At 70.4% G+C, this 55,804-nt stretch carries 57 protein-coding genes and 1 pseudogene (2 of these 58 running past the window's edge); 41 read left to right on the top strand and 17 right to left on the bottom strand.

The window, feature by feature from the left end; genetic code table 11:
- The 9 genes from OHA30_RS16750 to OHA30_RS16710 form a co-directional block, all read right to left on the bottom strand.
- Positions 1–263, bottom strand: the 5' portion of a protein-coding gene (locus OHA30_RS16750) for a DUF6303 family protein (protein ID WP_328914648.1). Its footprint begins 49 nt before the window's first position; 263 of the gene's 312 nt are visible here — the first part of the coding sequence; its start codon is at positions 261–263; the stop codon falls past the left edge of the window.
- A gap of 32 nt (positions 264–295) precedes the next feature.
- The gene (locus tag OHA30_RS16745) at positions 296–910 is read right to left on the bottom strand and encodes a hypothetical protein (protein ID WP_328914647.1); all 615 of its coding nucleotides are present in this window, start codon (positions 908–910) and stop codon (positions 296–298) included.
- 105 nt (positions 911–1,015) lie between these two features.
- Positions 1,016–1,249, bottom strand: coding sequence for a hypothetical protein (locus tag OHA30_RS16740; RefSeq protein ID WP_328914646.1), 234 nt, complete (start codon positions 1,247–1,249; stop codon positions 1,016–1,018).
- A gap of 17 nt (positions 1,250–1,266) precedes the next feature.
- Complete coding sequence (locus tag OHA30_RS16735) at positions 1,267–1,461, bottom strand: hypothetical protein (RefSeq protein ID WP_328914645.1); 195 nt, start codon at positions 1,459–1,461, stop codon at positions 1,267–1,269.
- A gap of 35 nt (positions 1,462–1,496) precedes the next feature.
- Positions 1,497–1,748, bottom strand: a complete 252-nt coding sequence (locus OHA30_RS16730) for a hypothetical protein (protein ID WP_328914644.1) — start codon at positions 1,746–1,748, stop codon at positions 1,497–1,499.
- A gap of 140 nt (positions 1,749–1,888) precedes the next feature.
- Positions 1,889–3,964, bottom strand: a complete 2,076-nt coding sequence (locus OHA30_RS16725) for a cell division protein FtsK (protein ID WP_328914643.1) — start codon at positions 3,962–3,964, stop codon at positions 1,889–1,891.
- A 96-nt stretch (positions 3,965–4,060) separates the two neighbouring features.
- On the bottom strand, positions 4,061–5,158 hold the full coding sequence (locus OHA30_RS16720) for a hypothetical protein (protein ID WP_443045131.1): 1,098 nt from the start codon (positions 5,156–5,158) through the stop codon (positions 4,061–4,063).
- A gap of 35 nt (positions 5,159–5,193) precedes the next feature.
- Positions 5,194–5,340, bottom strand: coding sequence for a hypothetical protein (locus tag OHA30_RS16715; RefSeq protein ID WP_328914642.1), 147 nt, complete (start codon positions 5,338–5,340; stop codon positions 5,194–5,196).
- Positions 5,341–5,511: 171 nt separating this feature from the next.
- Positions 5,512–5,880, bottom strand: a complete 369-nt coding sequence (locus tag OHA30_RS16710) for a hypothetical protein (protein ID WP_328914641.1) — start codon at positions 5,878–5,880, stop codon at positions 5,512–5,514.
- A gap of 335 nt (positions 5,881–6,215) precedes the next feature.
- On the opposite strand from OHA30_RS16710, the gene OHA30_RS16705 reads away from it, so the two are divergent.
- Both OHA30_RS16705 and OHA30_RS16700 read left to right on the top strand, forming a co-directional pair.
- A complete protein-coding gene (locus OHA30_RS16705) occupies positions 6,216–7,004 on the top strand; it encodes a GntR family transcriptional regulator (RefSeq protein WP_328917886.1) in 789 nt (262 codons plus the stop codon).
- The gene (locus tag OHA30_RS16700) at positions 7,001–7,756 is read left to right on the top strand and encodes a glycosyltransferase family 2 protein (RefSeq protein WP_328914640.1); all 756 of its coding nucleotides are present in this window, start codon (positions 7,001–7,003) and stop codon (positions 7,754–7,756) included. Before OHA30_RS16705 ends, OHA30_RS16700 begins: the two co-directional genes overlap by 4 nt.
- A gap of 97 nt (positions 7,757–7,853) precedes the next feature.
- Here the strand turns inward: OHA30_RS16700 and OHA30_RS16695 are convergent, their stop codons facing one another.
- Positions 7,854–8,609 carry a GntR family transcriptional regulator gene (locus tag OHA30_RS16695; RefSeq protein ID WP_328914639.1) on the bottom strand — a complete coding sequence of 252 codons (756 nt, stop codon included), beginning with the start codon at positions 8,607–8,609 and terminating at the stop codon, positions 7,854–7,856.
- Positions 8,610–9,246: 637 nt separating this feature from the next.
- Here OHA30_RS16695 and OHA30_RS16690 point away from each other — a divergent pair.
- From OHA30_RS16690 to OHA30_RS16665, 6 genes are all read left to right on the top strand, one after another.
- Positions 9,247–9,972 carry a GntR family transcriptional regulator gene (locus tag OHA30_RS16690; RefSeq protein WP_328914638.1) on the top strand — a complete coding sequence of 242 codons (726 nt, stop codon included), beginning with the start codon at positions 9,247–9,249 and terminating at the stop codon, positions 9,970–9,972.
- Positions 9,969–10,337 carry a hypothetical protein gene (locus OHA30_RS16685; RefSeq protein ID WP_328914637.1) on the top strand — a complete coding sequence of 123 codons (369 nt, stop codon included), beginning with the start codon at positions 9,969–9,971 and terminating at the stop codon, positions 10,335–10,337. Before OHA30_RS16690 ends, OHA30_RS16685 begins: the two co-directional genes overlap by 4 nt.
- Before the next feature lie 72 nt (positions 10,338–10,409).
- Positions 10,410–10,943, top strand: coding sequence for a DUF6907 domain-containing protein (locus tag OHA30_RS16680; RefSeq protein ID WP_328914636.1), 534 nt, complete (start codon positions 10,410–10,412; stop codon positions 10,941–10,943).
- Positions 10,944–11,074: 131 nt separating this feature from the next.
- Positions 11,075–12,223 (top strand): ISAs1 family transposase, encoded by a 1,149-nt coding sequence (locus OHA30_RS16675; protein WP_328914635.1) that lies wholly within the window; start codon positions 11,075–11,077, stop codon positions 12,221–12,223.
- A gap of 132 nt (positions 12,224–12,355) precedes the next feature.
- Positions 12,356–12,577 carry a helix-turn-helix domain-containing protein gene (locus OHA30_RS16670; protein ID WP_328914634.1) on the top strand — a complete coding sequence of 74 codons (222 nt, stop codon included), beginning with the start codon at positions 12,356–12,358 and terminating at the stop codon, positions 12,575–12,577.
- A 95-nt stretch (positions 12,578–12,672) separates the two neighbouring features.
- Positions 12,673–13,617, top strand: a complete 945-nt coding sequence (locus OHA30_RS16665; RefSeq protein WP_328914633.1) for a helix-turn-helix domain-containing protein — start codon at positions 12,673–12,675, stop codon at positions 13,615–13,617.
- Positions 13,618–13,680: 63 nt separating this feature from the next.
- Here the strand turns inward: OHA30_RS16665 and OHA30_RS16660 are convergent, their stop codons facing one another.
- Positions 13,681–14,604, bottom strand: a complete 924-nt coding sequence (locus tag OHA30_RS16660; protein ID WP_328914632.1) for an FkbM family methyltransferase — start codon at positions 14,602–14,604, stop codon at positions 13,681–13,683.
- A 137-nt stretch (positions 14,605–14,741) separates the two neighbouring features.
- Between OHA30_RS16660 and OHA30_RS16655 the strand changes: the two genes are divergently transcribed.
- The 3 genes from OHA30_RS16655 (at position 14,742) to OHA30_RS16645 (ending at position 16,926) form a co-directional block, all read left to right on the top strand.
- Positions 14,742–15,326 (top strand): hypothetical protein, encoded by a 585-nt coding sequence (locus OHA30_RS16655; RefSeq protein ID WP_328914631.1) that lies wholly within the window; start codon positions 14,742–14,744, stop codon positions 15,324–15,326.
- 191 nt (positions 15,327–15,517) lie between these two features.
- Positions 15,518–16,036 (top strand): hypothetical protein, encoded by a 519-nt coding sequence (locus OHA30_RS16650; RefSeq protein WP_328914630.1) that lies wholly within the window; start codon positions 15,518–15,520, stop codon positions 16,034–16,036.
- Complete coding sequence (locus tag OHA30_RS16645) at positions 16,033–16,926, top strand: HAD family hydrolase (RefSeq protein WP_328914629.1); 894 nt, start codon at positions 16,033–16,035, stop codon at positions 16,924–16,926. Before OHA30_RS16650 ends, OHA30_RS16645 begins: the two co-directional genes overlap by 4 nt.
- A gap of 55 nt (positions 16,927–16,981) precedes the next feature.
- Here OHA30_RS16645 and OHA30_RS16640 read toward each other — a convergent pair whose 3' ends face one another.
- Both OHA30_RS16640 and OHA30_RS16635 read right to left on the bottom strand, forming a co-directional pair.
- Positions 16,982–18,103 (bottom strand): ImmA/IrrE family metallo-endopeptidase, encoded by a 1,122-nt coding sequence (locus tag OHA30_RS16640; protein WP_328914628.1) that lies wholly within the window; start codon positions 18,101–18,103, stop codon positions 16,982–16,984.
- A 31-nt stretch (positions 18,104–18,134) separates the two neighbouring features.
- On the bottom strand, positions 18,135–18,473 hold the full coding sequence (locus OHA30_RS16635; RefSeq protein WP_328914627.1) for a type II toxin-antitoxin system RelE/ParE family toxin: 339 nt from the start codon (positions 18,471–18,473) through the stop codon (positions 18,135–18,137).
- A gap of 722 nt (positions 18,474–19,195) precedes the next feature.
- Between OHA30_RS16635 and OHA30_RS16630 the strand changes: the two genes are divergently transcribed.
- From OHA30_RS16630 to OHA30_RS16620, 3 genes are all read left to right on the top strand, one after another.
- Positions 19,196–19,501, top strand: a complete 306-nt coding sequence (locus OHA30_RS16630; RefSeq protein WP_328914626.1) for a hypothetical protein — start codon at positions 19,196–19,198, stop codon at positions 19,499–19,501.
- The gene (locus OHA30_RS16625) at positions 19,498–19,737 is read left to right on the top strand and encodes an HAD family hydrolase (protein WP_328914625.1); all 240 of its coding nucleotides are present in this window, start codon (positions 19,498–19,500) and stop codon (positions 19,735–19,737) included. The genes OHA30_RS16630 and OHA30_RS16625 overlap by 4 nt, the downstream gene beginning before the upstream one ends.
- Positions 19,738–21,448: 1,711 nt before the next feature.
- Positions 21,449–22,120 carry a hypothetical protein gene (locus OHA30_RS16620; RefSeq protein ID WP_328914624.1) on the top strand — a complete coding sequence of 224 codons (672 nt, stop codon included), beginning with the start codon at positions 21,449–21,451 and terminating at the stop codon, positions 22,118–22,120.
- A 30-nt stretch (positions 22,121–22,150) separates the two neighbouring features.
- Here OHA30_RS16620 and OHA30_RS16615 read toward each other — a convergent pair whose 3' ends face one another.
- Positions 22,151–22,627 carry a MerR family transcriptional regulator gene (locus OHA30_RS16615; RefSeq protein ID WP_328914623.1) on the bottom strand — a complete coding sequence of 159 codons (477 nt, stop codon included), beginning with the start codon at positions 22,625–22,627 and terminating at the stop codon, positions 22,151–22,153.
- Between the two features lie 46 nt (positions 22,628–22,673).
- Between OHA30_RS16615 and OHA30_RS16610 the strand changes: the two genes are divergently transcribed.
- The 3 genes and pseudogenes from OHA30_RS16610 (at position 22,674) to OHA30_RS16600 (ending at position 25,521) form a co-directional block, all read left to right on the top strand.
- A complete protein-coding gene (locus OHA30_RS16610) occupies positions 22,674–24,098 on the top strand; it encodes an MFS transporter (protein ID WP_328914622.1) in 1,425 nt (474 codons plus the stop codon).
- A gap of 86 nt (positions 24,099–24,184) precedes the next feature.
- Positions 24,185–24,702 (top strand): annotated as a pseudogene (locus OHA30_RS16605) (NUDIX hydrolase).
- Positions 24,703–25,041: 339 nt separating this feature from the next.
- Positions 25,042–25,521: a lamin tail domain-containing protein gene (locus tag OHA30_RS16600; protein ID WP_328914621.1), complete on the top strand. Its 480-nt coding sequence runs from the start codon at positions 25,042–25,044 to the stop codon at positions 25,519–25,521.
- 115 nt (positions 25,522–25,636) lie between these two features.
- On the opposite strand, the gene OHA30_RS16595 is transcribed toward OHA30_RS16600, so the two are convergent.
- Positions 25,637–26,089, bottom strand: a complete 453-nt coding sequence (locus OHA30_RS16595; RefSeq protein WP_328914620.1) for a hypothetical protein — start codon at positions 26,087–26,089, stop codon at positions 25,637–25,639.
- A 434-nt stretch (positions 26,090–26,523) separates the two neighbouring features.
- Between OHA30_RS16595 and OHA30_RS16590 the strand changes: the two genes are divergently transcribed.
- The 3 genes from OHA30_RS16590 to OHA30_RS16580 all read left to right on the top strand — a co-directional run bounded on the left by OHA30_RS16590 (position 26,524) and on the right by OHA30_RS16580 (position 31,774).
- A complete protein-coding gene (locus OHA30_RS16590; protein ID WP_328914619.1) occupies positions 26,524–26,679 on the top strand; it encodes a hypothetical protein in 156 nt (51 codons plus the stop codon).
- Positions 26,680–26,966: 287 nt separating this feature from the next.
- Complete coding sequence (locus OHA30_RS16585; protein ID WP_328914618.1) at positions 26,967–27,950, top strand: LuxR C-terminal-related transcriptional regulator; 984 nt, start codon at positions 26,967–26,969, stop codon at positions 27,948–27,950.
- A 500-nt stretch (positions 27,951–28,450) separates the two neighbouring features.
- Entirely contained in the window at positions 28,451–31,774 is a 3,324-nt protein-coding gene (locus OHA30_RS16580) for an AfsR/SARP family transcriptional regulator (protein ID WP_328914617.1), read from the top strand.
- A 76-nt stretch (positions 31,775–31,850) separates the two neighbouring features.
- Here the strand turns inward: OHA30_RS16580 and OHA30_RS16575 are convergent, their stop codons facing one another.
- A complete protein-coding gene (locus OHA30_RS16575) occupies positions 31,851–32,849 on the bottom strand; it encodes a beta-ketoacyl-ACP synthase 3 (RefSeq protein WP_328914616.1) in 999 nt (332 codons plus the stop codon).
- Positions 32,850–33,038: 189 nt separating this feature from the next.
- On the opposite strand from OHA30_RS16575, the gene OHA30_RS16570 reads away from it, so the two are divergent.
- The 15 genes from OHA30_RS16570 to OHA30_RS16500 all read left to right on the top strand — a co-directional run bounded on the left by OHA30_RS16570 (position 33,039) and on the right by OHA30_RS16500 (position 48,235).
- Positions 33,039–34,511, top strand: a complete 1,473-nt coding sequence (locus OHA30_RS16570; protein ID WP_328914615.1) for a DHA2 family efflux MFS transporter permease subunit — start codon at positions 33,039–33,041, stop codon at positions 34,509–34,511.
- Between the two features lie 316 nt (positions 34,512–34,827).
- Positions 34,828–36,024, top strand: a complete 1,197-nt coding sequence (locus tag OHA30_RS16565; RefSeq protein ID WP_328914614.1) for a cytochrome P450 — start codon at positions 34,828–34,830, stop codon at positions 36,022–36,024.
- Positions 36,025–36,129: 105 nt separating this feature from the next.
- Positions 36,130–37,905, top strand: coding sequence for an AMP-binding protein (locus OHA30_RS16560; protein ID WP_328914613.1), 1,776 nt, complete (start codon positions 36,130–36,132; stop codon positions 37,903–37,905).
- The gene (locus tag OHA30_RS16555) at positions 37,902–38,903 is read left to right on the top strand and encodes a ribonucleotide-diphosphate reductase subunit beta (protein ID WP_328914612.1); all 1,002 of its coding nucleotides are present in this window, start codon (positions 37,902–37,904) and stop codon (positions 38,901–38,903) included. The genes OHA30_RS16560 and OHA30_RS16555 overlap by 4 nt, the downstream gene beginning before the upstream one ends.
- A gap of 117 nt (positions 38,904–39,020) precedes the next feature.
- The gene (locus tag OHA30_RS16550) at positions 39,021–39,284 is read left to right on the top strand and encodes an acyl carrier protein (RefSeq protein ID WP_328914611.1); all 264 of its coding nucleotides are present in this window, start codon (positions 39,021–39,023) and stop codon (positions 39,282–39,284) included.
- Positions 39,285–39,336: 52 nt separating this feature from the next.
- Positions 39,337–40,026: an SGNH/GDSL hydrolase family protein gene (locus tag OHA30_RS16545; RefSeq protein ID WP_328914610.1), complete on the top strand. Its 690-nt coding sequence runs from the start codon at positions 39,337–39,339 to the stop codon at positions 40,024–40,026.
- Positions 40,026–41,726 (top strand): GMC family oxidoreductase, encoded by a 1,701-nt coding sequence (locus OHA30_RS16540; RefSeq protein WP_328914609.1) that lies wholly within the window; start codon positions 40,026–40,028, stop codon positions 41,724–41,726. The genes OHA30_RS16545 and OHA30_RS16540 overlap by 1 nt, the downstream gene beginning before the upstream one ends.
- A gap of 26 nt (positions 41,727–41,752) precedes the next feature.
- A complete protein-coding gene (locus OHA30_RS16535) occupies positions 41,753–42,139 on the top strand; it encodes an SCP2 sterol-binding domain-containing protein (RefSeq protein WP_328914608.1) in 387 nt (128 codons plus the stop codon).
- Between the two features lie 93 nt (positions 42,140–42,232).
- Positions 42,233–43,492 carry an acyl-CoA dehydrogenase family protein gene (locus OHA30_RS16530; protein ID WP_328914607.1) on the top strand — a complete coding sequence of 420 codons (1,260 nt, stop codon included), beginning with the start codon at positions 42,233–42,235 and terminating at the stop codon, positions 43,490–43,492.
- Positions 43,489–44,472 (top strand): hypothetical protein, encoded by a 984-nt coding sequence (locus OHA30_RS16525; RefSeq protein WP_328914606.1) that lies wholly within the window; start codon positions 43,489–43,491, stop codon positions 44,470–44,472. The genes OHA30_RS16530 and OHA30_RS16525 overlap by 4 nt, the downstream gene beginning before the upstream one ends.
- Complete coding sequence (locus OHA30_RS16520) at positions 44,469–45,281, top strand: ThiF family adenylyltransferase (RefSeq protein WP_328914605.1); 813 nt, start codon at positions 44,469–44,471, stop codon at positions 45,279–45,281. Before OHA30_RS16525 ends, OHA30_RS16520 begins: the two co-directional genes overlap by 4 nt.
- 8 nt (positions 45,282–45,289) lie before the next feature.
- The gene (locus OHA30_RS16515) at positions 45,290–46,219 is read left to right on the top strand and encodes an AurF N-oxygenase family protein (protein WP_328914604.1); all 930 of its coding nucleotides are present in this window, start codon (positions 45,290–45,292) and stop codon (positions 46,217–46,219) included.
- 10 nt (positions 46,220–46,229) lie between these two features.
- Positions 46,230–46,541, top strand: coding sequence for a DUF4873 domain-containing protein (locus OHA30_RS16510; RefSeq protein WP_328914603.1), 312 nt, complete (start codon positions 46,230–46,232; stop codon positions 46,539–46,541).
- A gap of 195 nt (positions 46,542–46,736) precedes the next feature.
- The gene (locus OHA30_RS16505; protein WP_328914602.1) at positions 46,737–47,513 is read left to right on the top strand and encodes a dienelactone hydrolase family protein; all 777 of its coding nucleotides are present in this window, start codon (positions 46,737–46,739) and stop codon (positions 47,511–47,513) included.
- Positions 47,514–47,590: 77 nt separating this feature from the next.
- Complete coding sequence (locus tag OHA30_RS16500; protein WP_328914601.1) at positions 47,591–48,235, top strand: helix-turn-helix domain-containing protein; 645 nt, start codon at positions 47,591–47,593, stop codon at positions 48,233–48,235.
- Between the two features lie 103 nt (positions 48,236–48,338).
- On the opposite strand, the gene OHA30_RS16495 is transcribed toward OHA30_RS16500, so the two are convergent.
- A complete protein-coding gene (locus OHA30_RS16495; RefSeq protein WP_328914600.1) occupies positions 48,339–49,853 on the bottom strand; it encodes an AfsR/SARP family transcriptional regulator in 1,515 nt (504 codons plus the stop codon).
- Positions 49,854–50,133: 280 nt separating this feature from the next.
- On the opposite strand from OHA30_RS16495, the gene OHA30_RS16490 reads away from it, so the two are divergent.
- From OHA30_RS16490 to OHA30_RS16465, 6 genes are all read left to right on the top strand, one after another.
- Complete coding sequence (locus OHA30_RS16490; RefSeq protein WP_328914599.1) at positions 50,134–50,688, top strand: RNA polymerase sigma factor; 555 nt, start codon at positions 50,134–50,136, stop codon at positions 50,686–50,688.
- 179 nt (positions 50,689–50,867) lie between these two features.
- Positions 50,868–51,170 (top strand): hypothetical protein, encoded by a 303-nt coding sequence (locus tag OHA30_RS16485; RefSeq protein WP_328914598.1) that lies wholly within the window; start codon positions 50,868–50,870, stop codon positions 51,168–51,170.
- A 228-nt stretch (positions 51,171–51,398) separates the two neighbouring features.
- Positions 51,399–52,364 carry a ribokinase gene (locus OHA30_RS16480; protein ID WP_405785569.1) on the top strand — a complete coding sequence of 322 codons (966 nt, stop codon included), beginning with the start codon at positions 51,399–51,401 and terminating at the stop codon, positions 52,362–52,364.
- 81 nt (positions 52,365–52,445) lie between these two features.
- Positions 52,446–53,597, top strand: a complete 1,152-nt coding sequence (locus OHA30_RS16475) for a DUF1906 domain-containing protein (protein ID WP_328914596.1) — start codon at positions 52,446–52,448, stop codon at positions 53,595–53,597.
- A gap of 348 nt (positions 53,598–53,945) precedes the next feature.
- A complete protein-coding gene (locus tag OHA30_RS16470) occupies positions 53,946–54,467 on the top strand; it encodes a SigE family RNA polymerase sigma factor (RefSeq protein ID WP_328914595.1) in 522 nt (173 codons plus the stop codon).
- Positions 54,468–54,594: 127 nt separating this feature from the next.
- A protein-coding gene (locus OHA30_RS16465) for a long-chain fatty acid--CoA ligase (RefSeq protein WP_328914594.1) crosses the window boundary here: on the top strand, positions 54,595–55,804 show its 5' portion. 440 nt of this gene lie beyond the right edge of the window; only the first 1,210 of its 1,650 coding nucleotides appear in the window; it begins with the start codon at positions 54,595–54,597; its stop codon lies off the right edge, out of view.

Below are 55,804 nucleotides of genomic sequence, written 5' to 3'. Positions count from 1 at the left end.
ACGAGAAAGACGGCTCCGTCGGGGTCGCCCTCGAAGACGGTTTCCATCCACTCCCAGGTGTGTTCGCCGTCAAGGACGGTGTAACCGAGGGCGACAAGGGCGTTGGTGCGGGCGTGCAGGGTGGGAATGCCGTCGGCGAGGGGGAAGGGAACGGTGGGCCAACGGGATTCGTCCGGCAGCGCCACGAATACCTGCCATTCGGTGCCGTCGTAGGACTGGATCATGTGGGCGCGGATCGCGCGGGCGTGGGGCATGCGCTCCATTCGTCGGGGTGTGCGGGTACGTGGGGCGGCTGTCAGCTCGCGCGCAGGAAGCCGTGGGTGTCGGCGTAGCGGATGAGGTGACGGAGGACGCGTTCGGCGCACTCGCCGTAGGCGTACGCGGTGGCGGCGAGGTCCGTGGGGAAGTCCTCGACGGCGGTCTCGTCCGCGTCGCCGGCCTGCGCGTAGGCGGCCAACTGGTCGTGGAGCCGGGCGAGTTCGCGGGCGCCGGCCGCGGCGCTGAGGGACTGGCCGAGGTCGGGGAGGTCCTGGGCGGCGAGGGGGTAGGTGCCGTTGCGGTCGCGGGTGAGTTCGGCGCGGTGGGGGTGCTCGCTGCGCAGGACGGCGGTGATGGCGGTGGCGGTGCCGTGGGCGTAGCCGAGGGCGGCGTTCTCGTAGAGGTCGCGGGTGTGATGTTCGAGGACCATGTAGAGGTCGCTGAGCTGCCACAGGGCCTCGTCGTGGGGGCGCACGGGCTCGGAGCCGGGGACGGTGAGCAGGCCGGGGACGGGGATGATGCGGGCCGGGTCGGCGGCGCGGGCGGTGTGGCGGGCGTGCTGGTGGGCGGCGCGCAGTTCCTCGGCGGCGGCGCCGAGCGCGCGCACGCTGTCGAGGAGCGTGACGTGCCAGTGCTGGGCGATGTCGGGCATGGGTTCCTCCGTTGCGCGGATCGTTGGGCGGGCCGGGCTGTCCGGTCCTCGGCGCGGCTCCAACGCCCTTCATCTGGGCAGGGGTTGGAGTCGCACCGATAACCGTCAGGCCAGCGGGCCGGTCGGGGCGTCGGCGAGCCCGGCCCGTTCGAGGAGCTGGCGGAGGTCGCCGCCGACGACGGCGAGGCGGTGTTCGACCACCCGCCACGACTCGGCGTCGATGGACATGAGCGCGGCAATAGCTGTCGGGCCCTCGCCGCGTTCGAGGGCGGTGAGGGCGTCGCGGAGGTCACCGACGGCCATGAACGAGAGCCGGGGTGCGGAGGTCTGGACGCACATGGCGAACTCCCTTGTGGTCAGCTGCGGTTGCCGGGGATGGCGTCACGGAGGGCGGACATGATCTGGTCGACGGACGAAGCGGCGCCGCTGCGTGCGAGGTAGAAGCCGAAGAGCAGGGCGACGATCGCGGCGCCGGCGCCGAGGGCGCGGTAGCGGATGAGCAGGGCGACGAGGGCGCCGAAGAGGACGAGCGCGGAGATGCTGAAAGCCATCTGGGTGCCTTTCTCGGGAGCGGCCGGCTTCGCGGTCAGCGGGTGCCTTCGCGGTGGAGCCGCGTGGCGACGTTGTAGAGGTGGCGGCCGACGCGGACGCGCTGTCCGTAACCGCGGCAGCGCCGGCACTCCCGGCCGCGGACGATCCGGCCGCGCCGGTTCTGCCGGACCTTGAAGCCGAACCCGCCGCACCTGCGGCAGACGCCGAGCGGACTGGCCGCGCACAGCGCCGAGTAGCAGACAGCGGCGAGAACGATGAGGGCTATAGCGGCGGCGAGCGGAGGCATGGGAACCCCTTCCAGGGCGGAATCAGGGTGTGCGGAAGTGGGGTCGCTAGGGGCTAGCGACCAGGTCAGAGGTGGAATGGGGTGCTAGCAGAGGTGCTAGACCTAGCGGGGTGCGGCGCTAGGCCGAGTCCTCTGAGCGGCTACGCGGCGGCGCTTCCGCCGTCGCGTACGGCGAGGGCCTTGAGCACGTCATCCCGGCGCAGGCCGCGGCGGTTGGCGCCCTTGCCGTCGGTGGTGCCCCACACCTGTACGGTGCGGAGGCCGTACGGCTTGACTGCGGCGGCCAGTTGCTCCGGCGTCCACTGGCCGTAGACCTCGGGGCGGAGTTCGGCGAGCCAGGCGACGATGTCCTCGCTCCACGCCTTCGCCTTGCCGGGCGGGAGGGCCGCGACGAGGTCGGTCAGCAGGTCGTACGAGGCCGCGCCGGTCAGGATCTCCTCGCCGAGGGCGTGCCCGGACAGCATCCCGGCTCGTTTCCGCAGCTCGTGGATGCGCAGGGCCAGTGCGTCGGAGGTGGGTGCGTTCAACTCGACGCAGCGCACGATGCGGGCGTCGGCTCCCTCACCGACGAACCAGGCGATGCCCTTGTCGGCCCAGGTGAGGGTGTTGGCGCGGATGCCGCGCTTGTACGAGCCGGTGCCGAGCACCATGTCGTTCTCGATCTGGCCCATGACCTTGAGACACCAACGCACCGTGGCGTTCGCGGAGATGCCGGTGGGCAGCGACTTGGAGTCCGGGCGCTGGGTCGCGAGCAGAAGCGTGATACCGAGCGCCGGGCCGCGCTTGACGAGGTCGGTGCAGTGTTCCTCGAACTCGGCTCCGTGCTGAGGGTGTTCGAACCACTTCTGGCATTCGTCCACGCCGATCACGATCGGATGCAGGCCGAGTGACTTCCGGTCGGCGAGGGCCGAGGTGACCTTCGACTCCGGGCAGAGGTCTTTCGGCAGTTCGCGGATGACCTTCGCGCGGCGTCTCAACTCGGCGCGCAGACCGCGTAGATCGGTGAGGGCGTACGCGATGTCGTCCTCTTCCTCACCCGCCCGGTAGCGGTGTGCGACCCGGCCGAGGGCGGACAGGTCACCGGTGCCCTTGAGGTCGTACGCGTGGATCTCGGCGCGCAGATCCATGCACGCGATCAGCAGGACCAGGCGCAGGAGGAAGGTCTTCCCCATCCTCGGGACGGCGCCGACGATCCCGGAGACGTACATCAGCGTCTGGGCGACCCACCGTCCGCGCTGGTCGGTGGCGAACGGCTGCGGCTTGAACAGGTCGAGCGGTTTGGCTTCGAGAAGAGGCCACTTGGGCTGCCGGGTCCTGGACATGTCCTGGTCCCCGACCCACAGGCGCAGGCGTCCGGTGTGCTCGTCGGGTACGGCTTCGGGCCAGACACAGCCGAGCGGGCGGCGCAGTCCGGAGGCCAGCTTCTCCCGGCGGTCGAGGACATCGGCGACGGTGACGCCGTACGGGAGATCCCCCTCGGCGAGCCATCCGGGGCCGTCGCGTGTGATGGGAGCGGTGAAGGCGAAGCCCGGACTGCTCTTGGCCTGGGCCTGGTTGATCGCGGGGATGCCGAGAGCGCCGAGTGCGCGGAGGACGATGTCGCTGGTGAGCCTGGTCGCCCTGGGGATTTCCACAGCCCTGTGGATGATCGGCGCGTCCTCGGGTTGCCCGAGTCGGCCGAACGCGAGGGTGAGCGCAGTGCCACAGGCGGCGACCATCCACGCCGGCCCGAGGACGTACAGCGCGAGCACGGTCACGGCGCCGAAGATCACGGCGAGGACACCGACGACGGTACGCCACCGCACCCGGCGGTCCCGCTGCCGCGAGAGCTTCAGATACTCCTCGACGTCTTCGCGCGACGCTGCCGCTTGGCGCAGGGGCCCGCCTTCCGCGTCGGCCACCCATCGCAGCGAGCCGCCGACGAACCGCGCGGCACCGAACGGGGCTTGGAGGGCGAGACGGACGGCGTACCAAGGCGCGCGGATCGCGTGATACGCGCTGACGTGGCCGACATACCCGCCCGCCCACCGTGCCGCCCTGCGCAGTTCGCGTGGTGAGCGCGCCCACGGCGGGACGACGGGGCGGCGCCTCGCACCGCGTGTGCGGTCGGTGGGACCGCGGCCGGGCCGGTCGTCGGGCTTGTCCACCAGGGGAACGGAGCCGAGCGGTGCTAAGGACGCGTTCGCGGGGTCATTGTCGGTGCGGACATGGTTCACCGGCGGTTCCTTCCTGCGCGGAGGAACGCCGGGGCCTGGCCCTACCCGCCAAAGCAGCGGCCGGGCCCCAGCGACGGGGATATGGGTCGAGCGGCGTCAGCACCGGGCGTTCACTGGACGCGGGCCGCGTTCACGGTCGAGCCGTACGAACACGCTGTGGACGTAGCTCGGGGCGCGGGTGGCGCGGCGGGCGGTCTCGCGGACGGTGAGCCCGTCGGCCCAGCCGCGTTCGATGGCAGCCAACGCCTCGGAGGTGCCGAGCTTGGTGGGTGAACCACCAGCTGAACGGCCGTTCTCAGTGCGGGTGTTCGCCGACGGAAGTTCGGTGAACAGAGGTCGGGGGTAACGGCGGACGTTCGCCGTGGCGTTGGCCATCTGATCGCGGACCTGTCCGGCCAGCGCCGAGGCGGCGGGGTCCGGGGCCGTGTCCGCCCACGGTGAGGCGAGGGCGATCGTGGCGAGCGAGACCGCGTTGCGGCGGGCGGCGAGCTGGTCGAGCAGCTTGCGCCGCTGATCGGGATTGGTGCCGATGCTGGCACGGGCCACAGCCACGGACAACCGCCGCGCGATCCGCCGCCCGCCCGGCTTCTCCCGCCGTCTCGGACCGATCTCGGCGAGCCGGGCGGCCAGCGCCACCGCTTGTACGGTGGCCCGGTCGCGGGTGATCTGGGCGGCGTCGCGGTGCCGTTCGGCGATCCCGAGCCGGGAGAGGAGACGTTCCCGCAACTCCCGTACGAGCAATGCGCCGAAGCCGTTGGACGAGGCGTCCGGCGTGCGGTGACGCAACTCGATGCCCATGGCGAGGTGCCAGAGCATCGCCGCCATCACCGGACCGACGAAGGCGCGTACGGTGCCGCCGACCGGGCCGGACTCGGCGTACGCGGGGATGATCTGCACTCCCGTGATCACCCAGACAAGGATGCCGGGGACGCCGGGAGCCGCGTTCGGTCCGTTCAGGTTCTGCCGGGCCATCAACGCGGTCGCGAACAAGGAGAGTTCGGCCGCACCGAACATCGCGGCCCGTTCGGCCGTGCCCGCCATGTCCAGGTAGTCGGCGGCGAACCGCCATGAGGTGTCGGCGCTGTACGCCGTGCAGCCGACCGCCGCGAGGGCGGCGACCCGGACAGCTGGAGTACCGCGCCTGAGCTGTCGGACGACGACCCATCCGAGCCAGGCCACGAGAAGAGCGACGATGTACGGGGCCGCCGGGCTCCTGGCGACGACAGCGTTCACGCTGCCTCCCGGGGCGGGTGCGCGACATGGCGCAGCAGTTCGGCGCCGCCGAGACGTACGGCGTACCAGGCGTCCTGCAAGGCAAGGCCGTCGTGCTCGCCCTCGTCCAGCAACTCGGCGAGCACGTCACGGGCCACCGCCATACGGGCGGCCCGGTGCTCCGCCGGCTCGCTCGCACCGGGCGGCCCGCGAAACAAGTCCCGGAAGTGTCCCGGGAGTTCTTCTAACTCGAAGTCGCCGTCACTTTCGCAGCGACACGTGAACGTACACATGAAGGCTCCTGGTCGTGGACGGAATGGGAGCCCCGGGGCGGCTCAGACGCGGAACCGCCGGGGCGACACCAAGCGCGCCGACCAGCGGACGGCCGCAGTGGCGGCGCTGAAGCCGCCGACGCCGGCGAGAAAGGTCAACACCCAGTCGGCGCCGATTTCGCGGGCCGAGTGGCCGGCGACGAAGGCGAACAGCACGCCGATGACGTATTTGGCCGCGCGCAACGCGCTGTTGCGGTGTGTGGCGGGGACGGTGGCACGGGCGACGATGTCGAGGTCGGCGGGCTCCGCGAGGTGCAGGTCGGCCGGACCTGGAAGGCGACGAGGGCCGTCGGGGTGGCCGGCGACACCGGCCACCGTGCCGAGGGCTTGGGTGGTGCGGTCGCGGACCACGTCGCCGATTGCGAGATGCATCGGGTCCCTCCTTGGGGAGGTCATGACCGCTCATCACGGACGAGCGGTCATGACCTCCGGCGCGGCCGCCGACCGCTGAGGGCGGCGGCCGCGCCGGGATCAAAAGCACTCGTTCGTTCAGATGCGCGCTGTGGAGTTCTCAAGCGGCGGGCGCTGCCTTCGGGACTGTTCCACGGACCCTCCGGGCGCTTCCGTGCATATCAACTCATCAAGAGTTCCTGTCCTCAGGTCCTCTTTAGGAGTTCGCTCGACTGTGACACGTGACTCCTTAAGTCGTCAAGACCTCTTGAGGAGTTGTATGCTGGGGCCGCCCAATGATCAGGACGGTGAGCCGCATGGCCAAGGCGTACGAACGGATCGCCGACGATCTACGTCAGCGCATCCGCGCAGGTGAGCTGGGTCCCGGCGACCGCTTGCCCTCGGAAACCGCGCTCGTGGACGAGTACGGCAAAAGCCTGCCGACCCTCCGCCAGGCGCTCGGGCTTCTCCAAGCCGAGGGCCTGATCGAGAAGCAACACGGCCGCGGCAACTTCGTACGGCAGCCCCGTACCCCGGTGTTCCGCACGAACCTGCGACACCAGTGGGAGAAGAACCGGGCCCGCGAGCCGGAACAGCATCGGAGAAAGACCGGGGCGACCGAACACGACACCGGCCTCGACATGGGTGACCTGGTCTTCTACGCGGCGTATGAGCAGATCGAGGCAAGTCAGGAACTGGCCGAGATCTTCGATGTGCCAGCGGGTACGGCGATGGTCGAGCGGACGTACCGCACCCGGTACCGGGCCGAGAGCCACCCGTTCAGCCTCGTCCACTCCTACCTCGTACGCGACATGGTCGCCGTCAACCCTGACCTTCTCGATGCTGCCAACGAGCCGTGGCCGGGCGGCACTCAGAACCAGCTTTTCACCATTGGCATCGAACTCGCCCGGATAGAGGAACACGTTTCCGCCCGGCCGCCCACCGCCGAGGAGTCGGAAGAGCTGGGGCTGCCCCCCGGTACGGCACTCATCGTCCTCGGCAAGTCGTCGTACGACACGACCGGCCGTGTCGTCGAGCACTCCTTCGTCCGGCTGCCTGGCGACCGTACAGAAATGATCTTCACCACCGACCTGGAAAGGTGGTGACCGCCGTGGCGGACCGCCGCATCGACGTCATAACCGCCGTCCACGCTCCTGCGGCGCCCTACCTCGCCGACGCCTACAAGTCCCTGTGTGCCCAGGAGTTGCCGGACGGGTGGGAGTGGCACTGGATCATCCAGGAAGACGGCCAGGGCGACGCTGTACGCCCCCACGTTCCGGACGATCCCCGCATCACCTTCCACCAGGGCCGACCCGGCGGTCCGGGCGTCGCCCGAACGATCGCCCTCGCCTACGCCTCCGGCTCTTACGTGAAAGTCCTCGACGCCGACGACCAGTTGACCTCAGGTGCCCTCGCCCGCGACCTCGCGGTGCTGGAAGGCGACGGGGACTTCGGGTGGACCACATCCCGCGTCCTGGACCTTCTGCCTGACGGCTCCACCGCCGGCTTCGACCAGGACCCTGCGGACGGCCCCGTCGAACCCGGTGCCGTCGTTGACTACTGGAAGGCCAACGGCTTCCGCGCCCAGGTTCACCCGGCGACCCTCTTCGTCCGCCGCGACCTGCTGCTTGCGCTGGGCGGCTGGATGGCGTTGCCCGCCTCCGAGGACACGGGCTTGCTGCTTGCCCTGAACACAGTCGCGCGGGGTTACTTCACGCGGGAGTACGGCCTCCTCTACCGCAAGTGGCCCGGCCAGGCCACGGCCCAGTCGAGCCACTTGGACTCGGCGGAGCGGGATGCTCGTATGGCCGTGATCGAAGCCAGGACGACGGCGTTGAGTTCGTTTCTGCGGAAGTAGAAACCGAACGGTTCGGAAATCTGAATTTTGGCGGGGATCAGATGCGCCGAAGACACTGTTGTGTCACGCATCGAATCACCTGAGCTGATTCAAGGATCTACGAGGTCACCGGGACCTCGTAGACGATTTCGCACAGGTTCGCCGGCACCACGATGTCCGCCGTCTCGACCGGGCGGCCGTCCTCCGCGTAGTACGTGCGCTGGATGTGCGTGGCCAGGGTGCCCTTTTGGACGCCGAGGAGTGCCGCTTCCTCGGCAGTCACGAGCCGCGGTGAGGTCTGCTCCACTGCCCGGGTGACCGTGATGCCGATCTGGGCCATGCGGCGGACGACGCCGATCCCCGCGTAGGGGCCGCCCTCCGGGAGGACGATGAGGGTGCCGGACGTGAGGGCGTAGGGCTCCCAGCTCGTCGAAAGCTGGACAGGCTTGCTGTCCGCGAGGAATTCGTAGGCCGTACACACGCACAAGTCGCCCTCGGCGATGCCGAGCCGGGCCGCGATGTCGGCCGGGGCCGGAACCTTCGCTTCGGTGCGGCTTTCCCAGGTCCCGCGCTTCCCCAGGGCCGCCATGTCGGCCTGGAAGGGCGAACCGCCGATCTGCTCGCGGTAGAGGGAGCGGACGATCCGCAGACGTTCGCGCGGCGCCGCGACATACGTGCCGGAGCCGGCGCGGCCTTCGAGGGTTCCCACGGAGATCAGCAGCTCTTGGGCGCGGCGGATGACGTTGTCGCCGACGCCGTACACGGCGGCGAGGTCGGCGCGCGAGGGGAGGCGGTCGCCAGGGGTCCACTCCTGGTCGGCGATGCGCTTGCGGAGGGCGTCCGCGATCCGGAGATACGGCGGCTGATCAGGCATGTGGACAATCTAGTCCACTAGCTCTAATTTAGTGAACTAGCTTCACTGAGAGTGCCTGATTGGCAACGGAGGACCGTCTTGTGCCCCCACCCGAAGCTCGCATTGCCGACATCTGCGCGCGCCTGGCTGCCGTAGGTCTGACGCCCGAACGGACCGACCACGGTGACCGCACGCGGATCGAGGCGCGGGTCCCGTCCGACTTCCCCGCTGGGAGTTGGCCGGAGCTTCTGGCGGTCCTTGAAACGGCCGATCGGTTCGGCTTTGCCGACAGCACCTCGCGCGGCCGCCAGTTGTGGGCGGTCGTGCGGACAGACCCACCTGAGGCGAGCCACGCCTCGGGAGGACAGGACAGACCTGAACCGTAGGAGCTGGATCCGATGTTCAACCTCTTCAACCGAGTGGCCGCGTGGATCGTGCGGCAGCTTTCCCCGCCCGCCGGGCGGCACAGGGAGCGGCAACGGCCCTTGCTGCGCGACTTGCCGGCCCCGACGGCATCTCCCTCCCCTGCCGGTTTGATCCTCCGCCCGAGCAGCGCTGCTCCGCGCTGGAGCCTCATCCGAGCTGAGGAGACCGCCCTCGTCCGTCCGTACGTCCTCGCCGCTGAACGTCGACGCGGACACGGACTGGTGGTTCGGCTGTGACCGCGCGCCACCAGCTCGTGGCCGAGGATCTGCGCAGACGGATCACGACGGGTGAGTACGAGGTGGGGGAGCGGCTTCCTCCGGAAACGCGACTCGCCTCCCAGTACCACGTCAGTACGCCGACACTTCGTGACGCACTCGACCTGTTGCGGACCGAGGGCCTGGTCGCGAAATTCCAGGGTCGTGGCAACTTCGTCTGTCGGCCGACTGCGCGAATGACGTACCCCGGCGGCGACGAGACGGCTGCGCTCGACGTCGTCGTCAGCGCCACCGAGCGGACGGCCACAGGCGAACTCGCCGCGCATCTGGGCAGACTGCCGGACGATCCGATCACCGAGTACGTGTGCCTCAGCCACCGGGACGACGGGCCTCAAGTTCTCGCGCACGTCCACGTGCCGCACGCGGTCTCGGGAGGGGTGGTGCTTCCGGCCGGCTCGTCGGCATGGGGCGACGACATTCTCGACGGCCTCGCGGTCATGTTGGCGGCCGGCGGTTCGGGAGTGAGCAGCTTCGACCAGGTCACCGCCCGGTTCGCCACCGGTGCGGAAGCACAGTCGTTGCGTATCACCGCCCGCACGCCGGTGCTCGCGATCCACCGCACGGTCACGGCCGACGACGGGCGAACGATCGCCTGCGTCCACGTCGTACTTCCCGGCGACCGCGCCGAAGTCGCCTTCACCGTAAGGACGGAAAGCGCCGACGCGATGGGGGCCGCTCGATGATGCGACTTCTGCCATGGCTCGGCTTCGACGGGAAGCCGTGCTACTTGGACACGGACGCGGATGGCTCGTCGTTCCTGTCCCGGCTCGCCGACAACATGGAGGCGGTCCAACTCGGCATGGGCAGGGACCTGCTCGACAACGTGCAAAAGTGCACGGTCGAACGGATGCCGCTCGAAACGGAGTTGCGCGCGTTCGTTACCCACCTGTGCATGGCTCTCGCCGACGTGCTGCGCGTGGCGGAGAGCCGGGGGCAACGCGTTCCGGTGCCGGACGCGGACATCGACGAGAGCGACGCCGCTCGGCTGGCAGAGATGGTCCGGGCCTTCACCGACGGCCGCACGATCGCGCGGCAGAGCGCGTCCTGATCCCGCATCTGCTCCTGAGTCGCCAATTTCTCCCGCAGAGGGACACCACAACCATGAAATGGGACCTCAACGATGAGCATCATCAGCACGGCCGCTTCGTTATGTACGTCTGATCAGACACGTACGTGGAAGATCACCACGGCCAACGGCATCGCCGCGTGCGGCTACCTCCCCGACTGGGCGGAGGCCGACCCCAGCGAGAGCGGTGTCGACCCGGAGCGTCTTCACGTCACCCTTGCCGACATCGCGCACCGCATGGCCTTCCGCGGTATGACGTTGACGGTCTTCACCCGAGACGGCGGCGCCGAGCACCCCCACGAGGTGGACTTGCTCCACGGCGAGATCGAGTGCCACCCGTACTCCGACCCCGACCACCCGAACGACCCCCGCATCCCGGTCGCCAACGTCCAGATCAGCCCGGACTGTTGGATGGCCGGCCTGGAACCGGGTGCGCTTGCGGAATTGGCCGCGAAACTCCGCACCCACGCCGACTGTCTGGAGCACACGTTGCTTCCCGCCCTGGTCGCCGCGCGCGAGGACCAGGGCTTGTGCAAGTTCCCGGGATCGTCCAACCCGTCTGAGGTTGGGGCGGGTTGGGGTGGATGAGGGAGCGGACACGGGGTCCGTGATCATTCAGGTGTCGAAGCCGAGTGATCAAAGAGGTTCCCGTGTCCGCTGTCTCATCTTCCTCGATCCCTGCTGTGTTGGCCAAGTTGGGTCCTCTTGAGCCAAACGATGTGCCTGACCTGCGCGTCTGCCTGGAAGCGGTTCCTGATCCGCGTTCCCGGCGGGGCCGCTGGTACTCGCTGGCCTCGATCTTGCTGGTCTGCGCGGCAGCCGCGGTCTCCGGAGCCCGGACCATCGACGAACTCGCCGAGTGGGGCGCCCGCGCTGACGCCCGACTGCTCGCCACCCTCGGTGTCCGCCGTCACCTGCTGCGCCGGCGGCACGCGCCGTCCAGGTCGGCGATCGGGCGGCTCCTCGAACGCCTCGACGCCGACGCACTCGACGCGGCTGTGGGCGCCTGGCTGGTCCACCGCCACGCCGCTGCGACCGCAGATGCCCCGGGTGGACGGCGGGTGATCGCCGTGGACGGCAAGGCACTGCGCGGCTCCGCCCGCCTGGACCAGCCCCGCCGGCACCTGCTGTCCGCCGTCACCCACGGCCGCCCGGTCACCCTCGCCCAGGCCGAGGTCGGGTCCAAGACCAACGAGGTGCGGCACTTCCGGCCCCTGCTCGCACCGCTCGACCTGGACGGGGAGGTGGTCACCTTCGACGCACTGCACACCGTGAAGGCCAACGTCACCTGGCTGGTCGAGGTCAAGAAGGCGCACTACGTCGCGGTCGTCAAGCCCAACCAGCCCATCGTCTGGACGCAGTTGGACGGTCTGGACTGGAACGCGGTGGCGGTCCAGCACACCAACTCGAACACAGGGCACGGCCGCCGGGAGTCCCGGTCGATCAAGACCCTCGCCATCGCCGACAACCTCGGCGGCATCGCCTTCCCTTACGCGAAGCTCGCCATCCGCGTCCACCGCCGCCGCAAGGCGGCCGGCGCGAAGGAGACCCGCGAGACCGTCTATGCGGTCACCAGTCTCGACGCCCACCAGGCAAAACCGGCCGAACTCGCCTCCTACCTGCGCGGACACTGGATCGTGGAGGCTCAGCACCACATCCGCGACCGCACCTTCGCCGAGGACGCCTCCACCGTCCACGCCGGCAACGCACCCCGCACCATGGCCGCCTTCCGCAACCTCGCCATCGGAGCCCTCAAAACCCTCGGAGCGACCAACATCGCCAAGACCACCCGCGCCATCCGCGACCAACCACAACGAGCCCTCCCCATCCTGGGCATCACCCCCAAGCCCGACCTCACCGGAACTTGATCAAGCCCTGCGCGAGGACTGGGCCACTCACTGCCCCAAGGAGACGGGTCACCCCCGATGAGCCGTGCTGCCCCGGCCGTTGGGAAACGGCGCACGCGAAGGCGGCCGAGACGGCTCTGTCAGGAGCCTGAGGTGGTCACTTGGGCGCGCGAGAAGTCCGGTCTGACGAAGCGGGCGCTGGCCGAACGGGTCGGCGTTTCAGAGCAGTTGATCGGCGAGATCGAGTCGGGCTGGCGCAATGCCACCCCGGCTAACCTCGTGAAGATCGCCGAGGCGTTGAACTGCCCCGTCGTGGCGCTGGAGCGCAAACACCACAGTGCCGCGTCCGCGTCTCCGGCCGGAGCGGCCGGGTAGAGACGGGGCCGGGTGGACACGGCCGCCCGCCACCTCGTCGCGCCCGGCGGGGTGGCGGGCAGTCCCCTTGACACACACCTGTAAGGAGCTTTGCCATGGCCAATTCCGGCCGCTTCGGAGCAAAGAAGCTTGACCCCACGATGTCCGCAAGGGCGCTGTACGGTTCCGAGTTGCGGTACTACCGGGAACGGAAGGGACTGCGTCTGAGGGAATTGGCGGACAAGCTGCACATCGAGATGTCCTTCCTCACCCGGATCGAGCAGGGGGAGCGGCGGCTCAGCGGCGAGTTGGCCGGACCCGTCGACCAACTCCTTGATACCGGCGGCTTCTTCGAACGCAACCTTGAGGCCGGCAGGTCCGCCCCCAGGTCCGACCGTCGAACCCCGTTGGCCGAGTGGGAACGGCTCGCGCTGACCATCCGAGAGTGGGACGCCGCACTCATCCCCGGCCTGCTCCAGACCGACGCATACGCGAAGGCCGTCGCCGACATATACGCCCCGCTGCTCGCCGACCGCATTCAACGCCACCGTTGGGAGGCGCGGGTGTCCCGTACTCCCGTCCTCCTCGACCCGCATGGCCCCCATTACAGCGCCGTCCTCGGCGAAACCGCCCTGAACCGACCCCTCGGCGGTCCTGCGGCCATGGCGGTACAGCTGGACCACATCGCCGCACTTGTCCGCCGGCGACGCATCACCCTCAACGTCTTGCCGCTGACCGCCGCTCCGCACCCGACCGCCACGGACGGTGCCCTGCGCCTGATGACTTTCGCGGACGAAACCCCCGCCGCTCACTTCACCGCCCATCAGACAGGCACCCACCTCACGGACTCCGCCGCCACCTCGCTCGCTCACCTCACCTACGACCTGTTGCGGGCCGCGTCCCTGGCCCCGGAGGCATCCCTCAGCGTCGTTGAAAGGGCGGCCGACAGCTACCGGGCGCAGGCGACCGGACGGCGGGCAACCGCCGCTCCGGCTTCGTCCATGGGCCGTCCCGCGAAAGGTGCGGGGAAGCGCGGTGCCGCGGCGCGAACCATCCGCTGAGGGCAGCGCGGAACCGACCCGACCCGACGCGTCAGCAAAGGGTTCCGACTGTCCCTCGTCGCGTCAGGGAAGCGTCTCCGCGTCGACTCGTGAGAAGACGAGATCGCTCTCTCCTGTTACCGGCCCTCGCCACCGGACCGGCACAGCGGACGCTCCGCGCAACGCACGCGGATAGTTCGCCGCCGCGTACTCGTTGGCGAGCCGGTACACATGGAAGCCGGCCCCTCGCATGATGTCGAGCAGCTCGTCCACCGAGTCGCCGAGCTGTTCCATCCGTTCCGGAGTCACCTCGACCGTGACCTCGGCGTCCGGTCGTAGCCGTTCGAGCATGGGCGCCATGCCTCGTACGACGCTGCCCTCCGCGCCTTCCACGTCGATCTTGATCACCCTCGCCCGTGCGATCTCCTCGTCGTTCAGCACCTCGGGCAGCGGGTATGCCTCGATGTCGAACACGGCCTCTGCCGGACCGTCGTACGGCACGATGCTGTTCGCGCCCATGTTCGCGGAGCTGGCCAGTATGAAGGTCAGCGTCTGCTGCTTGTCGGAGACGGCGGTGTGCGCGGCGCGGATGTTCGTGCAGCCGTTCAGCCGTGCGTTCTGCTCCACCTGGTCAAGGAACGGCCGCGACGCCTCTACAGCGACGACGTGCCCGGTCGGGCCGACGAGTTGCGACGCCAGCACGCTGAAGTAACCGACGTTCGCACCGACGTCGATGAACGTGTCGCCGGGGCGGAGCCTTCGTTGGAGCCACTGCGTCATCCGCGGTTCCCACGTGCCGAAGAGGTACAGGTAGCGCTGGATGAGGTCTTGTGTGTCGACGGCGAAGCGTGCGCCGCTCGCGGTCTCTGTGACCCGCTTGCGTGGCTCGTCCCGCAGCTGCGGGTTGAGCCAGCGGCCGGCCAGGGGCGCCTTCCCGAACGTGCCCGGCGCGTTGCGCACGTACCAGCGGCCAAGGGTGACCAGGGCCTCCGAGGTGGGGTTGCTCATCCGTTTGCTCCTCCGCACGCTGCCAGGTCTCCCACACTACGGGCGGTCACCCTTGGCATCCCAGACACCCGTGGCCGGAACCCCGAGAACCACCCACCCCCTCTGCTCCCGGCTCCTAAAATCCTCAAGACGTCTTTATGACTCCTGAGCTGGTGGGTGGGCTGGGCTTGGACACGCACGAGCAGTTGCTGACCATCGTCGCCGTCCTCTTGGGTGCCCTCACGACGTATGCCACCAACTACTGGACCGAACGCCAGCGCATCCGCCGCGAGCTGCTGACCCGCTGGGACACCAAGAAGCTCGAATCGTACGAGAACTACATCGACCGCGTCCGCGCCGCCGTCTACCTCGCTGTCGAGCTGTACGAGCACCGCGAGGGCATCCGCCTCAGCGATGATCCCGAATCGCGCCAGCGCGCGGATCTCTCCGAGGCGACTCACCTCCGCGGTCGCGCCTTCGAACGCATCATGCTCTTGGCTGGCGACGAGGTGGTCGAGGCGGCGCACGCTCTCAACGTCACCACCCTGGAGGTCGACTGGCAAGCCACAGGGAAGACGGTCGGCACTCTGGACGACTGGCGCGCCCGCAACCGCGCGGTCTTCGCGGCGATCAACGCTTTCCACGAAACCGCCCGCGTCGACCTGGGCGTCTCGGGCTCCGTCACGGGCGAGGCCCACCCGGACCGCGACCTGCTGCTGCCACCGACTCGTGATCCGAGTTAGAGCATCGTCCTCTTGAAACCGGCGTGGCAGTGATGTCACCGTGGGTTCAAATCCCACAGCTCTCCGCGCATGTCAGCGAAGTAGCTGGTCAGAACGGGTGCCCCGGAGCCCGGGGCACCCGTCCCGCGTTCCGGCTGCCTCACGCTCAGCCGCAGGTCACCATCGACTTCGCGGGCTTCTCAAGTGAGACGTTGAACGGCGCTCTCCAGGAGCCGCTGGACAAGATCCGGTCCGGCCGACTGGCGCCCGAGTCGATCGCCGTACGGCTGTTGCTCCCGGACACTTCCGCGCCCATGACGGTGCCGGTGCTCGTTGACGGCCTGCGGGACGACGAAACGCTGCGGGAGCGGGCCCGGGACATCGGGGTGACCAACGCGGCCGGCATCAAGCACTCCGTGGAAGTCCTCGCCGAGTACGGGCTCGTGCAGTCCGCGAGCGTGCAGGTACGCGTCTACCAGGCATCGAGCATGTTCAAGCTCTACGTCATCAACCGCGCGGAGGCGTTCTTCGGGTTCTACCCGCTGCGGCAACGGACGCTGACGGTCAAGGGCGAGCCGTACACGTTCTACGACGTGACGGGGAAGGACACGACCCTCTTCCACCACACGGCGGGCCCGGACGATGCCTCGCTCGGTTCTCAGTACGTGCAGCAGGCACAGATGTGGTTCGACAGCGTGTGGTCCACCGTGGCGAAGGAGCGTGAGGCATGAGCGCCGCCGGGAAGCAGCTCGCCGACGTACTGCGGCCGGTCAAGCACGTCCTGCTCGACTTCGACGGGCCGGTGTGCTCCGTCTTCGCCAGCTTCCCCGCCCGGGAAGTCGCCCGCGGCTTGGCCCGCGCGGTGGCGGAAGCCGATGGGGACGTGCCGGCCGACTGGGCCGCCGAGACCGACCCACTCGCCCTCCTGCGACACATCGCCGACGTGCGCCCGGACCTCACCGCGGCGGCCGACCAAGCGCTGAGCGCGCTGGAAGAAAAGGCCGTCGCCGGCGCACGACCGACCACGGGCGCGGAAGCACTCCTTCGCGCGTGCGTCGACTCGGGCCGCTCGGTGTGGATGGTCAGCAACAACTCCGGCGCCGCCATCACCGCCTACCTCACCGCGCACGACCTCACCGGCCTGGTCGCCGGAGTCTTCGGCCGCCGCGAAGGCGACCCCACGTCCATGAAGCCGAACCCGCGCCTACTCCTGGACGCGATGACCGCGGCCGGGGCCACCCCGGCGGAATGCCTCTTCATCGGCGACGCCGCACGCGACGTAGAAGCAGGCCACGCCGCCAGCGTCCCCACCATCGGCTACGCCAACAAACCCGGCAAAGCCGAACGCCTGGCGGCGGCGGGCGCCGTTACGGTGGTCGACGTGCTGAGCTCAATCGCGACCGCTCTTCGGGGTGACAACGAGCGGTCTCTAACCATAATTGACGGAAATCTCGTAAACCATTTTACGTCCAATGTGTGGCAGGGTGCCGGCAATTCGCTGGAAGGTGTGGACAGCCTCTCCCGAGCTTGGGCTTCAGAGCGTTTCGACGCAACCGATAGAACCCCGCTACGACACAGGAAGTGGAAAGAATTTCCGGGTCTTGCATCATCGGCGCGATAGCCAGTGATTTGACTCTAGTCCAAGTAGTCAAATTTAACGTGTTGTGAAAGATAAGTTATCCTTGCTCTTTGAAATCTTCCACGATTTCAAATCTCCTCTTAAGGCCGTTTCCGTTCTTATGCGGCCACTTCTTCTCGTGGTGCAGTCGGCCCACAACAATTCCTGGGGCGATACCAATTTCACGAGCGAAAGTGCGCACGCTTGGAATCGATCGCAGAGATGTCAAACGCTGTGCATATTGAGGTGGAATCAGGATATCCCGTGCGAAATCATTCGCTTCGACCTCTTGAGGCTCATCAGGGTTCGCCTCCCGCTCTGCTTCCACAAGCACGTCCTGCTTCCCGTGCAGAAGAACGTGCCCCAACTCATGGAAGAACGTGAACCAAAATTGGTCGTCACTCTTATATCTAAGACTGAGTTGTACAATGGCCTTACTGGGAGACGTCCATCGCGTTGCGCCACAAGCCCTGCTACCTGTAATTTCCTTGACGAAAACCACAGCTACACCGTGCCGGGCACAAGTTTTCACTAGTTCGGGCCCGAAATCCTCAGGAGGAAGTACGGTTAGCGACCGTAGCTTGGGAATTTCGGCATTAAGGCCGGCTCTGTTGAACGGTTCACAGGGAATGGCTTGCGCGGCAAGTTCGCCCAGTCTGAGCCAAGCTGCCACAGCTCCAACCTTGGCTTCAAATGCTTTTGTCTGCCGGAAGGCGGCTGCTGGCTTCTCGTACAAGTCAACCCACGCTTCGATGCTGGAGACACCAAAGAAAGCCAACAACTGTTCCCAGCGGGACGCCTTGTCAGATGGCTCTTCCGGAAGTTGGTCTCGCTTGAGTAGCTCTCTCAGCGGCAGAGATTTGCACCATTTGTCGTAAATGGTTGCATCGCGAGTTTTCTGCAAGCGTTGCCTGGTTGACTGGTAATCCGCTTCAAGGCGATTCCAAAAGCGGGATCGAATTCCCGTTACCTTTTCAAGCTTTTCAGCTACATCGGGCGATAGGGACACTAGCCCCTTGGTAAGCTGATTCAAATGTTTTGTGCTGATGTCAGCCCGAACAGCAAATTCGCGCTGAGTCATGCTGGAGTCTTCTAGGAACTCCAAGATGGTGGCGCCCGGCGGTACTGCGTAGTCCGGCTCGCCAGCAGCGTACAGTTCACGGACATCGCTGTTAATCATTTGCGTTACCCCCAGTCCGATGTACTGCGCGCTAGTGATAGTCCTCAATGGCTTCAATGGTCACAGATGTCACACTTGACCAATTGAGACCACCTTGCTCATCTTCCTCGTACTCCACAGGCGAAAAGATCATTCTCCAGTTGGCGTCCAGGTGTAGAGAGAAGCAGCCGTCGTAGTCGCCAGTGAGCGGGTGGCATCGTCCTAGCGCTGGCGGACGCATGTCTTCGAGCGATTCGGCCGCGCGCAGAGCCGCCAGGCGTTGGCCGATCTTGCGGGCAAGGAGAGCACCGTAGGTCCGACGCATGTCTCTGTCGGACTCGCAGATTTTGCCGAGCTTTCGATCCCCGTACCACACGTCCAGTGTACCCACCGCCCCCGGACTACATTTACCCGTTCGGTAAATGTCACCCTATCGAGACCAGTACCGGCGTACGGCCTAAGATCACAGTATCGTACTAGTCTGTAGCGGTAGGTAATGTGCATACTTGCCGGTAACATAGATGGCCACTGTCGAACCGGTCAACAGAAGTGAGAAGGCGGAGTCGGCCCAGGGGCCCACCTTCGCGCCTTGCTTACACTGGAGCTTTTTCCCACGGACCTCGAAAGCGTGGAGACCGTGGCGGAAGGGTAAGCGCGGCCAACCTCTGGCCAAGCCCCAGGCGCTTGGTCGCTCAGCAGGCGAGCTTTCGCAGGTCGGAGGCGGTTCTCCGTTGCGCAGCAGCACCCTCTTGAAAACCGTCGTGGCAGCGATGTCACCGTGGGTTCAAATCCCACAGCCTCCGCGCAGCTCAGCGTCTTGGCTGATCAGAACGGGTGCCCCCACCTCGGGGGCACCCGTTCCGCGTTCCTGTTGTCTCACCCTGGATCGCCCGTATCCCACCTCTGACCAGTGCGTACGGGCCATGCACGGGCCAGATCCGGCGACTACGCTCCGTCGTCTCCCGCGGCAGGGTGGACTGTGCACTGGAGTTGCCGAGGGCCGAAGGGCTGATCGTGACCCGGGCGGGGGTCCGGCTCCTTCGTACTGAGCCCACTGAGCGGTCGGTGGGGTTGAGGCCACATCTCGACGCCGCGTTACGACGTGACGGGGAAGTGCCGGCCGACTGGGCCGCCGAGACTGCCCCACTCGCCCTCCTGCGGCACATCGCCGACACCCGGCCGGACCTCACCAAGGTGGCGGACCAGACGCTGAGCGCGCTGGAGGAGAAGGCCGTCGCCGGCGCACGACCGACCACGGGCGCGGAAGCACTCCTTCGCGCGTGCGTCGACTCGGGCCGCTCGGTATGGGTGGTCAGCAACAACTCCGGTGCCGCCATCACGGCTTACCTCGCCGCGCACGACCTCACCGGCCTGGTCGCCGGTGTCTTCGGCCGACGCGAGGGCGACCCGCATCCATGAAGCCGAACCCGCGCCTGTTTCTGGACGCGATGACCGCCATCGGAGTCACCCCGGCGGAGTGCGTCTTCATCGGCGACGCCGTACGCGACGTAGAAGCAGGCCACGCCGCCGGCATCCCCACCATCGGCTACGCCAACAAGCCCGGAAAGGCCGAACGTCTCGCAGAGGCAGAGGCCATCACGGTGGTTGACACCATGAGCGCAATCGTGGACGCACTCCGGGGCCACGACATTTGAACGGACTCTGACTGACAAAGGCGAGACAAAACCACGACAGCCCACAGCAGCGATCAAGAAGATTCCTTCTGCGGTGGTGCTCGGGCTCCAAGACGGCCCAATCCGTCGGCGTCCGCACGTTCGTCGTGACGAAGCAGGAGGGTGGGGCCGCTGTAAAGCAACAGGTCCGAGTCGATAAGACTCGGGACCTGTGTTCGTCAGCTCAGGCAGGAAGCAGCAGCCCAGCTATAACACCCTCTGCGACCGCCCCGACCACCTTTGATGTGATGACCGTTGCCTTCCGCCTTTTACTCATTGAGTGCTCCTTCCGCCCGCGCGACTTGTTCCCACGTTCTGACTTGAAATCTTCTAGGGTCAGTTCGGTGGACCGTACTGCCAACGCGACCAGAGCGAGCTCGAGGAGGAGTACAAGGGGAATCGAACCCCAAGCCCCTGCCCTTAGTCTCAACTGACGACTCGTACAGAGTACGTGCTACCGCTGGCCGAGTAGGCGGTTTTCTCGATCCTGATCTGGGGGTCCAGGAAGCTATGCTCGGTGCACTGACTTCGGCGTCGTCTGAGCGGGAGGGACACAGCGGATGAGGTGGGCAACCGGGTGTATGTGGGCGTTAGCAGGCATCGTGTGCCTGGTGGGCTGTGGCGGCGGCTCTGCCGGCGATCGTCACAGCCGTAGCGCGTCACCAGCGTCTCATCGGATCAGTGTACTGACGAGACATCAGCTCGTCTCTGTTCTTCCGGGGCCGGGCGACCTGCCCGGGAAGTGGAAGGCTCTGGGCGCGAGGGATGATGGTGGGCAGTTCGACGGCAGCGTGGCCACTGCGGGTCGGGGGTATTCGGCACCCGACCTTGCAGGGTTTGTTGGGTTCCGCGCCGAGTCCTTCCAGAGCGTTCCCGCTGCCATCACTCGCTACGCCCACGATAAATCACAGTGGCTCGACCGGCAGGTGCGGTCAGTCTCCGTTGCGGGAGCGGATGACGCATTCCGGGGAACGCCCTGCGAAACTTGCGGGGCCACAATCACGATCCGGATCGGCACGGTCGTTGTGTGGGTGCACATCGACCCGAACGGCCACGGCATTCCGCGTCTTCCGGATATCACTGACATGCTTGCCAAGCGCATTCACCAAGTTCTTGATGGAGAACAGTCCGCTGCGCGCATTCTATAAGCAGATCCCACCCTCGCTCTCGCGTGCATTTTCCTGGTGAGCGAGTCCGAAGATGGGGCGGGCCCAGAGAGGGCATATGAGGGCGTGGCTGAGCAGGCGTAGTAGTGCACGGGCCATGTACGGGCCAGGTGGCTCCATGGAAGGCATACAAGGAGCCATCTGGCAGGTCATCGCGCCTGCCCCCGCTACTAGGTGGTCCTCTTGGGGGCCGTTGTGAGGGTGATGTCATCGGGGGTTCAAATGACACAGCCTTCGTGCGGCTCAGCGTCTTGGCTGGTTGGAATTGGTGGCCCCACCTTCGGGGCGCCCGTTTCGCGTTCCGGGTGCATCACCCTGGGCGCGCGTATCCCACCTTTGACGAGGACGCGGGTGGGCGGGGTGGATTGCTGAGCGAGTAGCCTCCGATCACGTTCGGGGGATCTTGGTGGTCGGTCGTGGTTGGTGGGGGAGGGGATGTGCGACGGTTGGTCGTCGTGGTCGGTGGGGTGTTGTGCGCGCTGCTCGTGGGTGGTTGCGGGCAGGCGGGGGGTGACGGTGATGGCAGCGTGCGGCCGACGTCGGGGGGCTACGTGCCGGGGGTGGACGGTGAAGGCGCCGCCGCGCGGAGGGTTTTCACCCCGGAGGAGTTGCTGCCCGCGCTGCTCCCGTCCAAGGCCGGTGGTCCCGGGACGATCGGGCAGCTCGGACTCGGTACGGGCCCCGGCAAGGGCGAGTTGATGGCCGACTGCCCGAGCCGTGCCAAGGACATGGTCGCCGAGCTGTACCGAATGACGGCTCCTCGCGTCACACAGCTCACCCCGGTGGAAGAGGGCGATGCGGCGCCCGGGCCGGCGGAGCAGATCGTGACGATGTCCCGTGATCTGGCGGCTCGCTTCGTCGAGCTGAAACGGGCCGTGGCGGGCGCCTGCCGGCAGACCACGGTGACCGCGGTGGGCAGCAGGTCCGTTCCCCCGCAGACCCTGCGTTTCGGCCAGCACAAGGTGCGGATGGGCGACGACGCGTTCGTCCAGGAGACGACGACGTGGGAGGGCGGCGCCGACGCGGTGTCAGCCGGGGCGAGCGCAGGCGAACGTTCCTATTCGATCGTCATCCGCATGGGCGGCGTACTCCTCATGTACGGAGACTTCCGGACCGAGGCCGCCGCCCTGGCGGCAGGGGAGAAGGCCGCGGCTCACGCCCGGCCTGTCCTGCTGCGGGCCTCCTCGACGCCCGGCTGATCGCCGGCAGGGCAGCAGGCGAAGGACACGCTAGCGGCGGCTTCGGGGCCGGACGGGCCGGTCGGGCCGGACGGACCGGCCCGGAGGGTCGTCGTGGGGGTGGTGCGCGCGGCCCGAGGGCACGGTGATCTCCGCGCGGAAGACCGTGCAGTCCGCATAGGGGTTGTCCCGCGTGCATTCGAGGACGTAGCTCAGATAGTTGCGGGCCACGAGCAACTCTTCCATGTGCGCGTCGATCGCCTCGATCCGGTCGGTGACGGTGTCGCGCCAGTCGTACGTGGCGCTGCGCCCGGCCATCACCGCGGCGATGTCCTCCAGGGTCATCCGGCCGGTGCTGCTCCAGACCTTGATGACGGCCACCCGGTACTGCTGCTCGCTGTCGAAGTACCGGACGCCGCTCCGGCGCTCCGGCGTGATGAGCCCCCGGCGCTCCCAGTAGTGGAGTGTGGAGATCGGGAGACCGAGCCGGCCGGCCAGCTCGCCAATACTCAGCGCGTCGTCGCTCATACGCCCATTTGACCTCAACCCGGGTTGAGGTCGCAACGTGTAAGGCATGCCTTACCTGGATCTCGCGGCGACCGGACGGCGCTCCGGCCTCGCCCTCGCCCTCGCGTGCGTGACCTCGTTCCTGGTCGTCCTCGATGCGATGATCGTTTCGGTCGCCCTGCCGGCCATGCGTACGGATCTCGGCCTCGCCGATGCCTCCGCGCCCTGGGTGATCAACTGCTACACGCTCACCTTCGCGGGCGTTCTCCTGCTCGGCGGTCGCTGCGTCGACATATTCGGGGCCTGGCGGCTGCTGGGCGCCGGGACCGCGCTGTTCACGGTGACGAGTCTGGCGGCCGGTCTGGCGGCCAACGCCCCCGAACTGCTGGCCTGCCGCGCCGCCCAGGGCGTCGGCGCCGCGCTGATGATGCCGGCCGCGCTCGCCGCGCTGACGGCGACGTTCACCGAACCGTCCGAGCGGACCCGGGCGCTCAGCGTCTGGAGCGCGGTCGCCGCTCTCGGCGCCGCGGCCGGCCCGATCCTCGGCGGAGTGCTGACCTCCACGCTCGGCTGGCGATGGGTGTTCTTCGTCAACGTCCCCCTGGGCGCGGTCGCCGTATTGGGCGCGGTCGCCCTGGCTCAGCCTCTCGTGCGGCCCGGGCGCCGACCGCGGTTGGACGTCGTCGGGGCCGTGCTGATCACCACCGGGCTGCTCGCGGTGGTCTACGCGGTCATGCGCTCGTCCGGGAACGGCTGGTCCGATCTCGGCGTCGTCGGGTCGGCGGGCAGCGGCGCCGTACTGCTGGCGGTCTTCCTGGTGCACCAGGCCAAGGTGGCGCCGGAGCCGCTCTTCGCCCTCGCGCTGCTGAGGCTGCGCTCGGTCGCGGGCGCGAACGCGGTGATGTTCCTGCTCGGCCTCGGCTTCGTGTCCAGCCTGCTGATCCTCTCCCTCGACATGCAGTACGCCACGCTCTATTCGCCGCTGCGGGCCGGGCTCGGGTTCCTGCCCGTCGGGGTGGGCATGATGGCCGGGGCACGTGGCGCGGGACATCTGACCGAGCGGATCGGGCCGCGTCTGACGACGGCCGTCTGCTGTACGACGGGCGCGGTCGGTCTGGCGTGGAGCGCGCTGGCCCTTGATGTCGACCGTCCCTATGTTCTGACCATCGGGCTACCGGGGGTGCTGTTCGGTCTGGGCGGCGCCGCGGCGTTCACTCCGCTGACGGTCTCGGCGACGCGTCATGTTCCGCCGTCGCACCAGGGCGCGGCGGCCGGACTGCTCAGCACCGTCCGCCAGACCAGCGGCGCTCTCGGCGTCGCCGTGCTCAGCACCGTCGCCATCTCGTGGTCGGGAGACGAGGCCGCGGGCGGTACGTCCGTCGCGGGTCGGGTGGCGCTGACGCACGGGTACGCCGTCGCCCTCGGTCTCGCCGCCGGTCTGCTGCTCGCGGCGGCGGTCGTGGCCGTGGTCGGGATGCCCAAGGACGTCTGACGGGGTACGTTGCCGGGCTCACTGGTTCGGACGCGCGCTCGACGGTTCCGGAGGAGCCGTCCCGGACCGCCTGACAAGGTGAAGGCATGGGAGAACTGGTCGAGCGGGTCGACGAGCAGGACCGGGTGCTCGCCGTGGTGGACAGAGGCGAGGCCGTACGGCGGGGGTGGCCGCATCGCGTCGCGACGACGGTGTGCCGTGACCCCGGGGGCGGATTCTGGTGCACCGGCGTCCGGATGACGTGTCCCGGTTCCCGGGCGGCTACAACTGGCTGATCGGCGGGGCGGTGGGCGTCGGCGAGGCCTACGAGGACGCCGCCGCGCGGGAGCTCGCGGAAGAACTCGGGGTCCGGGGCCGCCCGCGGTTCGTCTTCAAGTACCTCTGCTCAGGCGCGATCAGCCCCTACTGGCTCGGGCTCCACGAGGTCACCGTCGCGGAGCCGGTCGTGCCCGACACCGCGGAGATCGTCTGGCGCGACTGGCTGACCGAGGCCGAGTTGACCGAACTGGTCCGGCACCCGGCGTTCGTCCCGGACGCGCGGGATGCCTACGCACGCCACCGCGCCCTGACCGGCCCGTCGGGGCACGACGGGAAGCCGGGCTGAGGGACCGGCGGGGGAAGAGGGCTGTTACGTGGGGGCCTTGCCCGGGAGAGCGTGGGCTCGGCGTGGTGTTCGGAGGGGCGGCGGGCGGTGCTGTCGGGGGAAAGGCGCTCAACGCGGGGGTGGGCGGCGGGATCGGGGAGAAGGCGACGCGCCCGAGGGCGAAGTCCATGGCACTCGCACGCGACTGTTACGGACATGTGCGTATTTAGTGATGTACATCCGGTTCTTCCACGGGTCGGAGCGTGCGGTGGGAAGAGTGAGGGCTCTCGGCACTTCGCCGGGATTTCGCACCATTTGGCGCGACCCGCGGGCCGCGCCCCGTATGGAAAGGGGATCCCCGTGTCCCGTTTCGCCACGCGCCTCGCCGGCACTGTGCTGGCCTCCGGCGCGCTGCTGGCCGCCGCGACCCTGCCGGCGGCCGCCGTCGGTCACGGTCACCGCGACCACCGAGCCCCGCAGCGTTCGTCGGTGGTGCTCGGCGCGATCCAGTACGACAGCCCCGGCCTCGACAACCGGTCCAACCGGTCGCTGAACGCGGAGTGGGTGACCGTCACCAACACCGGGCGCAACGCGGTCGACCTCAACGGCTGGAAGCTGTCGAACGACGCCCGCCAGAGCTACCGCTTCCACCACCTGCGGCTGGAGGGCCACAAGTCGGTACGCGTCCACAGCGGCACCGGGCGTGACACCAACCGTGACGTCTACCAGGACCGTCGCAACTATGTGTGGGCCGACGTCGACACCGCCACGCTCCGCGACAGCCGCGGGCATGTCGTCGACAGCACGTCGTGGGGGCACCGCCACGGCGGTCACCGCTGATCGCGCGGGTCGTCGTCCCCGGGGTCCGGCGGCACCCGTGAGGTCGCCGTAGCCCGGTGGGGGCAGGGGTGGGGCAGGTGTTCCGGTGCCCCACCCCCGGTCGTCGGGGGCGGGGTCAGCAGGCGATGGCGTACCAGACCGGGGTCCAGTCCCTGGTCGTCGACTCGTAGGCGGTCGAGTAGAACAGATAGTTCTCATTCTTGTCGTAGAAGTACGCGGTCGTGCCCGGGCTCTGGTTGTTGATCAGGGGGCCGGTGCCGACCAGGTTGGGGAGCTCGTAGAGGGTGTTGCACTTGGTGTACGCGAAGCTGTTGCCGTTCGAGCCCTGCCCGCACACATAGAGGTATGAACAGGCGAACGCGGCCGCGCGCGGGGAGACCACCTTCGCCGGGGTGGCCACCGTTGCGTGCTGCTGGGCGCGGGCCAGGGCGTCGGCGGCCCGGGCGGCGGCTCGGGCGGCGTCAGTCGGTTGCGCGCTGGCCGAGGCGGACGTCGTGAGTCCGAGCAGTGACGTGGCGACGAGCGCGCCGCCGGCGAGCAGCGCGGCGGTCAACTTCCTTACTGCCATGAGAGGTTCTCCTTGCTTGACCGGCCTCGCGAGCCGGTGCGGTGTCGGTCGCCCTCGCGGCACCCCCTCCGGGGCCGAGCGGGAGCCGGGCTTGATCGGGGTCTACCGCCGGACCAGGCGAACTAACCCAAAGTAACGAGACAGTCACTCTAAGGTGGCATACCCTCGCCCCCGCGCCCCCCGGTCTCCACCCGCGCACTCCGGCCCCCCCGGGCGGCCGCCCGCCGACGGTTCCGCCTGGGCAGGCGCCCCTGCGGTCCCACCGGACCCACAGTCCCCACCTGTTCGACTGCCCGCCGCGATGGGGCGGCGCATGGGTACCGGCGGGGGTCGCGGCGCTTGCGGAGGAGGCCGCCGGGGGGAGGGGTGGGCGCGGGCGATCAAGACGGCCAAGGGGCACATTCGCGTCAACTTCCCACGCCCGCACGCTGGTTATGCCGCCGTTTGTTAGCTTTCCCTGTGGCAAGGACAGCAGTACGACGGAACGCCACCTGGAGGTCCTCATGACCAGCAGCACGCAGCACGACTCGCGCTCCGCCGACGCCCGTCCCCTCGGTACGCCGCAGTGGTGGTGGCCGGTCAGCAGGTGACGCGGCGGCGCTCCCGGCAGCGGCAGCCGAAGGCGCCGGTCGTACGCCCCCGTCGAGATGGCGGGGTGCGCTCGACCGGCGCCTTCGTGTGTCCGGCGGCTCCCCACCGCGGCCGCCGATCCGTCTCCGGAACACCCTCCGAACACCCTCCGACCGCCGCCCCGCCCAACCGGCCGAAACGCGACCGGAAACTCGGGAGCCGATATACGGCATCCAGGGGGTCCAGGATCCTTCTGCTCCAAGAGGGCCTTTCAAGCGAGTTCGATTCTGATCCGCACGGGGGCGGCGTGGTGTTGGAGCGACTGGGACTGGACGCGGATGCCGAGACCGTCTACCGCGCGCTGCTGCGCGAACCGCGCCGGACGGCGTCGGAACTCGCCGTGGAGACCGGGCTGTCGATGGAATCGGTGTGCCGGCGAGTGATCCGGCTGACCGAACTCCGGCTGGTGCGGCGCTCCTGGGAGGACCCGGAGCTGCTGCTGCCGATCAGCCCGGAGATCGGGCTCCAGGCGCTGGTGGCCGAGCAGGAAGGCGATGTGCTCAGCCTCCAGCAGGAGTTGGCGCGCAGCCGGGCCGCGGCGCAGCGGCTGATGGCCGAGTACAGCGCCCTGCGGACGGACAGCCGTTCCCCCGAGCTGGAACGGCTCACCGGTGCCAACGAAGTACGCAGCCGCATCGAGGAGTTGGGCGCCGCCGCGCGGGTGGAGATCGCGGCCTTCTGCACGGGCGCGCGGCGCGAGGAGGCGCCGGCCGCCTCACGGTCGGTGGACGAGGAGGCGGTTCTGCGCGGGGTGACGCTGCGCGGCATGTACCTCGACAGCGTGCGCGACCACCCGGCGACCCAGCGCTATGCCCGGTGGGCGGCGGAGTGGGGCGGCGAGATCCGTACACTGCCGGCGCTTCCGCTGCGGATGCTGATCTTCGACCGTACGTACGCGCTGCTGCCGATCGACCCGGCGGTGACCTCGGCGGGCGCGGTGGTGCTCAGCGGCAAGGGCGCGCTGACGGCGCTGACCGCGCTGTTCGAGCAGTTCTGGCTGGTCGGGCGGCCCTTCGGCGACCAGCAGGTCACGAAGGACGGAAGTCTGAGCGACTCCGAGCGCGCGCTGCTGCGGCTGCTGGGCGACGGAGTGACCGACGAGGTCGCGGCGCGCAGCTTGGGGGTGTCGCCGCGCACCGCCCGCCGCATGATGTCGGAGCTGATGACCCGCCTCGACGCGCGCAGCCGGTTCCAGGCGGGGGCACGGGCACAGGCCAGGGACTGGCTGTAGCGGAACAGCGGGAGGGCGGCCCCACGGCCCCGCGCCCCCGTACCCCGCAGCCCGGCGCCCCCCCCGCAGCCCCACGGCCCCGCGCCCCGCAGCCCGGCGCCCCCGCGCCCCGCAGCCCCGCAGCCCCGCGCCTCGCCACCCCGCGGCCCACCGACCGGACAAGGCGCGCCCGGTCCGGGGCGCGACGACGCGCCCCCGGTGCATCCCCTCTGCGGAAGCTCGGCGGATCGGGGCGCGAAGTCCTGCCGACCCGCTGACATGAACCGCGCCAGGCAGGAGCCTGCCACCCCGGCCCACCGTCCAAACCCGCCGGGGGCCCCGGTTCCGGTCCTTTTCCGGATGGTTTCGGCCCAGGTCGGAGGCGTGTTGTGAGCAAGGTGTGAGCGACGACAAACGGAACGCCATTGCCGCCGTACCGGCCAGTACATAAGAATTCAGCTGCGCAGTCTGAAACAGAAGGGTCGTTCGGCGACCGCCGTTGCTGGTGAGCGGAGTGAACTGTGATCGACTTGCGGGTGCTGGGGCCGGTACGGGCACTGGCGAACGGGCGGGATCTGGAGATCGGCCACGCGAGACAACGGGGTCTGCTGGCGATGCTGCTGGTCGACGTGAACAGTGTGGTGCCGTTCGAGCGGCTGATCGAGCTGCTGTGGGACGACCGGCCACCCCGGCTGGCACGCAATGTGATGGCCGGGTACGCGACCCGATTACGCAAGGCGCTGGCCGCCGCGCCCCGGCAGGAGGACGGCGCGCCCGAGCTGTCGACCCGGGACGGCGGCTATGTGCTGGAGGCGCCGCCGAAGACGGTGGACCTGTGCCGCTTCCGGGAGTTGGCGTCCCGAGGCACGGCGGTCGTGGGCGACGACCAGCAGCGCTCCCGGGTGCTGCGGCAGGCGCTCGATCAGTGGTCGGGGGCCGCGCTGAGCGATCTGTGGGGCACCCGGATCGAGTCGCTGCGGGCCACCCTGGAGGCCGAACGCCGTACGGCGCTGCTGGGGTTCTACGACGCCGAGCTGAGGCTCGGCCGGTCCCGGGAGATCCTGCCCGAGCTGCAACGGCTCACCGAGGAGCGGCCGTACGACGAGGACCTGGCGCTGCGGCTGATGACCGCGCACCGGGACAGCGGCAACCAGGCGGAGGCGCTGCGCCAGTACACCGCCTTCCGGCGGCGGCTGGCCCAGGAGCTGTCCGCGCGCCCGGGCTCCGAACTGCGGGACGCGGGCGAGCGGTTGCTGCATCCGCATCACGCGCGGACCCCGGTTCCGGCGCCGCCGCGCGAGCAGTTGCGGATGCCTCGGGTCGCGGAGTTCTTCGCCGGGCGGGAACAGGAGCTGCGGGAGCTGGACATGCTGGTGGAGCCGCATGCGCAGCCCGCCGCGTCGGCCGCCCCGCAGAGCCGGAACCTCTTCGTGATCAGCGGGATCGCGGGCTCGGGCAAGACCACCCTGGCCCTCCAGTGGGCGCACCGGGCCCGCGCGGCTTTCCCCGACGGCCAGTTCTTCGTCGCGATGCGCGGCCACCACCCGCATCTCGAACCGCTCTCGCCCGCCGAGACCCTGGCCCGGGTGCTGCTGGCGCTCGGCCTGCCCGCCGCCGACATCCCCTACGGGCTCGACGAACGCGCCGCCATCTACCGCACGTTGCTCGCCGGACGCCGGGTGCTGATCGTGCTGGACGACGCGGCGGGCCCGGACCAGGTACGGGATCTGCTGCCGCCGAGTCTTGACGGCAGCGCGGTGGTCGTCACCTGCCGCAATCGGATGCCCGAGCTGACCGTCCGGTACTGCGCGGGCGAGGGCGTGCTCGACGTGCTGGACGAGGAGGCGGCGCTGGCGCTGCTCACCAAGCTGGTGGGCGCCGACCGGGTGGCCCGCGAGCCGGACGCGGCGGCCGGATTCGTGCGCGTCTGCGGGCAGTTGCCGCTCACGTTGCGGCTGAGCGCCGCCTACGCCGCGGGCCGGCCCGACGAGCCGCTGGCCCGGCTGCTGTCCCATGTGTCGGGCACGGCCGGTACGCGGGCGGACGGCGTCGAGGCGCACACGGCGATGAGCCAGGCGCTGAATCTGTCCTACCGGCGGCTGAGCGCGTCGCACCGTGAGATGTTCCGCTGGACCGGCCTGGTGCCGGGCGCGGACTTCGGTACGGAGGCGGTCGCGGCGCTGGCCGACTGCTCGTTCGCGGAGGCGGAGGAGCGGATCGGCGCGCTGGTGCGGGCCAATCTGCTGACGGAGTACGCCTCGCGGCGCTACCGGCTGCACGACATGGTCAAGCAGTACGCGGCGGAGACCGCGGCCGCCGAGGACCCGTGGGAGGTGCGCGAGGCGGTGCTGCTGCGGCTGTTGGAGTGGTACCGGCAGTGTGTGGAGCGGGCCAGCCGCGCCCACCAGATCCAGATGGTCGGCAGCCACCGCGGGGTGACCGCCACGGGCATCCCGGCCGCGCCGGACCAGGACGGAGTTCAGAGCGACGGTGCCACGGCGGACCCCGACGGCGGGCCGTCCGGCGCGGACATCGCCTGGCTGGACCGGGAGAAGGCCAATATCTGCGCGGCCATCAAACTCGCCGCCGAGCTGGGTCTCGGGCCGTCGAGCTGGCGGCTGGCCGATTCGATGCTCGGCTTCATCCGGCTGCACCCGGGCGGCGACGACTGGTCGGCGGCGGTCCGCGCGGCCCTCCAGGCGGCGGCCAAGTCCGACGACCGGCGGGCCTACACGGGCATGCTGCTCAACGCCGCCGACGCGGAGTACCGCGAGGGCAGGAAGGACGGGGAGCGGGCCAGAGCGCGGGAGGCGATCCAGGTGGCCCGCGGCGCGGGCTGGCGGGCGGGCGAGGCGCTGGCGTTCACGGCGCTCGGCCGCTCGTACTGGTCGGTGGGCGAGGTCGCGCTGGCCGACCGCTATCTGCACTCGGCGCTGCGTATCCACGAGGAGCTGGGCGACTGGGCGGGCCAGGCCAACGCGCTGGGCCGGATCGCCCGGAACTCCTACGACGCCGGTGAGCTGGAGGTCGCGCTGCGCGGCTATCTGCGGGCCCTTGAGCTGGTGGACCGGGCCGGTTCGCGGTTCGGCCGCATCCGGCTGCCCGGCTATGTCGCGCTGACCCTGCGCCACCTGGGCCGGTACGCGGAGGCCGAGCGCTGGTGCGAGCTGGCGATCCGGCTCAGCCAGGAGACCGACTTCCACGAGGGCCTGGCCATCGCCCTGACCTGCCGGGCCACGATCTACAGCGATCTGGGCGCGCAGGCCAGGTCGGTGACCGCCGCCCGGGAGGCGCACGTGGCGATCCCGCATCTGTCGGACCCGCGGATAGAGACCGACTGTCTGATCCACCTCGGCGGGGTGGAGGCCGCCGCCGAGCGCCCCGACCTGGCCATGCGCAGCTTCGGCAAGGCGCTGCTGATCGCCGATCAGTTCGGCTACCGGCAGGGCTCGGGCCGCGCGCTGTCCGAGAGCGCGGCGGCGTACGTCCGGCTGGGGCTCTACGAGGAGGCGCTGGTGGCGTGCAGCCGCAGCCGTACGGCGCTGGGCGGCACCGCGCTGCGGCCGGTGGTCGCCCAGACGCTGGTGTCGGAGGCGGACAGCGCGCTGGCCTCGGGCCGCTGCGCGGAGGCGGTGGCGGGCTACCGGCGGGCGGCGGCGATCTACCGGACCGTGGGCCAGCCGCTGGGCGAGGTACGGGCGTTGCTGGCCTGGGGGCGCGCGGTGCGGGCCGTGCCGGGGCACGGCCGCCCGGACCGCCCCGCGCTGCGCGGGCTGCGGATCGCCGAGCGGCTGGGGGTGCCGGAGGCCGACACGCTGCGCGCCCTCGTCGGCGGGCAGGAGTAGTGGCCGGTGCGGCCGTCTCCCGGGGCGCACCGGGGGACGGTCACGGCACACGGACCGGTCGCGGCATACGGACCGGTCACGGCATACGGACCACCGTGGCCGCGTAGGACAGGCCGGCCCCGAAGCCGATCAGCAGGGCCAGATCGCCGCTGCCCAGGGCGCCGGAGGTACGCAACCGGTCCAGCGCGAGCGGAATGGAGGCGGCCGAGGCGTTGCCCTGGTCGACGATGTCGCGGGCCACCTCGACCTCCTCGGGGAAGCCGACCGCCTGGGCGACCGACTCGATGATCCGCAGATTGGCCTGGTGCGGCACGAACGCCTGGATGTCGCCCGGGGTCACCCCGGAGCGCTCCAGCGTGGTGCGCACGATGTCCGGCAGGTTCGTCACCGCCCAGCGGAAGACCGCGGACCCCTGCATCCGCAGATACGGCCGTCCGTCGTTCTCCGGCTCCGGCCGTACGGTGATCGTCTCGCGCAGCGACGGCTCGGTGCCCCAGACCACAGGACCGATGCCCGGCTCGGCGGCCCGGCCGACCAGGGCGGCGCCGGCGCCGTCGGAGAACAGGAACGCGGTGCCGCGGTCCGTGGGGTCGAGGATGTCCGACATCCGCTCCACGCCGACGACCAGCACATTGCGGGCCGCGCCCGAGGAGACCGCCGAGGCGGCGAGCGCCAGGCCCACGGTGAAGCCCGCGCAGGCGGCGCTGACCTGCCAGCCGGGCACCGAGACGCCCAGCCGCCGGGCGATCTCCTGGGCGAGCCGGTCGGAGGAGTCGAGGTCGGACATCGTGGCGACCAGGATCTGGTCCACGTCGGTGGGCGCGGTGCCCGCGTCGGCGAGTGCCTTGCCCGCGGCGGTGGCGCCCATCTCCACCAGGGTCTCGTCCGGTCTGGCGAAGCAGCGGGTGCTGATGCCGCTGCGGCGAAGTATCCACTCGGGGCTGGATTCCAGAGTGCGGCAGATCTCCTCGTTGGTGACGATCCGGCGGGGCCGGTAGGCCCCTATGCCGAGGAGGACCGGGTGGTGGCGGTCGGCCGCGGGCTGGAACGTGCGCTCGGTCTCGGTGCTGTGCACTGGTGGGCTCCCGTCGTCAGCGCTGCTTCCACAGGTGTTACGCACCACAGCCCGTGATCCCGCATGTTCGCTCCGCTTGACATTCGCATACTGACGGTATGTACTCACATACCCAAGGAATGTTAGTTGGAGGGACCGACAGTGACCTCAGCAATTGCCACACCACCGGCCGAAAGGTCGAGAGCCGGGATGACGCTGCTGCTGACAGCGGCGGCCACGTTCATGGCCTTCCTCGACACAACTGTCGTCAACGTGGCATTCCCCGACCTGCGTACGGACTTCCCCCATGAGTCGCTGACCAACCTGACCTGGGTGGTCACCAGTTACGGGGTGCTGTTCGCCGCTCTGCTGACCCCCGCGGGACGCTTCGCCGACGTCTTCGGCCGCAAGCAGCTCTTCCTCGGCTCGCTGGTGGTGTTCAGCGCCGCGTCCCTGGCCTGCGCCGTCGCGCCGAACGTGGACTTCCTGATCGTGGCCAGGGCCGTGCAGGGCATCGGCTCCGCGGGCATGATCCCGGCCGCGCTGGGACTCGTGCTCGCCGAGACACCCGCGGAGAAACGGGCCGAGGCCATCGGTATCTGGGGTGCGGCCGGTTCCATGGCCGCCGCCGCGGGACCTTCGCTCGGCGGTCTGCTGGTCAGCGAGTTCAACTGGCGCTCGGTCTTCATCGTCAACGTGCCGATCGGCCTCGCGGTGATCTACGCCGGCATCAAGCAGCTGCCCGCCCGCCCGGCCACCGAGCCCAAGCGGCCCGACCTGGTCGGCACCGGGGCGGTCACCCTCGGCATCGCCGGCGTCGTCATCGGCCTGACCAAGGGCGGCGACTGGGGCTGGAAGTCCGCCGAGACCTGGATCTGGATCGCCGCCGGCATCGCGCTGGTCGGCTACGCACTGCTGCGCTCCACCAAGCACGAGGCCCCGGCCATCGAGACCCAGCTGTGGAGCAGCAGGATGTTCGCGGCCGCCAACCTCACCACGTTCTTCCTGGGGGCGGGCCTGTTCGTGTGGTTCCTGTCGGGGCCGCTGTACCTCACCACGATCTGGCACTACTCGATCCTCAAGGCCGGTCTCGCGGTCACCCCGGGCGCGGTGCTCTCCGCCGTCGCCGCGATCGTCGTCGGCCGCAAGGTCAAGCCGCAGAACCAGCGGCCGGTCATCGTGGTCGGCCTGCTGATCTTCTTCGGCCTGAGCATCTGGGCCTATCTCACCCTGGGCGCCGAGCGGCAGTTCCTGGCGATCTGGCTGCCGTACGGCGCCATCGGCGGCGCGGTCATCGGCGCGGCGCTCACCAGCGTCACCACGGCCGCGGCCATCTCCGTGCACCCGCTGAAGTTCGCCTCCGGCACCGGTATGAACACCACCGCCCGGCAGTTCGGCGGCTCGCTCGGCGTGGCCGCGATGGCCGCAGTGATCGCCGCCCACAACCCGCTGGAGCCGCAGGCCTACCTGGACGCCTTCCTGCTGTCCGGCATCCTCGTACTGGTCGCGGTCTTCCCCGCCATGCTGCTCTTCGACAAGAAGTCCATGGCCACGATCGCCGAGACGCAGCGCCAGATCCAGGCGTACATGGCCGCGCAGGCAGCCGCGGCGCAGGCCGCGGCGGCGGGCGGCGGCGCGCCCGCGGCCGGTACCGAGCAGACCGCGGCGGCCGACCGGGGCTGACGCCCCGTCACCGTCTGTCACCGTCACCGTCTCCCACAGACACCGGCCGCGCGGATTCCCCCGTGCCACGTGGCCGGTCCCGGTGGGGGCGGCGGAGCCCAAGGGCCCGCCGTCCCCACCTTTCGCGTTGCCCGCGACGCGGAGCCCCGCCGACCGTCCCGCGCGCGCCCGCGCGCGTGCATCACCGCCTCGCCCGGCGGCCCGGCCTCCCAGACCGCCTCGCGGGCGCGCCCGCGCGCGTGAGGGTCACGGCCGCCACCGTACGTAAACCACGTGTGCACCCGACGTTCCGCTCCCCCGCGAAGGAGTACGGCCGATGTCGAACGATGCCCCGCGGTTCACGTACCCGCTGCCCCGGACCGACGCCACCCAGCCACCGGAGGAGTACAAGGACTTCCGCGCGAAGTGTCCGGTCCCGCACGTCAACCTGCCGACCGGCGCGCGGGCGTATCTCGCCACCCGCTACGACGACGTGAAGACCGTGCTGGCCGACCCGCGGTTCAGCCGCGCGGCCTTCCTGGAGCCCGGGGCGCCCCGGCTCCAGCCGGTCGACCCGCACCCCGACAACATCATGAGCATGGACCCGCCCCGGCTCTCCCGGGTGCGCAGACTCATCGCCAAGGAGTTCGGCCCGCGCCGGGTCGAGTCGCTGCGCCCGCACATCGAGGCGGTGACCGCCCAACTCCTCGACGAGATCGAGGCGTCGGAGCGGCCGGTGGACATGGTGAGCGCCTTCGCCACCCCGCTGCCGCTGCAGATCGTCTGCGAGCTGATCGGCGTGCCCTTCGAGGACCGCGCCAAGTTCCAGGGCTGGTCCGACCGGTTCACCGCGCTGACCAAGTACAGCGCCCAGGAGATCATGACCGCCGACCGCGAACTGCGGGAGTATCTGGCCGGGTTGATCGAGGGCAAGCGCCGAGTGCCCGGCGCCGACCTGCTCAGCGCGCTGGCCAACGAGAGCGACCCGCAGGTCCGGCTCACCCACTCCGAGATGGTGATGCTCGGCGTCTTCCTGCTGATCGCCGGCCACGACACCACCACCACGGTCATCGCCACCAGCATCGTCACCCTGCTGCGCAACCCCGAACAGCTGCGGCTGTGGCGCGAGAAGCCGCAGCTGACCGACGCCGCCGTCGACGAGCTGATCCGCTACAACACCCCCGGCGACGGCTCCTTCGCCCGGATCGCGCTGGAGGACGTGGAGCTGAGCGGGACGACCGTGCCCGCGGGCAGCGCGGTGATCGCGCCCATGAGCTCCGCCAACCGTGACCCCTCCGTCTTCGCCGACCCCGACACCTTCGACATCACCCGGGACGCCTCCGCGCACGTCGGCTTCGGCTACGGGCCGCACTTCTGCATCGGCCACGCGCTGGCCCGGCTGGAGATGAAGATCGCCCTCGACGCGCTCTTCACCCGGCTGCCGGACCTCAGGCTGGCGGTCGCGCCGGAGGAGTTGCGGTGGCGTCAGTTCGCCGCGCTCGGCGGGCTGCACGAGCTCCCGGTGACCTGGTGAACCGCTGATCCCGGGGCCGCGGCGGAAATTCCGCAAACGGCGTGAGGGGTAGCCGCGGCCCGCGGCGTAACACAAGGCGAGCGCCCATCTGTTGAGGGGAAACCGTTGAACACCGTCCTTGACTGGCTGGACGACCCCGTGCCCGAGCGCGGGATTCACTACTACCGCCCGGACGGCTGGCGGCTGCGCAGTTACCAGGAGATCGCCGGGAACGCCCGCCGTATCGCCGCGCTGCTGCGCGCCTCCGGTGTCACGCGGGGGGTCGTCTCCCTGCAGATCGAAGACCCCGAGACCTTCGTGCCCGCCTTCCTGGGAACGATGTACGCGGGGCTGACCCCGTCCCCGATCGCGTCCCCGGTGACCTTCACCAACCACGACGCCTACACCGACCACGCCGCGGCCGTCCTGGCCGCCGCCGCCCCCGCCGCGGTGCTCACCGACACCGCGATGCGGCCGCTGGCCGCGGGCGCCTGCGCCAAGGCGGGCCTGGGGGAGCCGTTGGTGCTGCCCGAGGAGCTTCCCGACGAGCAGCAGCAGGCCCGGTACGACGCCGAGCTGGCCCTGTTGCAGTTCACCTCGGGCTCCAGCGGGACCCCCAAGGGCGTACGGGTGACGGCCGGCAACCTGGCCGCCAACGTCCGGGCCATCCACGGCTGGCTGGGCGTGACCGCCGAGGACTCCTGTTCGTCGTGGCTGCCGCTCTACCACGACATGGGGCTGATCGGTACGTTCCTCGGCTCGGTCGTCGCGCAGATCGACCTGTGGCTGATGACGCCGCTGGACTTCATCCGCTCCCCCACCCGGTGGCTCGAATGCCACGGCAAGCACGCCGTGACCATCACCACCGCCCCCAACTTCGGCTACGGGTACGCCGCTTCGCGGGTCCGTGAACCGGCCCTGGAAGGCACCGACTTCTCCACCTGGCGGGTCGCGATGAGCGGCGCCGAGCGGGTCGACCCGCGGGTGGCCGCGGACTTCGCGGCGCGCCTGGACCCGTACGGCTTCCGGCCCTCGGCCTTCACACCCTGCTACGGGATGGCCGAGACGACCCTCGCGGTGACCGGCGTGGTCCCGGGCAAGGGCGCCCGGATCGTGCGGCCCGCCGGGCCGATGGCCACCGGCTCCCCGGTGACCGTCACCGGCAGCGGCACACTCGGCGTCGACCGCCCCGAGGACCCGGCCCGCTGGATCACCTCCTGCGGCGCGCCCGTGCCCGAGACCGGCCTGGAGATCGTCGGCGAGGACGGAAAGCCGCTGCCCGAGGGGTCGTTCGGCGAGATCCGGGTCACCGGCCCGTCCGTCGCCCTCGGCTACCAGTCGCCCGACCCGAACGCCTCCGCGCCCTTCACCGCGGACGGACTGCACACCGGCGACGCCGGCTTCGTCCTCGACGGGGAGCTGTACGTCATCGGGCGGATCGGCGACAGCCTCAAGGTCCGCGGCCGCAAGGTGCACGCCGAGGACCTGGAGGCCGCGCTCGCCGCGGTGCCCGGGGTGCCGGCCGGCCGCTGCGCGGTCGCGCTCGGCTCCTGGCGCGGGCAGGGCAGGGCGGTGGCCGTGGTGGAGACGCAGGACGACTCCTGGCTGCCGGCCGCGACCGCGATGCTCCGCACGGTGCTCGACGACTCGGTCGCCGTGACCGTGCTGCGCACCCGGCGCGGCGTCATCCCCCGTACCTCCAGCGGCAAGCCGCGCCGCCGGCTGATGTGGCAGCAGGCCGGCGACGGCACGCTGCCGGGCGACGTACTGCACGACACGTTCCAGGACACCGCAGGACCGGCGACCGCCGGCACCGGCACGAGCCGTACGGACACCACCCGTACGGACAGCACCTCCACGACGACCGCGACCGCACAACTGGATGGGGCAGCGACGACATGACCGCCACTCCCGCGGGGCTCGTTCTCGATGTGACCGAGACCGCTCCCGAGACCACCGCAGAACAGCGAGGCCGCCTGGCCGGATCGGCCGACCTCTACCGCCGCTGGGAACGCCAGCAGTGGGCGGTGGCCGATGTGAACCCGGCCAGGGACGCGCCGATCTGGAACGCGCTCACCCCCTTCTCCAAGGGCCAGATGCTCGGCGCGCTCGCCGAACTGGAGGTCGGCGAGGTCGCGGTGACCCACACCCTGGGCTCGCTCATCGACGCCCCGCCCACCGAGGACGACCGCATCTTCCTGTGCACGCAGCTCGCCGACGAGGCGCGGCACGTGCGCTTCTTCCAGACCTATCTGGAGGACGGCTGCGGCATCGCGCTCAAGGAGGCCGAGGGCACCGACCTGGAGGGCTCCGCGGACTACGCGGACGTCTTCGCGCCCGAACTCACCCGGGTCACCGGGGCGGTGCGCGAGAACGCCGAGGACCGCGACTCCTGGTACCGGGCGCTGGTCTACTACCACCTGATCACCGAGGGTGTGCTGGCCGCCACCGCGCTGCGCACCACCCGCTTCCTGGCCAAGCGGCTCAAGCTGCCGGCCCTGGAGGAGGGGCTGACCAACGTCACCCGGGACGAGTCCCGTCATGTCTCCTTCGGGCTGCGCGCGGCGCAGGACGGCGTGGCCAACGGCTTCGCGCAGGTCGTCGAGGACGCCCACTTCGAGTCGATCGGCGCCGCCGCCTGGGTGCTGATCGGCCCCTCCCGGCACAACCCGGTCCCGGCGATCCAGGCCGCCCTGCTCAGCCGCGCCGCCCAACTGCGCGGAGCCGTCGAGATCGCCCGCGAGCGGCTGCTCAAGCAGCTGCGGCTGGTCTCGCTCCCGCACCTCACCGAGGAGGCGGGCACCGCCTGGGACACCGCCGTCGACAAGGCCCTGGACGCGTACGAGGAGCGCTGGAGCGCCCCGCACCCGATCCGCGCGGCCGCGCTGCTCACCGGCTGAGCCTCGGCCCACATCCGGGCAGCCCCCGCTTCCGGGGCTCCCGTACCCGCGCAACCCCGTACCCGTACCCCCGGTACCGCCCCGAACCGTCACCCCGGCACCAGAAAGCGAGCACCCATGGACAGCACCGCCCTTCGCGCCAAAGTGCGGGAGATCGTCGGCGAGATGAGCCCGCTCGGCGCCCGCGAGGCCCACTCCGACGACCGCCTGATCGAGGAGCTCGGCTACGACTCGCTGGCCGTCATCGAGCTCTCGCTGCGGATCGAGCAGGACTTCGCCCTCACCACCCTGTCCACCGGCGGCACGCCCGACATCGCCACCGTCAAGGACATCGAGGACTTCGTCGAGGAACGGGCGACCGCCGCGACCGACGCGGCCTGAGCCTGACCCGCCCGAAGGCCGGCGCTCCAGCAGAGAAAGAGGACAGCACACCATGACCGAGGACCTGAGTCGCGAGGCGGCCGACCCGCTGTGTCTGCCGCACGGGGAGGCCGTACGCCTGCTGCGTCCCGCCTCCTGGCGGCGGCTCGCCGTGATGGGCGACAGCTTCGCCAGGGGCCTCGGCGGGCCCAGCCGGGGCTACGCCGACAGGCCGTGGCCCGAGCGGATCGCCGCCGCGCTGGGCGAGGGCCGGCCGGAGTTCGCCTACCTCAACACCGGAGTCGAGGGAAAGCGTACCGGCCAGGCCAGGGCCGAACAGCTGGAGCAGGTGCTGGCCTTCAAGCCCGACCTGGTCAATGTCGCCGTCGGCGGCAATGACCTCTTCGACGCGGAACCCGATCTGGACGGCGTCGAGGCCGACCTCGACGCCGTCTACTCGGCGATCCGCGCCCAGGGCGCCGACATCTTCGTCTTCACCGTCACCAATGTCTTCGACACGGTCCCCGAACTCGCCGCTTTCGGTGTCCGGGTGGCGGAGCTGAACGACCGCATCCGCGCGGTCGCCCGCCGCCACCAGGCGATCGTGGTCGAGATGTGGGACCACCCGGTACGGCTGCGCCCGGCGCTGATGAGCGCCGACGGCATCCACTTCGCGATGGAGGGCCACGCGGCGCTGGCCTCCGAGATCGTCAAGGCGCTGGCCCGCCGGGTCGCCGAGTCCGAACAGGAGGCGGGTGCCTGATGACCCCGAACCAGGTGCCCGCCACCGCGCGGTACGTCGTCGTCGGCGCGGGCTCGGCCGGCTGTGTGCTGGCCGAGCGGCTGAGCGCGGGGTGCGACGGCCAGGTGGTGCTGATCGAGGCCGGCGGCCCCGACCGCCGCCCGGAGATCGCCATCCCGGCCGCCTTCCCCACGCTGTTCGGCTCCGCGGTCGACTGGGGCTACCGCACCCAGCCGCAGCCCGGGCTCGGCGGCCGTCGGCTGAACTGGCCGCGCGGCAAGACCCTCGGCGGCTCCTCGTCGCTGAACGCCCAGATCTGGACCCGCGGCCACCGCGCCGACTACGACGGCTGGGCGGCGCGGGGCTGCGAGGGCTGGTCGGCCGACGAGGTGCTGCCGTACTTCGCGAAGGCCGAGGACCGCGCGCTGGAGGGCGCCGACGGCAGGAGCGGCGGTACGGACAGCGGTACGGACGGCGCCGCGGCGCCCGGTTACGGCACCGGCGGCCCGATCCGGATCGAGGACCTGCGCGACCCCAGCGAGGCCACCACCGAATTCCTCGCCGCCTGCGCGGAAGCCGGTCTCGGCCCGCTGGAGGGTGTCACCGCCCTGACCCCCGAGGGCGCGGGCCCGGTGCACACCACCCAGCGCGGCGGGCGGCGCTGGAGCGCGGCCGACGCGTATCTGCGCCCGGCCACCGCGCGCGACAACCTCACCGTCGTCACCGGCGCCCATGTCGAGCGGGTGCTGATCGAGAACGGCCGGGCGGTCGGCGTCGCGTACTCCACCGCCGAGGGGCCCGCGCGCATCCACGTCGACGGCGAGGTCGTGCTCGCCGCCGGGGCCATCGGCAGCCCGCATCTGCTGATGCTCTCCGGGGTGGGCGCCGCCGAGGAGCTGACCCAGCACGACATCCGGGTCCACGCCGACCTCCCCCAGGTCGGCCGCAACCTCACCGATCACCTCTACGTACCGCTGGCGTTCGCCGCCCACGGCGCGGTGTCGCCTGGCGTCGAGGACCCGGCCAGCGAGATCGCCGAGTTCCTGCGCGGCCGCCGCGGCCGGCTCACCTCGAACATCGCCGAGGCGGTCGCCTTCCTGCGCAGCGACGACGCGCTGACCGCGCCCGACCTGGAGTTCGTCTGGATGGTGCTGCCCTTCCTCGACCAGGGGGACGCGCCGCGCCGGCACGGCGTCACGCTCGGCGTGGTGCTGCTGCGGCCGCGCAGCCACGGCAGCGTCCGGCTCGACCCCGCCGACCCGGCCGGCTATCCGCTGATCGACCCGCGCTATCTGTCCGACCCTGCGGGCGACGACCTGCGGGTGCTGGCGAGCGGCGTACGGCGGGCCCAGCGGGTGCTGTCCAGGCCCGCGCTGGCCGACCGCCTCGGCGAGCCCCTGACGCCGGGCGCCTTCGACTGGTCGGACGAGAGTGTGACCGCCGTGACCCGCGGATACGCCGAGACGCTCTTCCACCCCGTGGGCACCTGCCGCATGGGGTCCGACGAGGACGCCGTGCTCGATCCGCGCCTGCGACTGCGGGGGGTTGAGGGACTGCGAGTCGTCGATGCCTCCGCGATGCCCTCGATCCCCCGCGGGCACACCCACGCCCCCACGGTCATGCTCGCCGAGCGGGCCGCCGAACTGATCCTCACCGACGCCTCCCCGGACGCGGCCGGCCACGCCGGCGCCGCCGCGCCCGGCGCCCTGGCCCACCGCTGACACCCACAACGAGAGGTTCCGTCACTGTGACTGTCCACGCCACCGCAGAGCAGGCCCGCCGAATCCTCAGGGACGCGTCCGAAGCGGCGCTGAACGACGCGGAGTTCGCCGCCGTCCTCAAGGAGCGGGAGTTCTCCCTGCAGTTCGTCCTCGTGGACCCCGAACTCGCGCTCCGCCTCGACGCCGACGGGGTCGAGGACGGCGCGCCCCGGCCCTCCGTGCTCCGGCTGGAGGGCGAGACCGACGCGCTCCACGAGATCCTGCTCGGCCGGCTGCCGGTCACCCGGGCGATCGTCGACCACCGGCTGGTCGTCAAGGGCCAGGTGGCCGCGGTACGGCAGCTGGCCGACGTGCTCCCCGTCCTGGGCCGCGAGTACTACAAGCAGATCTCCCAGGGCCCGCAGGCCGCCTGAGCCGGTCCGGCGCACCGCCCGCGCCCTCTCCGGGCTTCCCGAGCGAAACCCCGGCAGAACCCCAGCAGAACCGAGCAGAAAGAGTGCCCGACCGTGACCGTCACCGCTTCGATCACCCCCAACGCACCGACGCTTTCCGATCTGCGGGCCCTGCGCGGCGCCGCGATGCCCTCGATGTTCGACCTGCCGCCCGACGTCGAGGAACTGCGGGACGAAGTACGTGAGTTCGCCCAGACCGTGGTCAAGCCGCGGGTGCTCGCCAACGACCTCGCGCCGGCGGACGAGTTCGACTGGGAGATGGTGCGCGCGGGCCATGAGATCGGCCTGCTGCGGCTGACCGTCCCCAAGGAGCTCGGCGGCCGCGGCATGGGCGTACTCGGTGTGGCCGTCGCCGTCGAGGAGCTGGCCTCGGTCTGCCCGAGCACCGCGCTGATCTTCGGCGCCTCGCTGCTCGGCCAGTCCTCGGTGCTGTTCTCCGGCGACCAGCAGCTCCAGTCCCGCTTCCTGCCGCAGTTCCTCGGCGACGAGCCGGTGCTGGCGTGCAACGCCATCACCGAGGAGGTCTCCGGCTGCGACCTGCTCATCCCGGAGAACGCCGAACTCGCCGCCGACGTGATGACCGCGCGCCGGGACGGCGACGGATACGTGCTCAACGGCATCAAGCGCTTCATCACCAACGGCAAGGTCGCCCAGTGGGCCTCGGTCTTCGCCAACATCGAGGGCCACCCGGGCGCGACCGGCCTGACGGTCTTCATCGTGCCGCTCGACAGCGAGGGCGTCACCCGCGGCGCGGTCGCCGACAAGATGGGCTACCGGGCCTGCCTCGGCACCACGCTGACCTTCGAGGACGTCCGGGTGCCGGAGGAGAACGTCGTCTTCGGCGAGGGCGGCGGCTGGAACTACATGTCGATCCAGTCCAACCAGGCGCGGGCCATCGTCGCCGCCCTGTCGACGGGTGTCGCCCGCGGCGCCTTCGAGTACGCCAAGGAGTTCGCCGGCGAGCGCGTCCAGGCCGGAAAGCCGCTGTACGAGCACCAGTTCACCGCCCGCAAGCTCGCCGAGATGGCGGCCAAGGTCGAGGCGTCCCGGCTGCTGTACCTCCAGGGCGCCTACCAGGCCGACAACATGCTCCCGGCGCCGGTCTACGGCCCCGCCGTGGCCAAGATGTTCGCCGACCGCGCCGCCATCGAGGTCGCCGAGGAGGCCATGTCGATCCTCGGCGCCCGCGGCTACTGCCGCGAGTACGGCGTGGAGAAGCTGGTCCGCGAGTCCTTCGGCGCCCGGATCTACGAGGGCACCCCCGAGGTGCTCGCCCTGGCGATAACCGGGGCGCTGTACGGGCGGCGGCTGTGACCACGCGGACCCAAGGGCTCGCGGGCCCCGCCGCCGACGGGACCGTCGTCACGGGGGCGACGGCACCGCGGGCGGCGGAGGACCCGCGGGTGGCGGGCCGGCGCGACCGCTACATCGCGGACGTGCTGGCCCTCCACGACCGGCTCAGCCTGCGCGGCCTGGTCGCGCAGGCCGAGCCGCTCTACCTCGCCCGGCGGCCGGACGGCCTGACCGTGCTCGCCGTACGGCAGTCCCGGCTGCCCGAGCGCTACCGGCTGATGATCTACGGCTTCCGGCTGGCGCAGTATCTGCGGCTGAACTTCGCCAGCGACCGGGTCACGCACACCCGCGCCCTGTTCGCCGAGCCGGCCGGCCCGCACGGCGAGGAGATCCACGTCATCGCCCTCCAGGAGAGCACCGGGGCGATCCTGCGCTATGTGTCGTACATCGGCACCGCCGACCGCACACCGCGGCCGGTGACCGACCCGGACCGGGCGCCGTTCCCGGCCGAGGTGGCGCACGGGGTGAAGTTCTTCGACCATGTGCCGCCGGACGAGCCGGTGCTCAGCAGCGAGGTCTGGGAGATCAAGCGGCTGGTGCAGCGCGCCTCCGAGCTGGACGGGACGGTGACCCAGCGGCTGCGGATCACGCTGGAGATGATGCTCTGCTTCTACTCCACGCTCCAGCAGCTCGACCCCGCCGCCAAGTACCTGGTCGGCGACGGCGAGGAGGGCCTGGCCATTCGCAGGCTGACCCGCAGCCTCAAGGACATCACGGTCATCGAGGGCACCAGTCCCTCGCTGCCGGAGGACAACGTGCTGTTCCCCTGCTACGTGACACGACCGGTGGTGAAGCCGTTCGTGGCCCGCGCGCCGCGCGGCGACGAACTGGCCGAACTCGTCGGGTGGATGCAGTCGGCGCTGTCCGCAACGGACCCGCTGGCGGGCTTCAAACAGCTCGTCGGACGGGTCGAGGGCGAAGTGAGGAGGGTACGGGTATGAACACCCCGCAGGACGCGGACGCTTACTACCGGGATCTGACGGAGCGCAACCGGGGGCTGATCCCGGACGGGGTCCAGCAGCGGCTGCGCGCCGCCCGGGTGCTGGTGGCCGGCTGCGGCTCGACCGGCGGGGCGGCGATCGAACCGCTGGCCCGCCTCGGTGTGGGCCGCTTCACGCTGACCGAACCGGGCGAGTACGAACTGAACAACCTCAACCGGCAGAGCGCCACCCGGCACGACATCGGCCGCAACAAGGCCGAGGTCGGCGCCGAACGGGTGCTGGCCATCCATCCCTTCGCCGAGGTCTCGGTGGACACCGCCGGGATCCAGGTCGACAACGCCGCGCTGCTGCTCGACGGTGTCGACGTGGTCGTGGACGGGGTCGACGTCACCACGGTCAAGGGCTGGCAGGCCAAGTTCACCCTGCACACCGAGGCCGCCAGGCTCGGCGTGCCCGTCGTCTCCGGCTACGACATGTCCGGTACGCAGCACGTCCGTTACTACGACTACCGGGTCCCGCTCGAACCGCTGGCCGGAGAGGTCACCGAGCAGAACCTCGCCGACGAAACGCTGTGGGCGTTGCTCCTGCGGGTGATCCCGCGCGAGATCGTGCCGGCCGACCTGATCGCGGACGTCACCGCGCACCGGGACGAGCCGGAGTACAGCGTGCCCCAACTGGTGTACGCCTCCCATCTGTTCGGGGTCGTCGCCGCCCGGTACGTCGTCGAGATCCTTGCCGGTAACCCGGTCCGCGACGCAGTCACCGTCGATGTCCACAGCCTCGTCAGCCTCGTCACACCGCAGGGTTAGGAGTTCCGATGACCACCGCAACCTCCCGGCGCAGCGCCGACCCGCTGGAACGGCAGACCAAGAAGGCCTCCCAGCTGCTGATCGCCTCGGCCAAGCACTCGTACGACCCGCGCATCGACGTCAACTGGGACGAACCGCTGGAGGAGGGCAAGTGGTTCCTCCCGGAGAAGCGCATCTCGATCTTCGGCACCGATCTGTACGACTCGCTCAGCATGGAGCAGAAGCTGATCCTCAGCCGTGAGGAACTGGGGTCCTCGCTGACCGCCGGGGTGTGGACCGAGCACATCCTGATGCACCTGGTGTCGCGCTACGCCTACAAGCGCGACATCACCAGCCCCCAGGTGCAGTTCGCGCTGACCGAGGTGGCGGACGAGGTCCGGCACATGATCATGTTCGCCCGGCTGGCCGAGAAGATCGGCGTCGACTTCTACCCGGTGCAGGCCAGGACACAGCGCAACGGGCTGCTGCTCAAGACCTTCGCGCCGGTCTCCGCGCTGTGGGCGATGCTGCTGCTCACCGAGGAGTTCTTCGACCGCTTCCAGCGCGAGCAGGCCGCCGACGAGACGGTCCAGCCGGTGGTGCGGACCGTGGCCCGTATCCATGTGGTGGAGGAGGCCCGGCACATCAGCTTCGCGCGCACCGAGCTGGAGCGCTTCGTCCCCACGCTGTCCAAGCGGCGGCTGGAACTGCTCCGCAAGTTCCTGGCCAACGTGGTCAAGACGGTCCGTCACGACCGCTACAACCCGCTGATGTACGAGCGGGCCGGTCTCGACCCCAAGGCGTGCATCGAGGCGGGCCGCAACAACCCGATCGGTGTCGTCAACGGCGGTTACGGGGCCGAGCGGATCGCGCCGTACTACAAGTCGATCGGGCTGATCGGCGGCAAGACGGAGAAGATCTGGCGCGACGCGGGCTGGCTCAGGGACAACGAGGGCTGAGGGGACCGCTGTGGAGGACGACGGCTACGAAGGCCCGGCGGTCCTGGTCGTGGGGGAGGAGCGCTTCACGCTCCGGGCGCGCCTCTGCGGCCAGTTCCAGCCGCTCGACGGGCTCTACCGGTGGTACGGCCGGCTCGACCCCCACGAGGGGCTGAGCCGGCTGGTCGGCGACCGTTCCGCGGACGTCGTACTGGAGACCGAGGAGGGCGGCGCCCGGGGCCGGATCACCGAACCGGATCTGTGGAACCGCTACCGGATCGAGGGAACCAGTGTGCCCCCGTTCCGTATCGCCTTTAGCCTTGAGGACATCGGGGCGGAGTAATCGGTCCCGGATATTCGGCCGGGGATGTCCCGGGACGGTTCGGGGCGGCTCGGGAGGGTTTACCCGGGGCAATGGTGCCGCGCTAATCGGCGGCGGAAACCGGAGTACCGGAGTTGGGGATTCCGGTGCTCCGGGCGCCGGAGTCCCGCGGCACCGCGGCAGGCGAACAAAAGGAAAACGGAGGACGACCAGTCCATGTGCTTTGACGAAGACGCGGTTCCGCCGGTACCGGTGGTCGCGGATGCCGCGATCGAGTCCCGGTACCTCGAATTGACCGCCGCGGACGGCAATACGTTCGCCGCGTTCACGGCCGCCCCGGAGGGCGGCGCGGACACGGCGATCGTGATCCTGCCCGATGTGCGCGGTCTGTACGGGTTCTACACGGAGCTGGCGAAGAGATTCGCGGAGAACGGCGTCCGGGCGCTCGTCTTCGACTACTACGGCCGTACCGCCGGAGTCGGCAAGCGGGACAAGGACTTCCCGTACGCCCAGCACATGGCCGACCTGGCGCCGCGCAGCCTCTACGCCGACCTCGCGGCCTCCGTCGCCCATCTGCGCACCCCGGAGGGCGGCGCCGCCGAGGCCGTGCTCACCGTCGGCTTCTGCATCGGCGGGCGGATCGCGGTGATGGCGGCGGCCGGCGGCTTCGACCTGGCCGGGGTCATCGGCTTCTACTGCTGGCCCGCGGCCGCCCCCGACGGCTCGCCCGGTCCCACCGGCCGGGCCGCGGACCTGACGGCCCCGGTGCTCGCGCTGATGGCCGGCGACGACCCGGGCATCCCGGCGCGGCACGTCAAGGAGTTCGACGAGGCGCTGGCGGCGGCCGGGGTGGACCACGAGGTGATCACCTACCCCGGCACCCCGCACAGCTTCTTCGACGCCAAGCGGTCGGAGTACGCGGACGCGTCCGCCGACGCCTGGAGCCGGGTGCTGGCCTTCACCCGGAGGGTGGGCGCGCCCGTCGGAGGGTGAACCCATGTGTGATACGTACCATTGGAATGGAAGTGCGTGTAGCCTGGATTCCTGGCCCGACCGGGGAAGTGTTGGCGATGCAGACGACTCGAACGAGAACACGTCCGACGCAGCGTGAGCGGTCCGACGGCACCATCGAGGCTCTGTTGCAGGCGGCCCGTGACCTTTTCGCGGATCGCGGTTACCACGCGACGTCCCTGGACGCCGTGTGCGACGCCGCCCACGTGACCAAGGGCGCGCTCTACCACCACTTCAGCAGCAAGCAGCACCTCTTCCGCGCCGTGTACGAGCGGGAGCAGGCGAGGCTGTCCAGGATCGTGGCCCGTGCCTACCGTGACGCGGAGGCGGACTCCTGGGAGGCCGTCTTCGCCGGGGCGCGGGCCTTCCTCGCCGAAGTGCTCGCCTCGGACGTCCAGCGGATCAATCTGCTGGACGCCCCGGGCGCGCTGGGCATGGACACCATGCGGGAGATCAGCTCGGACTGCCTGCTGATGATGCAGGAGGGTATCCGGCGCGCCGCGGCCCGCGGCGACATCGCCCCGCACTCGGTGCCCGCGCTCAGCCACCTGCTGTACGGCGCGCTGTGCGAGGCCGCGATGGCCGCCGCGCGCGCCGAGGACCAGCAGGCGGCCCTCGACGCGAGCGTGACGGAACTGCGCGCCCTGTTCGACGCGCTGGCCGCGGCGGCGCGCCCGGTGAGCGGTGCGGCGGTACTCGGCTGACGGCCGGGCGGGTCCGCTTGAGTCCGGGTGAGTCGTACGGGGACGAGGACCAGGTCAGCCGGACCACGGCCGGTCGGGCGGTACGGGGAGGATGCCCGGGTGATCAGCCGCCCGAACCCATGGTCATGGCGAGGTCGGTGAGGGTCAGCCGGGGCCGGCCCAGCGCGTGCTCGGCGGCCGCGCTCAGCGCCCGGGGGGTGCGCCCGCACAGTTCGATGATCCGGGCGACCGCGACCGGCTCGGCCTCCACCCGGGTCTCGCCCAGAATCCCGGCCAGCATCCGCTCGGCCTGCCGGTCGCTCAGCTCCCGCAGCCGCACATAGCGGATCGGCTGCGTCGTCTCCAGCCGCGCCAGACACGACGGGTCGCGGGTGGTCGCGACCACGGTCCCGGCCGAGGCGCCCGGCAGCAGCGCGGTGATCTGCTCGTGACAGGCCAGGTCGTCCAGCACGATCAGCAACCGCCGGTCCTTGACCGCCGTGCGGTAGAGCTCGACGGTCTCGGCCGTTCCGCCCGCCGGGACCGGCACACCGAGGCTCCACAGCACGAACCGCAGCACCGTGTCCTGCGGCTGGCCGTCCTGGCAGCCCTCGCTGCCGTGCAGGTCGACGAAGATCTGGCCGTCGGGGAAGCGGTGTGCCACCCGGTGCGCCCAGTGGATCGCCAGCGCGGTCTTCCCTGTGCCGGGCGGACCCTCTATGACCCGCACCGGAGGCCCCGCGTCGGCCGCCGCGACGAAGCCGTCGAGCACCGCCAACTCCTGTTCACGGCCGATGAACCGGGTGCCGCGGGGCAGTTGCTGCGGGATGTGCGCGGTCGGCGGCAGACCGCGGGTGGTCCGCGGCGGCTGGAGGGTCAGCTCCGGGTCGGCGCGCAGGATCCGGGTGTGCAGCTCCTGGGTCTGACCCGCCGGGTCGACGCCCAGGTGGTCGACCAGCCGGCGGCGCAGATCGGCGTACGCGCCCAGGGCCTCGGCCTGCCGGCCCGAGCGGTAGAGCGCGGTCATCAGGTTCCTGATGACGATTTCGTTGTCGGGGTGCTCGTCGGCGAGGGCGTGCAGCTCGTCGAGGAGGCCGAGGTGGCCGCCGAGCCGCAGCTCGCCGTCGTGGCACTCCACGAGGACGGAGAGCCGCTCGAGTGCGAGCAGCCTGCGTATCTTCGCCGCCCACGGCCCGGTCACCCCGCCCAGCGCCCGGCCGCGCCAGATGCCCAGCGCCTCCCGGAAGAGCAGTACGGAGGCGCGGGTGTCGGCGCTGCTGGCCCGCGCGGCGGCGACGACCTGGCGAAATCGGTGCAGGTCGATCGCGTGGGGATCGATCTGCAGCACATAGCCGCCGTGGCGGCGCCGCACTCCGGCGTCCCGCTCTTCGTCCCGGCCGGTGTCCGGGCTCTCCAGCGCTCCGCGCAGCCGTGAGATGTAGGAGTGGACCATGTTGCGCGCCGATCGCGGCGGCTCGCTCCCCCAGGTCCAGTCGATCAACTCGCTGGTCATGACCACGTCGTTGGCACTCACCGCCAGCATCGCGAAGATACCGCGCTGTCTGGCCTGACCGAGTTCTACTGCTTCCCCCTCCGCGGTCCGGTATTCCAGCGACCCCAGCAGCCGAACGGATGCCACGTTCCTCTTCTCCCCTCCGTGACGACGAGAGCCGAGCCACCTCCACACAATAGATGCCAGTCTGCGCGCACGCGCCTGCCAACCCGCCGAGGTGGACGGCGTCACAGCCCTTCCGACCAGCGATATCCGGCCAAGAGGGCGGTGGAATATTTCTTGATTCCCGCTGGATTCCGGATCGACCCGGGCCCGGACGCCGAATGATCCCGTCAAGCTTTGCCTCACCGCCGCGGTCAAAGCTCTGTCCCACGAGAGGGATCGACTCGGCGGCGGGGGAGTTGTTATGGGTTTTAGGGAAATACAGCATTTCGACGGCGGTCGTGACCAGCACGACGGCAGGCGCGACCAGCACCGGTGGTCGCTGGTGATGGCGGAACGGGAGCGGCTGCTGCGGCTGGTGACCAGCAGGCTCGGCCGGTCCGCGGACGTGGAGGACTGCGTCCAGGAGGCGTTGATACGCGCGGCGACCTTCGATCCGCTCGACGAGTCGCGGGTCGGCGCGCTGCTCACCACCATCACGCTGCGGCTCTGCGTGGACCAGCAGCGCCGCACCAGCCGCGACCAGCGGCTGGCCGCCCGGGTGCGGACCGTGCACGGGACGGACACCGGGCCCGACGCGGAGAGCCGGCTGTGCGAACGGTCCGCCGGGGCCTGGCTGTTGACCCAGACGGCGGCGCTCGGGGCGCGCGAGCGGCAGGTGATGCTCGCCCGGGCCGGGGGCATGTCCACCGCCCAGGCGGCGCAGGCGCTGAACATCACCCACAAGTCCGCGGAGAGCGCCTTCACCCGGGCCCGCAGCCGACTGCGGTCGCTGTACCAGGAGGAAATGGCGCGCTGACGGGCGCTGCGGGAGGTTTATCCGCAGAACGTCACACCTGCGAGCGAAAAGGATCATGTGCGGGCATTCCCCGCGAGTGCCGTGGGCAGTTCTCTTCTCGGCGACGCCGGACAAAGCGGCAAGCGGTCGGCCAACCGCTCACCGCACACGAAGAGTTCAGTTTCCTGGGAGGGAACACCATGGCAAGCATCCGTACCGTCCGTGTCCTGGCCGCCGTCGCGGCACTGCCCGTAGCGGCGGTGCTGTTCGCCGGCACGGCGATGGCCGACGACGGCGCTTTCGCGGGCGGTGACTCGAACGCGACGGTGGTGAGCAATTCCGGGGGCAACTCACTGGGCAACACCGGCAATGTGACGACGACTCAACAGGCGGCCACCGGCACCGGGGCCTCGAACCAGGACAACACGGCGAGCGTGGCCGGTTCCGCCTTCACCGCCGTCCACCAGGACACGGTGGCCGTCAACTTCACCAGGCTGTGGTGAGCGCGCGGCGGGGGTAAAGGGGGGATCGCCGGGCCGGGGGGCCGTAGGGCCCGGGAGTTGGGGGGTGGGGGCCGGGGAGTCGGCGGGCCGTGGGGGGTCCGGCGGCTTTCCCGGACAGGCACGGAAGTGCCGGAAGCGCCGGACGTCCGGCGGCGTGCGGCGGCTTTCGGTGACGTGGACGCGCGGCGGAGTGCGAAGTGCCGCCGCGCGCCGCGGTTCCGGGGGAGGATGGCGCCCGTGGCGGGTGCGGGGAGTGGGAAGACACTGCTGGTGGTCGGTTCGGCCAACGCGGATCTGGTCGTACGGGTGGGGCGGCATCCGTCGCCCGGGGAGACCGTGCTCGGCACCTCCGGCCTGGCCGTCCACCCGGGCGGCAAGGGCGCCAACCAGGCCGTTGCCGCCGGACGGCTCGGGGCGGGGGTCGCCTTCTGCGGTCGGGTCGGCCGGGATGTCCACGGTGAGCAACTGACCGGTGCGCTGCGGGCGGCGGGGGTGGACACGGCGCCGCTCACCGCGGTGGCGGACGCGCCCACCGGGGTCGCGCTGATCACGGTCGCGGCCGACGGGGAGAACGCCATCGTCGTCGTGCCCGGCGCCAACGCGGGACTGACCGCGCGGGAGGTCGAGGCCGCCGTCACCCCGGAGGTGCGGGTGGTGTCGGTGCAGTGCGAGGTGCCGCTCGCGGCGGTGCGGGCCGCCGCCCTGGCCGCGCCCCGCCTCGTACTGAACCCGTCGCCGCCCGAGGCGCTGGTCGGTCCGCACGCCGCGGAGATCCTCGCGCGCGCCGACCCGCTGGTGGTCAATCAGCACGAGATGCGGGTGCTGCTGGCCGGAGCCACCGGGTCGCCACCGCCGGGGGCCGGACCGGGGTCGCCGGAGGACCTGCTGCGGCTGGGCGTGCGGTCGGCGGTCGTGACGCTGGGGGCCGAGGGCGCGGTCGTGGTCCGCTCCGGGGGCCGTACGGCCTGGCTCCCGGCGGTTCCGGTGGAGGTCGTCGACACCACGGGCGCGGGCGACGCGTTCACCGGCGCGCTGGCCTGGCGGCTGGCCGAGGGAGACGAGCTGGTGGCGGCCGCCCGCTGGGCGGTAGGGGCAGGGGCGGCGGCCGTACAGGAATCCGGCGCGCAACTTTCGTCCACAGCCTGTGGAAAACTTTTGGCCGCGTCGAAAGGTCTGTGCGCGGGACCGAGCTGAGCCCTCCGGCGGTCGGGTGGACGGGCGGATGACGCGGCGTGTCTGCGCGGTGGGGCGGGATGGTCATCGTTCACTCGCTCAATGAGCGAAAAAAGTACGTTTATCCGTTACGTCCTCGCCGGGGCGGTGGCGCTGGGCGGCCTGCTGCTGCCCGCCGGGACGGCGAACGCGGCCGGACCCGACGCGCCGAAACGTTCCGCTCTCGCGCCTGAGCTGAGCTTTTCCCATGGCAGTCTGCCGGTCGGCCCGGGGGCCGGGCTGCCCGGCATGCCTGCCGACCTGGGCGTCGGGCTGCCCGGTGTGCCTGGCGACTTGGGCGCCGGCCTGCCCGGTGTACCGGGCGTCACCGCTGACGGGCCCGCGGCCGTCGACGTGCCCGGGGTCCCGCCCACCGTCGCCGCCGACCCCGAGCCCGCGGACCCCGAGGCCGCCGTCGCCGCACGGCCGGCGGTCCCCGCCGCTCCTTCCGTGCCCGCCGCCCCCGTCGCTTCCGCGGACGCCCGGGCCGCCCAGCAGGTCTTCGCAGGCCAGGGCTTCGACACCTGCCAGGCCCCTGACCTTGCCACCATGCGGGCGTGGCACGACCACTCCCCCTACGGCGCCGCCGGCATCTACTTCGGCGGCCGGGCCCGCGCCTGCGCGTCCCAGACCAACCTCACCCCCGACTGGGTCCGCCGGACCACCGACGACGGCTGGAGCCTGCTGCCCATCTACGTCGGCTCCCAGAGCCCCTGCGTCTCCGGTTCCAACAAGAACCCGTATCTCATCGACACCGACGACCCGGCCGGGCAGGGCGCCGACGAGGGCAAGGACGCCGTCAAGGCCGCGAAGGCCCTCGGGCTCGCCCCGGGCAGCGCGCTCTACCTCGACATGGAGGCGTACGACCTGAACAACACGTCGTGCGCGAGCGCCACGCTGAAGTACGTCCAGGCATGGGACCGGCAGCTGCGCGCCGCCGACTACACCTCGGGCTTCTACAGCAGCGCCGACTCCGGCATCCGGCACATGGAGCTGTCCCGCGAGGCCGGCGCCCCCGATCTGCCCGACGTCATCTGGTACGCCCGCTGGGGTGTCACCCCGACCCTGACGAACGAGCCCTCGCTGAGCGCCGACGCGTGGACCCCGCACGCCCGTATCCACCAGTACCACGGCAGCGTCACCGAGACGTACGGCGGTAAGACGCTGACGATCGACCGCGATCTGCTGGACGCGCCCGTCGCCGTCGTCGGCTGAGCCGGGAGGTCCCGCCGGGTCCCGGAGCAGCCGTGCCCGGGACCGCGGGCGTCCGCTTTCGGCGCGGTCGGGCTGTCCGCGGCCGTCGATTTCGGGGGTTCGGCCACCGTCTTCGGGGCGTCCGTTTCCGGTGTCGGCCGGGTTCCCGGAGCGTCCGTTTCCGGCCACCGACCCCGAGGCCGCCCCTGACGCCGCCCCTGAGCCCTCCGGCCCTTCCCCTCCGGGACGTACGCCCCCGGCTCCCCCCTCGGGTGGTGGGGACACCCCCCGGCCTACGACCTGAGAGTGATCCGATTTCGGCACTTGCGGCCGATCCGCCGGACACCTCGGTGCTCCTAGCGTGGAGCCATGACCACGCCTGTGTGCACCAGTGCCGGCACGACGCAGTTCACGGCCTACGTCCGCAGCAAGGGCCCGACGCTGCTGCGCACCGCGCGCTCGCTGACCCCCAATCCGGCCGACGCGGAGGACCTGCTCCAGACGGCCCTGACCAAGACCTATCTGGCCTGGGACCGGATCGACGACCACCGGGCCGTCGACGGCTATGTCCGCCGCACCCTGGTCAACACCCGCACGTCCCAGTGGCGCAAGCGGAAGGTGGACGAGTTCAGCACGGACGAGCTGCCCGAGCCCGTCGTCACCGCGCCCGACCCCACCGAGCAGCAGGCCCAGCGCGACGCCCTGCTGCGGGCCATAGCCCGACTGCCGCCGCGGCAGCGCGCGATGGTCGTGCTGCGTTACTACGAGGACCTGAGCGAGGTGCAGACCGCCGAGACGCTGGGCGTCTCGGTCGGCACGGTCAAGAGCGCGGTCTCCCGCGCGCTGGGCAAGCTCCGCGACGACCCGGAGCTGGAGCTGAGCGTGGCGTGATCGCACCGGAACCGGGGACACGGGCGGAGCGGCGAAGGTATCGATCCGGCGCGGGGTAGTGACATACCGCGCGGTATGCCACCAGAATCGCAGCGTACCGACCCCGTCACCGTCGCCGGAGGCCCGTGTGTTGAGCACGATGCAGGATGTTCCGCTGACCGTCACCCGCATTCTGGTGCACGGCGCTCTGGTGCACGGCAAGTCCACGGTCACCACCTGGACCGGGGACGGCGAGCCGCAACGCCGTACCTACCGCGAGGTCGGGGCCCGCGCGATCCGGCTCGCCCACGCCCTCCGGGACGGACTCGGCGTCGACCGCGGCGACCGTGTCGGAACGCTCATGTGGAACAACGCGGAACACCTGGAGGCGTATCTCGCGATTCCCTCCATGGGCGCGGTGCTGCACACGCTCAATCTGCGGCTGCCCGCCGACCAGCTCACCTGGATCGTCAACCACGCCGCCGACCGCGTGATCCTCGTCAACGGCTCCCTGCTGCCGCTGCTCGCGCCCCTGCTGCCCCGGCTCGAACCGGTCGAGCACCTGGTGGTCGTCGGCCCCGGCGACCTCTCCCTGCTCGACGGCTGCCGGCCGGCCGTGCACGCGTACGAGACGCTGCTCGACGGGCGGCCCACCACGTACGACTGGCCCGAGCTGGACGAGCGCGAGGCCGCGGCGCTCTGCTACACCTCCGGGACCACCGGCGACCCCAAGGGCGTCGTCTACTCCCACCGTTCGATCTATCTGCACTCGCTCCAGGTGAACACCGCCGAGTCCATGGGTCTGACCTCGCACGACACGTCGCTGCCGGTCGTGCCCATGTTCCATGTGAACGCGTGGGGGCTGCCGCACGCCGCGTTCATGTCCGGCATCAACCTGCTGATGCCGGACCGTTTCCTCCAGCCGGGGCCGCTGGCCGAGATGATCGAGAGCGAACGTCCCACGCACGCCGCCGCCGTCCCCACGATCTGGCAGGGCCTGCTGGCCGAACTCACCGCCAAGCCGCGGGACATCAGCTCGCTCGACCAGGTCACCATCGGCGGCTCGGCCTGCCCCCCGTCACTGATGAAGGCGTACGAGGAGCAGCTCGGCGTCACCCTGCGGCACGCGTGGGGCATGACGGAGACGTCGCCGCTCGGCACGGTCGCGCAGCCGCCCGCGGGGGTCGGCCCCGAGGAGGAGTGGGCGTACCGGATCACCCAGGGCCGCTTCCCCGCGTCCGTCGAGGCCCGGCTGATCGGTCCGGACGGGTCCGTGATGCCGTGGGACGGCGAGTCGGCGGGCGAGCTGGAGGTGCGCGGGCCGTGGATCGCGGGGGCGTACTTCGGCGGTGCCGGGG

The organism is Streptomyces sp. NBC_00223 (assembly GCF_036199905.1).
Classification (GTDB): domain Bacteria; phylum Actinomycetota; class Actinomycetes; order Streptomycetales; family Streptomycetaceae; genus Actinacidiphila.
The sequence above is the reverse complement of the archived record's forward strand: the minus strand, read 5'-3'. Positions and strand labels throughout refer to the sequence as shown.

What these genes read in the sequence shown, in the direction of transcription:
- OHA30_RS16745 (WP_328914647.1), bottom strand. Translation starts at nt 910, where the DNA reads ATGCCCGACATCGCCCAGCACTGGCACGTCACGCTCCTCGACAGCGTG.
- OHA30_RS16740 (WP_328914646.1), bottom strand. Translation starts at nt 1,249, where the DNA reads ATGTGCGTCCAGACCTCCGCACCCCGGCTCTCGTTCATGGCCGTCGGT.
- OHA30_RS16735 (WP_328914645.1), bottom strand. Translation starts at nt 1,461, where the DNA reads ATGGCTTTCAGCATCTCCGCGCTCGTCCTCTTCGGCGCCCTCGTCGCC.
- OHA30_RS16730 (WP_328914644.1), bottom strand. Translation starts at nt 1,748, where the DNA reads ATGCCTCCGCTCGCCGCCGCTATAGCCCTCATCGTTCTCGCCGCTGTC.
- OHA30_RS16715 (WP_328914642.1), bottom strand. Translation starts at nt 5,340, where the DNA reads ATGGCGGTGGCCCGTGACGTGCTCGCCGAGTTGCTGGACGAGGGCGAG.
- OHA30_RS16710 (WP_328914641.1), bottom strand. Translation starts at nt 5,880, where the DNA reads ATGCATCTCGCAATCGGCGACGTGGTCCGCGACCGCACCACCCAAGCC.
- OHA30_RS16705 (WP_328917886.1), top strand. Translation starts at nt 6,216, where the DNA reads ATGGCCAAGGCGTACGAACGGATCGCCGACGATCTACGTCAGCGCATC.
- OHA30_RS16695 (WP_328914639.1), bottom strand. Translation starts at nt 8,609, where the DNA reads ATGCCTGATCAGCCGCCGTATCTCCGGATCGCGGACGCCCTCCGCAAG.
- OHA30_RS16685 (WP_328914637.1), top strand. Translation starts at nt 9,969, where the DNA reads ATGATGCGACTTCTGCCATGGCTCGGCTTCGACGGGAAGCCGTGCTAC.
- OHA30_RS16680 (WP_328914636.1), top strand. Translation starts at nt 10,410, where the DNA reads ATGAGCATCATCAGCACGGCCGCTTCGTTATGTACGTCTGATCAGACA.
- OHA30_RS16665 (WP_328914633.1), top strand. Translation starts at nt 12,673, where the DNA reads ATGGCCAATTCCGGCCGCTTCGGAGCAAAGAAGCTTGACCCCACGATG.
- OHA30_RS16660 (WP_328914632.1), bottom strand. Translation starts at nt 14,604, where the DNA reads ATGAGCAACCCCACCTCGGAGGCCCTGGTCACCCTTGGCCGCTGGTAC.
- OHA30_RS16655 (WP_328914631.1), top strand. Translation starts at nt 14,742, where the DNA reads ATGACTCCTGAGCTGGTGGGTGGGCTGGGCTTGGACACGCACGAGCAG.
- OHA30_RS16645 (WP_328914629.1), top strand. Translation starts at nt 16,033, where the DNA reads ATGAGCGCCGCCGGGAAGCAGCTCGCCGACGTACTGCGGCCGGTCAAG.
- OHA30_RS16640 (WP_328914628.1), bottom strand. Translation starts at nt 18,103, where the DNA reads ATGATTAACAGCGATGTCCGTGAACTGTACGCTGCTGGCGAGCCGGAC.
- OHA30_RS16625 (WP_328914625.1), top strand. Translation starts at nt 19,498, where the DNA reads ATGAAGCCGAACCCGCGCCTGTTTCTGGACGCGATGACCGCCATCGGA.
- OHA30_RS16615 (WP_328914623.1), bottom strand. Translation starts at nt 22,627, where the DNA reads ATGAGCGACGACGCGCTGAGTATTGGCGAGCTGGCCGGCCGGCTCGGT.
- OHA30_RS16610 (WP_328914622.1), top strand. Translation starts at nt 22,674, where the DNA reads ATGCCTTACCTGGATCTCGCGGCGACCGGACGGCGCTCCGGCCTCGCC.
- OHA30_RS16595 (WP_328914620.1), bottom strand. Translation starts at nt 26,089, where the DNA reads ATGGCAGTAAGGAAGTTGACCGCCGCGCTGCTCGCCGGCGGCGCGCTC.
- OHA30_RS16590 (WP_328914619.1), top strand. Translation starts at nt 26,524, where the DNA reads ATGCCGCCGTTTGTTAGCTTTCCCTGTGGCAAGGACAGCAGTACGACG.
- OHA30_RS16570 (WP_328914615.1), top strand. Translation starts at nt 33,039, where the DNA reads ATGACGCTGCTGCTGACAGCGGCGGCCACGTTCATGGCCTTCCTCGAC.
- OHA30_RS16565 (WP_328914614.1), top strand. Translation starts at nt 34,828, where the DNA reads ATGTCGAACGATGCCCCGCGGTTCACGTACCCGCTGCCCCGGACCGAC.
- OHA30_RS16555 (WP_328914612.1), top strand. Translation starts at nt 37,902, where the DNA reads ATGACCGCCACTCCCGCGGGGCTCGTTCTCGATGTGACCGAGACCGCT.
- OHA30_RS16550 (WP_328914611.1), top strand. Translation starts at nt 39,021, where the DNA reads ATGGACAGCACCGCCCTTCGCGCCAAAGTGCGGGAGATCGTCGGCGAG.
- OHA30_RS16545 (WP_328914610.1), top strand. Translation starts at nt 39,337, where the DNA reads ATGACCGAGGACCTGAGTCGCGAGGCGGCCGACCCGCTGTGTCTGCCG.
- OHA30_RS16540 (WP_328914609.1), top strand. Translation starts at nt 40,026, where the DNA reads ATGACCCCGAACCAGGTGCCCGCCACCGCGCGGTACGTCGTCGTCGGC.
- OHA30_RS16520 (WP_328914605.1), top strand. Translation starts at nt 44,469, where the DNA reads ATGAACACCCCGCAGGACGCGGACGCTTACTACCGGGATCTGACGGAG.
- OHA30_RS16515 (WP_328914604.1), top strand. Translation starts at nt 45,290, where the DNA reads ATGACCACCGCAACCTCCCGGCGCAGCGCCGACCCGCTGGAACGGCAG.
- OHA30_RS16505 (WP_328914602.1), top strand. Translation starts at nt 46,737, where the DNA reads ATGTGCTTTGACGAAGACGCGGTTCCGCCGGTACCGGTGGTCGCGGAT.
- OHA30_RS16500 (WP_328914601.1), top strand. Translation starts at nt 47,591, where the DNA reads ATGCAGACGACTCGAACGAGAACACGTCCGACGCAGCGTGAGCGGTCC.
- OHA30_RS16490 (WP_328914599.1), top strand. Translation starts at nt 50,134, where the DNA reads ATGGGTTTTAGGGAAATACAGCATTTCGACGGCGGTCGTGACCAGCAC.
- OHA30_RS16485 (WP_328914598.1), top strand. Translation starts at nt 50,868, where the DNA reads ATGGCAAGCATCCGTACCGTCCGTGTCCTGGCCGCCGTCGCGGCACTG.
- OHA30_RS16480 (WP_405785569.1), top strand. Translation starts at nt 51,399, where the DNA reads ATGGCGCCCGTGGCGGGTGCGGGGAGTGGGAAGACACTGCTGGTGGTC.
- OHA30_RS16475 (WP_328914596.1), top strand. Translation starts at nt 52,446, where the DNA reads ATGAGCGAAAAAAGTACGTTTATCCGTTACGTCCTCGCCGGGGCGGTG.
- OHA30_RS16470 (WP_328914595.1), top strand. Translation starts at nt 53,946, where the DNA reads ATGACCACGCCTGTGTGCACCAGTGCCGGCACGACGCAGTTCACGGCC.